This is a genomic window from Ruegeria sp. CRTD044, from assembly GCF_059613485.1.
The window spans coordinates 166,896-221,941 of sequence record NZ_JBXWSP010000016.1 but is presented as its reverse complement, the minus strand read 5'-3'; the positions used below and the strand labels follow the sequence as shown (position 1 = coordinate 221,941).

The window sequence follows — 55,046 nt, the reverse complement described above, 5'->3', positions numbered from 1 at the left end:
ACCGACAGCAGCTGCGGGCTGGTTCCTACAGCCCATGCAACCGCAAAGGTGATCAGCATGCCCACGGACATCGTGCCGTAGACCTTGTTCATGTGGGCGCGCAGGCCCTCGTCAATCTCGGCAGCGCGCGCGCCAGTCGCCGTCCGGATCGTATCGAATTGTGCCATAGAGGTCTCCCTTGAATTCAGCTTTCAGCCCCCGGTTGCGGGGCGATTTCCCAGCAAATATCGGAGAGTGTAGCGCATGTTTCAAGGGTTTTGGGGTCAAAACTCAGCAATATGGTCAACAATTTCAGCGCCGCTTTGGAAGGTGGCGCTGAAATCCGTTGCAGGCCGTGCATTCAGGGCCGCTTGCGCCAGGTTTCAGGCGCGTCCCAGAACGGGCGGGATGCTTCTGTCAGGGCCTCTGATCGGGTGATCCCGATGTCTTGCAGGGCGCGGTCATCCAGCCGGGCCAGCTCCCGCCGTTGATGAGCGGCCGCAAGCATGCGCTGAAGCCAATTGCCCGTTTTGATCGATGCCGAGGCACAGGGTCGGTGTGCAGCGATTTGGGTCATGACTTGTGTCCTTTCATCGGTCTGTGATGTAAATCTGTTTTCTTATCAGCTTCCTTGAACTATATGGCGGGTTGTGGCATATTTTAAAAATGAATGTTTTTGAATTCATCCATAAGGATTATTGATGATGCGGAACCTAGACATCACCACCCTGCGCTCATTCGTGGCGGTCGCGGACCACGGGGGCGTAACGCGTGCCGCCGGTTTCCTGCATCTGACACAGTCGGCTGTGTCCATGCAGCTGAAACGTCTGGAAGAGTTGTTGGGCCTGGAATTGCTGGACCGGTCTGGGCGCACCATCGCGTTGACGGCCTCTGGCGAACAGCTGTTGGCTTATGCCCGGCGAATGGTGGCGTTGAACGACGAGGTCATCTCGAAGCTGACCGATCAGGCCTTTGAGGGCGAGGTGGTGCTTGGGGTGCCGCACGATATCGTCTACCCGGCCATTCCACGGGTTCTGCAGCGGTTCAATGCCGATTTCCCCCGCGTGCGCGTGCAGTTGGTTTCGTCCTATTCAATCCAGTTGAAAGAGATGTTTCGGCGTGGTGAATGTGATGTGATCCTGACGACCGAGGCTGCAAATTCGGACGGCGGTGAAACCATTGCAGAGCTGCCTCTGCGCTGGATCGGCGCGTCAGGAGGCTCGGCTTGGCGACGGCGGCCGCTTCCGTTGGCGCTGGGTCGGCGCTGCCTCTTCCGGCCTCAGGTCATTGCCGCCTTGGATGCAGCAGGCATTCCATGGGAGCTGTCGGTTGAAACCGAGAACGACCGCACGATCGAGGCAACCGTCAGCGCGGACCTCGCCGTCCACGCCATGCTTGAGGGGACCGAGGCGGCACATCTGGAGAAGATCGATTCAGGTGGGGTTCTGCCCGAATTGCCGGCGCATATGATCAACCTTTACGGAGGCGATCAGGGGCGCGGCGAAGTGGTGGAGGCCCTCGCTGCGCTGGTGCGGCAGAACTTCCACATGCTTGGCGGGACACCGTTGCGCGCCGTGGTGGGCTGATCCGGTCAGATCGTGATGACGACTTTCCCGGTCGACTTTCGTGCCTTCAGCAGAGCCATGCCTTGCGCCACTTCGGACAACGGCAGGGTGTGGCTGATATGGGGCCGGATGCGTCCCTCGGCATGCCAGGCAAAGAGGGTCTCAAAGCTGTTGCGAACGACCTCGGGCCGGAACCTCAGATAGCCACCGATGTAGAACCCGATCACGGTCAGGTTCTTCACCAGCACATGATTGGCCGGTATCTGCGGGACTTCACCGCCGGCAAAACCTATCGGCAGCAGGCGGCCTTCGGGATTGGTCGCCCGGAAGGCAGCCTTGAACACGTCGCCACCGATGGCGTCATAGACAACGTCTGCGCCACCCAATGCCAGCACGCGCTCGCGCAGATCTTCGTTTGCGTCGATCAGGTGATCGGCCCCGGCCGCGCGGGCGACCGCCAGTTTATCGGCGCCACGGGCCTGTGCGATCACCGTCGCGCCCATAAGCTTGCCGATCTCGACCGCCGTCAGCCCGACCCCGCCGGCGGCACCGGTTACCAACAGAGTCTCGCCCGGCTGCAGTCGCGCCCGATGGTCCAGCGCCATATGGCTGGTGCCGTAGGCGATCTGGATGGCTGCCGCGTCTTCAAAGCTGCACGACTGGGGGATGAGTACGGCACGGTCGGCGTCAAAAACCCCGAATTGCGACAATCCGCCCTGGCCTGAGTATACCGCGACCCGGTCTCCGGGCTTCAGATGGCTGACCCCTGCGCCGACCGCGTCTACGACCCCCGCAACCTCAAGCCCCAATGTGAAAGGGGCCGCTGGCGTATCCTGATACGTGCCCTTCTGCATGAGAAGATCGGCAAAGTTCAGCCCGCAGGCGCGAATGGCCACGCGGATCTGGCCTTCGGCGGGTGCGGGCACGGGGATCTCGCGCAATTTCGCCTGCTCTCCGGCAGACTGGATCTGGTAGGCCAGCATCTCAAATCTCCATGTTGGCGCCATTGATCGGGGCCGCCCCTGACTTGTCAATCATTCCGGAAGGGAACGGCCGGGGCGTCTTTGTCGCACTGGCCAAATCGTGCACAACCGTAAACCTTCCTTCGGGCGCGCAGATTCAACCATCTTGAAAATTTTCCAAAAAGCGGCAATATTGCTTGTCAGTGCTGTTTCGGGGGGCACGTTCCGTATTAGAGAGTTTTTTACAAGCGTCTCGCTAGTGTGCGGTCATGGTTCAGTTAGCGTTTTCCCGGGCGGTTGTGTGTAACAGAGGAGAATACCAATGACCCATCACGTCGATGTCCATGTGGGCAAGCGCGTACGGCATCGCCGCTGGTTGATTGGCATGACGCAGCAGCAGCTGGCACAGCAGGTCGGTATCAAGTTCCAGCAGATCCAGAAATACGAAACCGGGGCCAACCGCATCAGCGCATCACGCCTGTGGGACATTGCCGAAGCTCTGGACGTTCCGGTCAGCTTTTTCTTTGAAGGTCTGGAGGACGCCCAGAAGGAAGATTCGGGCAAAAAATCGGTTCCTGCTGATCTGATGGGCGACAAGGAAGCGTTGGATCTGGTTCGGTCCTACTACGCGATCCCGGAAAACCAGCGCCGGCGCCTGTTTGAGCTTGCGCGCGTTCTCAGCGACGTGGCCTGAGACCGGGGCTTGACTTCGCACAGGGCTGAGCGCACCAGTGGCGCATGACCAAAGCCTCTGCAAGTGATCTTGAAGTTGCCGAGAAAATGGCCGACGCAGCGCGTGCGGCCATTTTGCCGTATTTTCGCCAGTCGAACCTTGAAACCTCAAACAAGCTAAAAGGCGGGTATGACCCGGTGACTGTGGCCGATCGCGCAGCCGAGCAGGCCATGCGATCCGTTCTGGCCGAGCTGCGCCCCGACGACGGCATTTTGGGTGAGGAGTACGGTGCGGTCGAAGGCAAATCGGGGCGAACTTGGGTGTTGGACCCGATCGACGGCACCCGCGGTTTCGTCAGCGGCACACCGACATGGGGCGTTCTGATCGCGCTTGGCGACGATAGCGGGCCGATCATGGGGGTGATTGACCAACCCTATATCGGCGAACGGTTTGTGGGTCATGCAGACGGTGCGTTCATGACCGGTCCTCTGGGCAGAACCAGCTTGTCGACCCGTCGGACGGATGCCCTGCGGGACGCAATCCTTTTCACGACATTCCCCGAAGTTGGCACGACCGCCGAAGGAGACGCCTTTCGCGCCGTGGCCGGACAGGTGCAACTGACGCGCTACGGCATGGACTGTTACGCATACGCGCTGCTGGCGGCCGGGCAGGTCGACCTGGTGATCGAGGCCGGACTGAACGCGTATGACATTCAGGCCCCGATCGCGGTGATCGAGGCGGCTGGCGGCGTTGTGACCGACTGGCAGGGCGGGCCGGCCCATCACGGGGGGCGCGCACTGGCGGCTGCGAACCCTGAAATCCACACCGCGGCCCTCAAGATTCTGCGCGACTTCTGACGACCGTTGCCGCTGCGGCCGCGATTGATTAGGGTCGTCGCGCCGGTTCTTGCGCCCGTTTTCCACCGGCACACGCATTTCTGGCATGAGGCGGGCAGATGCAGGAGTGCGAGATGCCCGAAATCCTTCTTAGAAACGCCGATGCGATCCTGACCATGGACGACAACCGGCAAGAACTGGCCGGCGCCGATTTGCTGATCCATGACGGGCAGATTGCCCGCATCGGCCAAGGTTTGACCACCGACGGAGAGGTGCATGACCTTAACGGCTGTGTCGTGACACCGGGATTGGTCAATACCCACCATCATCTCTACCAGACACTGACCCGAGCTGTTCCGGCGGGCCAGGATGCGCTGCTGTTCGGCTGGCTGCAGACGCTCTATCCGATCTGGGCGCGGTTCGGTCCCGACGAGATGTTCACTTCGGCTCAGATCGGTCTGGCCGAGTTGGCCTTGTCGGGCTGCACGCTCAGTTCCGACCATCTGTACCTGTATCCGAATGGGTCCCGCTTGGATGACACGATCGCGGCCGCTGCGGAGGTGGGGCTGCGGTTCCATCCGACCCGCGGCGCGATGAGCATCGGCGAAAGCGACGGGGGTCTGCCGCCCGATACGTTGGTCGAGGCCGAGGCCGACATCCTGAATGACATGATCCGTGTGGTCGATGCGTTCCATGACCCGTCCGAAGGCTCAATGTGCCGGGTCGGACTTGCGCCCTGTTCGCCCTTCTCGGTCAGTCGGGATCTGATGCGCGATTCCGCACTGCTGGCACGGGACAAGGGGGTCATGCTGCACACCCATCTGGCGGAAAACGACGAGGATATCCTGTATTCAGAATCCCAGTTCGGCTGTCGACCCGGCCAGTATGCCGAGGAACTTGGCTGGACCGGCCCCGATGTCTGGCACGCCCATTGCGTGAAACTGGACGGGGCAGAGATCGACCTGTTCTCTCGGTCACGGACTGGGGTTGCGCACTGTCCCTGTTCGAATTGCCGTCTGGGCTCCGGGATCGCGCAGGTGCGCGCGATGCGTGACAACGGGGTCAAGGTTGGCTTGGGTGTTGACGGTTCCGCAAGCAACGACAGCGGCAACCTGATGGCCGAGGCGCGGCAGGCGATGCTTTTGCAACGCGTGGCGAACGGTGCCGATGCCATGTCGGCGCGCGAGGCTCTGGAAATCGCGACGCGGGGTGGGGCGGACGTGCTGAACCGGCCGGACTGCGGTCGCCTGATGCCGGGCAAACGTGCCGATATCGCTGTTTGGGACACAAGGGGTGTGGAGTGCGCGGGCAGTTGGGACCCGGTCGCCTTGCTGCTGGCAGGTCCGGTGCACGTCAAACACCTGTTTGTCGAGGGGCGACAGGTCGTCCGGGACGGCAACATTGTCACATTCGACCTGCCGCGCGCGATCGAACGGCAGAACAGGTTGGCCCTCGCATTGCAGGGCTGATCTGCCTTCAGGTCGAAACGCGCCGTCCGCCGATCCACACATCGGCGATGGCGCGGTCATCTCCCATCATGATTGTCGGGAATACCGCCTCCCAAAGGGACTCGGCATTGGCCTCTCGCTGGGCAATCGCGGGGGTCGAAGCGAGGTCGAGCACGATCAGGTCCGCCTCCATTCCGGGGGCGATATTGCCGATGCGGTCGTCCATCCGCAGCGAACGGGCCGAGCTTGCGGTGCCCAGCCACAGTAGTTGCGCGGGGTGCAGCGGATGTCCGCGCAATTGGCCGATTTCATAGGCGGCCGCCATGGTCCGCAACATGGAAAAGCTGGACCCGCCGCCGGTGTCGGTTGCCAGGCCGATACGATGGCCATCCCGCATCAGACCGTGCAAATCGAACAGACCCGAACCGATGAACGTGTTCGATGTGGGGCAATGGATCAGCGACGCATCGACCTCACGCAGGCGGTCTCGCTCGCGCGGTTCCAGGTGGATCACGTGGCCATAGAGGCCGTTCGCGCCGAGCAATCCGAACTTTTCGTAGGTGTCCAGGTAGTCACGCGCCTCGGGGAACAGCGACCGAACCCATTCGATTTCGTCCGTCTGCTCGCTGAGATGCGTCTGCATGAGGCAGTCTGGGTGTTCTGCCCAAAGCGCGCCCATCGCCTCAAGCTGTTCGGGGGTCGAGGTCGGGGAAAACCGCGGCGTGATCGCATAGGCTATCCGGTCGACACCTTGCCATTTTTCGATCAGAGCCTTGGACTGGTCATAGGCTGTTTGGGCCGTGTCCCGAAGACCTTCGGGCGCGTTGCGGTCCATGCAGGTCTTGCCGGCCACGACACGCTGACCGCGCTGCTGGGCGGCCGTGAAAAAGGCATCGACGCTTTCGGGGTGAATGGTGCAGAAACTGCACATGGTCGTGGTGCCGTGTGCGGCGGTCAGGTCAAGATACCGGTTCGAAATCTCGGCAGCGTAGTCTGCATTACCGAACTTCATCTCTTCTGGAAAAGTGTAGGTGTTCAGCCAGTCAATCAGTCGTTTGCCCCAACTCGCGATCATCGCCGTCTGGGGGTAGTGGACATGGGGGTCGATAAAACCAGCCAGGATCAGGTTTTCGCCATGGTGATAAATGGCGGCCTCGGGGTGCGCGGTTTGCAAATCAGCGGTACTTCCCAACTCCTGGATTTTTCCGCCCTCGATCAGAACGGCTTCGTGCAGCCGGACCGCCTGATCCGGTTGCGTTTCGAAGGGGGAGTGTCCGAAACTCAGTACGCGCCCTGTCAAAAGCGTCTTTTGCGCCATCCGCCTTGATCTCCGCCTTGGTAAATCCGGCTTGCAGCATAGGGATGTGAAAGATGCGGGTAAATCGCACCATTGTCATTGTTTTCCGGTAGCTGCTTCTTCTATTTAGGGGCCAATTCCCAGAACAAGGGGCAGCGCATGACGACCGGCACCGAAGACAACAGAACCGACCCCTCTCGCGATGATGACGTCTATGCGCTGGACCGGCGAACGGTTGCCGCAATCCTTTACGCCGTCGATGTCGAGGATCGCGAGAAGCTGATCGAGCTGATGGAGCCGCTGCACGCGGCCGACATTGCCGACCTTCTGGAACAGATCAACCCCTACGACCGGGCGCAGCTGATCCGCCTGTATGACCGGGAATTCGACGGGGACATTCTGTCTGAACTGGACGAATCCGTCCGCGAAGAGGTCATTGGAGTTCTGCGACCCGACGTTCTGGCCGAAGCCGTCCGTGAGATGGAAAGCGACGATGTCGTGGACCTTCTGGAGGATCTGGAGGAGCCGCAGCAGGAAGCGGTGCTGGAGGCCCTTGAGGCCTCGGAGCGGATCGCGGCACTGCAGGCGCTGGCCTATCCCGAGAACTCGGCAGGCCGACTGATGCAGCGCGAAGTGGTCATGGCTCCCGATCATTGGACGGTGGGGCAGGCGATCGACTACATGCGCTCGCAGGACGATCTGCCTGAGCAGTTTTATCATGTTGTTCTGGTCGATCCACGGCTGAAGCCGGTGGCTCAGGTCATGTTGGGCAAGTTGATGGCCGCGCGGCGCGATACCAAGTTGCTGGACATCGCCGAGGACGAGTTTCACATCATCCCGGTCGATCAGGATGAAGAAGACGTTGCCTATGCTTTCAACCAGTACCACCTGATTTCCGCGCCGGTGGTGGACAGTGACAAACGGCTGGTCGGGGTCATCACGATAGACGACGCAATGGCCGTTCTGGATGAAGAGATCGAGGAAGACATGCTGCGGCTGGCGGGTGTCAGTGATGACAGCTCGATTTCAGACAGTGTTGCAGCAACCAGTCGTCGTCGTTTGCCATGGCTGGCGGTCAACCTGTGCACCGCCATTTGTGCCTCGCTGGTGATTTCACAGTTCGAGGCGGCAATCGAGCAGATCGTGGCGCTGGCAATTCTGATGCCCATCGTTGCATCGATGGGTGGTAACGCCGGAACACAGTCTCTGACCGTTGCCGTACGTGCGTTGGCGACCCGTGACCTGACGGGCTCGAACGTGGCGCGAGTCATCCGCCGAGAATTGCTGGTGGGCATGTTGAACGGGCTGTGTTTTGCCGTCGTTCTGGGGACGGTGGGGATGATGTGGTTTGAATCCCCGCTGCTGGGTGTCGTGATCGGTTCCGCCTTGGTCGTGAACATGATCATCGCCGGGTTCGCAGGTACGGTAGTACCGGTGGTGCTGGATCGCCTGGGTGTAGACCCGGCATTGGCCTCGGGAACCTTCGTTACGACGACGACGGATGTGATGGGGTTCTTCATCTTTCTAGGGCTTGCAAGCGTGGTGCTGCTGTGACCGATCTGACTGAAATCAAGGCCGCAGCGCGCAAGGCTGCCTTTGCCCGACGCAAAGCGGCCTTCGACGCGGGGCCGCCGGCTGCCGCGGGCCGCCTGTCCGAGGTGCTGGCCGGATTTCGTGGCGTTCCCCTGTCTGGCTACATGCCGATCCGCACCGAAATCGACCCGCTGCCCGCCATGGCCGAGGCCGCAGCCTATGGTCCCGTGGGTGTTCCGGTCATCCAGGGCGCCGGACGGCCTCTGCGGTTTTCGCGCTGGACACCCGAAGGGCCGCTGAAAGATGGACCATTTGGCGCCAAGGTGCCGGAAACGGACGACTATTTTGACCCTGAAATCCTGATCGTGCCCCTTGTGGCATTCGATCCGCAAGGCGGGCGATTGGGCTATGGGGGCGGGTTTTATGACCGCACGCTTGAAGGGCTGCGCGCCAAACGTCCCACATTGGCCATCGGTTTCGCCTTCGACGCCCAAGAGGCCGAAGCCTTGCCGCTGGAGCCCACGGACCAGCCGCTGGACATGATCGTTACCGAGACCAGGGTCCTGACGTTTTAGGCGTCAGTTCTCAAAGTGGCTCCGCAGATAGTCCCAGGCATCAACCTCGGTTCCATCCTCAAGGATGCACACGCCGTATTCCGATCCATCGGTGTTCTTACGGATCTGATATTCGCCGCCGTTTTCGATGCAGAAGGTCGCGGCCGGATTTGCCATTGTTGTCTTAGTCGTCGCGTGAGCAAAGCTGCCCGAGATGGCGAGAGAGATAGCTGCGGTCAGGACTATGCGTTTCATCGAAATCTCCGAGTGAAAAATCGGTTGCGCCAGAATTGCAGGTTTCCACCGGAATTCAACCCGCATGCGGCCCGCGAATTGCATCGTTCCGCCTTGTTATTGCCGTTTGCAGGGCCTAGGACCGCGATATGAGAATCTTGTTCCTGGGTGACGTCATGGGGCGCGCGGGCCGCGCCACCGTTCAGCAGCATCTGCCCCGTCTGCGCGACGAGTGGCGGCTGGATTTCGTGGTGGTCAATGGCGAGAATGCTTCGAACGGCATGGGGCTGACCGGCGATCATGCCAAGCTGCTGCTGGAGTCGGGCGCAGATTGTCTGACGTTGGGCGACCACGCTTTCGACCAGAAAGACATGCTGCAGTTCATCGAACGCGAACCCCGGATCGTGCGCCCTGTGAATTTCGCCAAGGGTGCTCCCGGTCGCGGGCATCGGCTGTTCACCGCGCCGGGCGGACGCAAGGTGTTGGTGGTTCAGGTTCTGGGACAGGTGTTCATGAAACGGCCGTTCGACGATCCGTTCTCGGCGCTGGAACCGATCCTGAAGTCCCACCCGCGGGGCGGTCAGGCGCAGGCCATCATCGTGGACATGCATTGCGAGGCGACTTCGGAGAAGATGGCCATGGGCCACTATTGCGACGGACGCGCCAGCCTCGTCGTGGGAACCCATACCCATGTCCCGACCGCCGATGCCCAGATCCTGCCCGGCGGCACCGCTTACCTGACCGATGCGGGCATGTGCGGCGACTATGACTCAGTAATCGGTATGGACAAGCAGGAGCCGATGCGCCGCTTCATCACGGGGATGCCCAAGGCTCGGTTCACCCCGGCCAATGGCGAAGCGACGCTTAGCGGCGTTTTCGTGGAAACTGATGACCGCGACGGGCAAGCCAAGACGATCAGCATGGTCCGGGTTGGCGGGCGCTTGCAGCAGGCAGCGCCGTGAACGCACGTCAGGCTTGCTCTGCGGCCTGCAATACGTGAAACTGACTCTCAGGCGCTTGGGCCGGGACAGGTTTCGGACAGAACACCACGAATGCAACTCCTTCAATTGTCAGATATGGGCAGCGCGATACTTGCGCTGGCGGTTGTTGCGGGCATGTTCATCCTGTTCATGCGCGAGGTCTATCCGACCGAGGTCGTTGCCATAGGCGGCGTCTCGGTGATGCTGGTCACCGGCGTGCTTCCATACCAAAGCGCACTGGCGGTTTTGTCGAACCCGGCGCCCTGGACCATCGCGGCGATGTTCATCATCATGGGCGCTCTGGTCCGGACCGGTGCCTTGCACGCCTTTACAGCGACGGCGCAGAAACAGGCGCAGGTCAACCCGCGCATTGCCATCGGTCTGCTGATGGCATTTGTCGTCCTGGCCTCGGCGGTCGTCTCGAACACGCCCGTCGTCGTCGTGATGATCCCGGTGTTCATCCAGATTGCCCGCACGCTGAATATTCCAGCGTCGAAGCTGCTGATCCCGCTCAGCTATGCTGCGATTCTCGGCGGGACGCTGACCCTGATCGGAACTTCGACGAACCTGTTGGTCGATGGTGTGGCCCGGGCACAGGGTCTGCCGGCCTTCACGATTTTCGAGGTCACGCCTTTGGGCATCATTCTAGTCATCTACGGCATGATTTACCTGCGCTTCATCGCGCCGCGCCTTCTGCCCGAGCGTGACAGCATGGCAACCATGCTCAGCGATCGGTCGAAGATGAAATTCTTCACCGAAGCAGTCATTCCGCCCGACAGCAACCTGATCGGCCGTGAAGTGACCGGCGTGCAGCTGTTCAAACGTCCGGGCGTGCGGCTCATCGACGTGATCCGCGGCGACGAGTCGTTGCGGCGGAACCTGAAAGGGGTCGAACTGAAGGTCGGTGACCGCGTGGTGTTGCGCACGGAAATGACCGAGTTGCTGAGCCTGCAAAGCAACAAGGAACTCAAGCGCGTTGATCAGGTTTCGGCGGTCGAAACACGCACGGTTGAGGTTCTGATCACCCCCGGTTGTCGCATGGTCGGGCGCACATTGGGTGCGTTGCGGCTGCGTCGTCGCTACGGGGTTTATGTGTTGGCCGTGCACCGGCGCAATCAGAACATCGGGGGGCAACTTGACGATCTGGTCGTCCGGGTCGGTGATACGCTGCTGCTCGAAGGCTCGCCGGCCGATATCAGCAAACTGGCTGCCGACATGGACATGGTCGACGTCACCCAGCCATCGGCCCGCGCCTTCCGGCGCGGTCATGCTCCGATCGCGATTGCCGCGCTGATTGGGATCGTGGTTTTGGCGGCGCTCGGCGTGGCTCCGATTTTCCTGCTGACGATTCTGGCGGTTGCAGTTGTGCTGCTGACGCGATGCATCGACGCGGACGAGGCGTTTTCCTTTGTCGAGGGCCGTCTGCTGGCGCTGATCTTTGCCATGCTGGCTATTGGGGCTGCGCTGGACAGCTCGGGTGCGGTCACCCTGATCGCCAACGCGATTGCTCCGTCCTTTGCCGACCTGCCGCCGTTCCTCATCGTTTGGGCCATCTATCTGCTGACCTCTGTCCTGACGGAACTGGTCTCGAACAACGCCGTGGCGGTCGTGGTCACGCCGATCGCCATCGGTCTGGGGCAGGCGGTGGGGGTGGATCCGCGGCCGCTCGTGGTGGCGGTGATGGTTGCGGCCTCGGCCTCGTTCGCGACGCCGATCGGGTATCAGACCAACATGATGGTCTACGGCCCCGGCGGGTACCGGTTCACGGACTTCATGAAAGTCGGGATTCCGCTGAATCTGACGGTTGGATTGCTGGCTTCGCTGATCATCCCGTTCCTCTGGCCGCTTTGATCTCCGGCACGAATTTGCCGCTTGGAACTGAAAAACCTTGTAAATCGCGCTGATGTCCCGATCTTTTGTGCTGGAAACTGGTGACAAAGGGATCGGACAATGCAAACCGCAAAAAGCCTGCTGGCAGGAACCGCGTTGTGGGCCGCCGTGTGGAGCGCCGCCCAAGCTGGTACCGTCGAGGGAACAGCGACATATCGCGAACGGATCGCGGTTCCGCCGGGGGCAACCCTGTTCATCGAGTTGCAGGACGTTTCACTGGCCGACGCGCCCGCCGTCACGCTGGCCGCGCAACGCTATGCTTTGACGGGCGTGCCTGCCCAGTTCGCGCTGACTTATGACGACGCGTTGATTCAGGATCGACACCGCTATGTGGTGCGGGCCTCGGTGCATCAGGACGGCAAGCTGCTGTTCACCACCGATACCGCTTACCCGGTTCTGACCAACGACGCCGGAAACTCGGTCGATCTGGTCATGGTCAAGGTTCAGGAACGGGGTGCGGCGATGCTTGAGAACACGCAGTGGGTCGCAACCGAGGTGAATGGCGTTGCGCTGGACACCGAGAAACGCCCGCAGATTACCTTTGCCGAAGGCGGAGCCTTTGGCGGAACAGGCGGTTGCAACCGGTTCAGCGGACAGGCCGAGATATCGGGCAAGTCGATGTCCTTCCCCGACAACATGGCCGCCACCCTGATGGCCTGCCCACCGCCGCTGGACGAGGTTGAGCGGGAATTCCTTGCCGCTCTGCCAAAGGTCGCAAGCTTTGTTCAGCGCGGGGACACTCTGGTTCTTCTTGATGCGGCAGGTGAACCGGTTCTGCAGTTCCGCCGCGACCAATAATGCCCAAGGGCCGTCAGGCGACGGCCCTCGACCGCCCGGCATTGCGGCCCGAGAAGATGCAGCCGCCCAGGAACGTGCCCTCAAGCGCGTTGTAGCCGTGATAGCCGCCGCCGCCGAACCCCGCGACTTCGCCGGCCGCGAACAGGCCGGGCACCACCTGACCATCGGCGCCGATCATCTGACTGTCCAGATTGGTCTGCAAACCGCCCAGCGTCTTGCGGGTCAGCACATGCAGCTTGACCGCGATCAGCGGGCCGTTTTTCGGATCAAGGAACTTGTGTGGCTTAGCGGTGCGGATCAGCTTGTCACCGCGATAGTTCCGCGCCGCCAGGATCGCCATCATCTGCGCATCTTTCGAGAACGGGTTGTCCACCTGCGAATCCCGCGCCTCGATCTGGGCGCGCAGATGTGCCTCGTCGATCAGGCCGCCGCCCAATTGGTTCATCCCGCTCACCAGCTCGGTCAGCGTGTTGGCGACGACGAAATCCTCGCCCTTTTCCTTGAACGCCTCGATCGGCCCCGTGGCCTTCGAACCGGACAGGATGCGTTGACGGATCACTTCCTTCCAGCTGCCCGAGGTGAAATCGGGGTTCTGTTCCGACCCGGACAGGGCGAATTCCTTCTTGATGACCTTCTGGGTCAGGACGAACCAGCTGTATTCATAGCCGGTCTTCAGGATCTCGCGTAGGGTGCCCAGCGTGTCGAACCCGGGCAGGCAGGGGGGCTGCAGCCGGTTGCCGCGCGCATCGAACCACATGGAACTGGGACCGGGCAGGATGCGGATACCATGCGCGGGCCAGATCGGGTCCCAGTTGCGCACACCTTCGGTGTAGTGCCACATGCGGTCGCCGTTGATGACGTAACCGCCGGCCTTTTCGCTGATGGCGATCATCCGACCGTCCACGTGGAAAGGCACACCCGCCACCATGTCCTTGGGCGGTTCGCCCAAACGGTCGCGGGGCCAGCTTTGCCGCACCATCTCGAAATTGCCGCCGATCCCGCCCGATGTGACGATGATAGATGGCGCATAGACCTCGAACTCGCCGACCTCGTCGCGGTTGGTCTTGCCGCCGCGCTGGGCCGCATCATCGGCCAGAACCTCGCCCGAGACGCCCTTGGCCTCGCCGTTCTGCATGATGATGTGGCTGACCTGATGGCGGAACTTCAACTGGATCAGGCCGGCGCTGACATGATCGCGGACCCGGCGGATGAAATGCTCCAGCACGCCCGGGCCGGTGCCCCAGGTGATGTGGAACCGCGGGACCGAGTTGCCGTGACCGTCGGCATAGGACCCGCCGCGTTCCGCCCAGCCGACCACGGGAAACCAGCGCAGGCCCATCTGGTGCAGCCAGGGGCGCATTTCTCCGGCGGCGAATTCGACATAGGCCTCGGCCCATTTGCGGGGCCAGGCGTCCTCGTCCCGGTCGAACTGGGCGCTACCCATCCAGTCGCGCAGGGCCAGGTCACGGCTGTCGCGGATGCCCATGCGGCGCTGCTCGGGCGTGTCGACCATGAACAGGCCGCCCAGGCTCCAAAAGGCCTGACCGCCCAGGAAATGCTCGGGCTCCTGGTCCAGCACGATCACCTTTTTGCCCCGGTCACCCAGCTCTGCCGCCGCGGCCAGCCCGGCCAGCCCGCCGCCCACGACGATCGCATCAGCAGTGTTTTCGGTCATGCTCTGTCCTTTCAGCGGTTGCGGTACCAGGCGATGAAGGGGATCGCGACGGCGTACATGGTGATCCCGTAGACGGCCGAGGGCAGGGCCAGCGGGCTGAAGCCGCTTTCGGTTCCGGTGATCAGGGCCGCCAGCGTGATGCCCAGGGTCGAGTTCTGGATGCCGGTTTCGATCGAGATTGTCTTGGCCTCATTCCACGACAGTTTCGCCGCCCGCGCCAGCCCCAATCCGATCAGCAGCAGCGCGAGGTTCAGCGAGATCAGCCCCGCGCCCATGATGCCCAGATTGTCGACGAACAGCTGCCAGTTTCCAGCCAGCGCAGCGATCACGATCAGCACGAACAGGATGGTGGCCAGTTTGGAAAGGGGGCCGTCGATCCGGTTGGCAAAACCGGTTGCAAAGTGGCGCAGCCCAACGCCGATAGCGACGGGCAGCGTGGTGATCAGGAACATCGCCAGCGCCAGACCGCTGATCGAGACCTCGGGTGCGTCCTCGCCCATGAAGTGGTCAATCGACCAGGCCGCCAGAACCGGCACCGTGACGATCGACAGCAGGCTGATCACCGCCGTCAGGCTGACCGACAGCGCCACATCGGCCTTCGCCAGTTTCGACAGAATGTTGCTGGTGACACCGCCCGGGCAAAAGCTGAGAAGCATGAACCCGACCGCAATCGCCGGCGGCAGCGCGAACATCTTGACTGTGATGAAGGCCGCGACCGGCAGCAGAACGACCTGGCAGACCGCGCCGATCGCAAACGGATAGCGCCGGTTGATCACGCGCCGGAAATCTGCCGCCTCAAGACCTATGCCCAGAGACAACATGATGATGGCCAGCGAAACCGGCAGGCCCACGTTTATCAGAAGATCCAAAACAACCCCTCCCAAAGTCGTTTCGGACCAGCCTAAGCGTGCGGTCCCCGGTCAGGCAACCGCGCCGTTGGGTCACCCGAAGCGCTGGGCGAAACGGCGCAGGATTTCGCCGGGCTGAGTGACCTCGGCGGCGTGGCAGCGGTCGATCAGAGGCTGGGCGTCCTCGGGGCGGAAATAGCCGTGGTTCTTGTAGATGTGGATGCGCTGCTCAAAGTCCTTGGCGTCGGCTTCGGGGTGGAACTGCGTGGCATAGACATTCTGGCCCCAGCGGATCATCTGGAACGGGCATGGGTCTGACGCAACCAGATGCACGCAGCCCTCGGGCAGGGCCTGCACCGCCTCTTTGTGGCCGACGAAGGCATCGAAGTGGCTCTCGAGACCGGCGGTCAGCGGGTCGCGGGCGCCATCCTCGGTCAGGTGGCAGCGCGACGGGCCGACTGGCTCGCCATATCGGTCCTTGCTGACCGGCGCGCCCAGATGCGCGGCCAGAATGCCCAGGCCATAGCAACAGCCCATGAAGGGATGATCGCGCGCCGTGATCTGCGGCATCAGCCCCATGATCGCGCCCTCGATCCGGGCATCCATTTGCGATTTGCTGGCTGGGTCATCGCTGACGCAGCCCGGCCCGCCGCCCACGATCACCCCGGCATAGTCGGTGACATCCAGTGCCTCGGGCAGGGCCTCGCAATCCAGGCGGATGCGGTGGGTGCGCTCGGGCGTCAGCCCGGACCGGTTCAGGATCGAGGCATATTCGGCGTCCGAGGCATCGGTCTCGGGGCGCAGCTGCAGGATAAGAAAGCGTTTCATGCGCTGCCCTTAGCGCGCGGTTCGGCGGTCCCGCAAGCCCTCACAGCGGCCAGAACACAAGGATCGCCGGCACCGAAACCGCCACGATCAGAATTTCCAGGGGCAGACCCATGCGCCAATAGTCGCCAAAACGATAGCCGCCAGGCCCCAGCACCAGCGTATTGTTCTTGTGCCCGATCGGGGTGAGGAACGCCGCCGAGGCAGCCACCGCCACCGTCATCAGGAACGGATCGGGCGAAACCTCGAGCGTGCGCGCCATCTGGATGCCGACCGGCGCGGCGACGATGGCGGTTGCGGTGTTGTTCAGCACGTCCGACAGCGTCATGGTCACAACCATCAGAACCGTCAGGATGGCCCAAGCTGGCAGGCCGTCGGTCAGTTGAACCAGCGCATTCGCGATCAGTTCCGTCCCGCCCGAGCTTTCCAGCGCGCTGCCCAGGGGGATCATCGATCCCAGCAGAACCACGACTGGCCATTCGATCTGATTGTAGATCTCGGTGATCGGGATGATCTTGGTCAGCACATAGGCGATCACCACAAGCCCCAGCGCGATCGGCAGGTAGATCAGGCCGATGCTGGCGGCCAGAACGGCGGCGGCGAACAAGCCGATGGCCAGCCACGCTTTGTCATTTGCGGTCACGTTCAGGCCGCGTTGGGCCAAAGGCAGGCAGCCCAGCCACTCGGTCACGTCCGCGCCCCGGTCGCGCGGGCACAGCAACAGCAGGATGTCGCCCGGCTGCACCTCGGTCTTGCGGACCTGTTGGGTGATGCGCCGGCCCTGGCGGGAAATGCCCATCAGGATCGTGTTCTGTCGCCAGGCCAGCCCCAGCCCTTGTGCCGTACGGCCATTGATGCGGGCGCTTTCGGGTACGACGACTTCGATCACCTCCAACCCGTCGCCGGCAGCTGTCAGTAGCTCTTGGCGGCGGGCATCCGAGAAATCCAGATTCAGCGCGGCGCGGAATTCATCCAGCGCCTCGGGGCTGGCTTCCAGCACCAGCGCGTCGCCCTCCTGAAGGATCGCGTTTGCCGCGCGGCCATAGCGGCGCTTGCCGTCCCGGATCAGGCCTATGATGGCGACGTCGGATTTCTCGGCCACCTCGTCCAGCTCGGCGACGCGTTTGCTGATATGGGGTGACTCAGCCGGGATTGTCAGTTCAGCGATATATTCCGCCAGCGTTTCCGAACTCTCGGTCTGTTCGCCGCGGTTGGGGATCAGCCGCCAGCCGATCAGGGCGACGAAGGCCAGGCCTGCGATGGCCGCCAGCCCGCCAACCGGGGCGAAATCGAACATGTGGAACGGCTCGCCCAGGGTTTCCTGCCGGATCGATGCAATGATGATGTTGGGCGGTGTGCCGATCAATGTTGCCATGCCGCCCAGAATGGTGGCAAAGCTCAGCGGCATCAGCGTCAGCCCAACTGAACGTCCGGCCTTGCGCGCGGTCTGAATGTCGACGGGCATCAACAGCGCAAGCGCCGCCACGTTGTTCATGAAGGCGGACAGTACGGCTCCGATCCCGCCCATCAGCGCGATATGCGCGCCGAGGCCCCGCGAGGCATCAACCAGCGTGCGCGTGATCAGGAACACCGCGCCCGACCGTACCAGCCCGGCCGAGACCACAAGAACCAGCGCCACGATGATCGTGGCCGGATGGCCGAACCCGGCAAAGGCTTTGTCAACCGGCACAACACCCAGTATCACGCCGACCATCAAGGCGGCAAACGCCACAAGGTCATAGCGGAACCGACCCCACAGCAGCAGACCGAATACGGTAATAAAGAGTGCAAAGAGAATGATCTGATCTGTCGTCATTGGGCCACCATAAACGCGCTGACTGCACGAGCAAGCGGGTGTCTTGATCCTTTGCCCCGCAAACGTCTATATGTGCGCCGAATACGCAATCACGATTACGAGGACGCAACATGGCAGGCCACTCAAAATGGGCCAACATCCAGCACCGCAAGGGCCGCCAGGACGCCGCGCGGTCCAAGCTGTTTTCCAAGCTGTCGAAAGAGATCACCGTGGCCGCCAAGATGGGCGACCCCGATCCCGACAAGAACCCGCGCTTGCGTCTGGCGGTCAAAGAGGCCAAGTCGAACTCGGTGCCGAAGGACGTGATCGAACGCGCGATCAAGAAATCCCAGGCGGGCGACGGTGAGGATTACGAAGAAATCCGGTACGAAGGCTATGGTCCCAACGGTGTGGCCGTGATCGTCGAGGCAATGACCGACAACCGCAACCGCACTGCGTCGAACGTGCGTTCGACCTTTTCCAAGAATGGCGGAAATCTGGGCGAGACCGGCTCGGTCGGGTTCATGTTCGACCGGAAGGGCGAAGTGATTTATCCCGCGTCGGCGGGCGATGCCGACACGATCTTCGAGGCGGCCATCGAGGCTGGGGCAGAGGATGTGGAAAGCTCGGAAGACGGTCATATCATCTGGTGTGCGGATACCGACCTGAACGAAGTGTCCAGTGCGCTCGAGGCGGCTCTGGGTGAATCTGAATCCACCAAGCTGGTGTGGAAACCCACGACCATTACCGAACTGGGCCTTGAGGACATGCAGCGCCTGATGAAGCTGGTCGAAGCGCTTGAGGACGATGACGACGTTCAGCGCGTGACCACCAATTTCGAGGCCACCGACGAGGTGATGGCGCAACTCTAAGCGCCGCACTCGGTTGCATTAGGAGCCCGGCCGAACACGGCCGGGTTTCTTTTTTTGCCTGCGGTTCACTTGGTTCTTGGCGCATGTGGGTCCTGCGCATACCCTTAGGGTTGAACCGCGCAGAAAGGAGCTGGCAGAGACCTTGCGACAGACAGGTCGGGGCTGGCACGACAAGACATGACAGGCAAACCCACGGGATTGGAGCGGCGAAATGTGCCGGTTCTGGCAAGCCAAAGCGTGCTGTCCCAGGTCGCGTGGACGATGGGCAGCCCTTCGATCGTATTGCCGTTTCTGGCGGTCTCGTTGGAAATGCCCATGTTTCTTGCTGGGGCGCTGGTTTCCGTGCGTCAGGCAGGCAACATGATTTCGGACATGTTCTTTGCGGTCCCTGTGTCCGCGAAGCAGCAGAAGAAACGTTCCATTGCCCTGACCGAGGTCGCGATTGGTGCGTGCCTGCTGGCAGCTATCGTGGTTGCGGCGATCGGGGGCTCGCCCATGGTGGCAGCGGCTTTCGTCCTAGCCTTCTTTGCAATCGGCATGATCGAAGAGGTCCAGGCGCTGATGTTCACTGACCTTTGGGGGGATCACCTGCGCTCGAAATCCCGGATCTGGATGAGCTATCTTCAACTGGGGGCAGGGGGGCTTGGGGCCATCGGGCTGACACTGACGCTGCATCACCTGACTTCGGACAACCCGCCATTCTCGCGTCACTCGACCGTGATCGCGGTATCTGCCGGGTTTTTTGTGCTGTCCGGACTATCCATTCTTGCCCTGGCCGAACTGTCGCGGTCGCAACCCCAGGCTCAGACCGGTCGTCGAGCGGCAGGGCAGTTCCTGTCGGACGCTGGGGCCATGTTCGAATTCGCCTGGTTCCGGCGGTATCTGACCATGCGGCTGCCGCTGGTCGGGGTTTCTCTGTCGGTGCCGTTCTTTGCATTGATCGCAGCCGAGGCGCATCATGGATCGGCCAAGGGGCTGACGGCGTTGATCATTTCGTCGGCGACCGGCTATCTGGTCGCCGCGCCCCTGTGGCAGCTCGTGAACATGAAATCACACCGGGCGGTCATGGTGGCCGGGTCGTTGATGGTGGGGGTGACGGGCGTCGTTCTGGTTGCGGTTCACTATTTGCATCTTGACCACGACGTTCACCTGCACGCGATCGCCCTGTTCGTGGCGACCGTCGCAACAACCGGCATCGGCAGTGCGCGCAAGCTGTATTTCATCGACACCGCGCCCAAGGAACAGCGGGTCAAGGCGTCGGCCGCGATCAAGAGCATTTGCAGGCTCGTGGCGATTGTCGGGTCGGCGGGATTGGCGGCGGTTGCGCATATGAACGAGGTCGCACTGGCCGTCGCTTTCCTCACGCTGTGCAGTTTCTGGTCCGCAATTGCATGCTATCGTCTGGTCGCGCCGCAGCCGAAGGATGCGGAACGCGCCACCTGAGCCATCGATCACAGCATGGTGTTAAGGGTTTGCCAGCACTTGCGCCGCAACTTTCCGGACCGCTCGCGTCAACGGTGAAAGCGCCGGTGCAAGGATGCGCCCGACCTGCCAGGTCAGAGGCACATCCAGCGGGGTGTCGGGCACAAGCTCGCGCAGACGGCCATCCGCAATCGCGCTTTGGACCAGATGGGCGGGGTTCATCCCCCAACCCAAACCTGCTGCGGCGGCCGCTACGAACCCGTGAGACGAGGGCAGGAAGTGGGTCGGAGGAGACAGCCGGCTACCCGTTTGCGCATGGATCCAGGCTTTTTGCAGGGCATCCTTTCTGTTGAAGGTCAGGCAGGGTGCCCGCGACAGACTCTGAGCATTCACTCCGCCAGGGAACCAACGAGCCATGAACTCGGGGCTTGCCGTCGGCAGGTATCTGAGCGTGCCGAGGGCAATGGAATCGCATCCCGGGACGGTTTGCCCGCCGACCGAGATGGCGGCGCTGACATCCCCGCGCCGCAGCCATTCAGCCGAGTGATCCTGATCGTCAATCACAAGGTCAAACAGCATATCATCAACGGCTGCCATCGCGTCTATGAACCAGGTGGACAGAACATCCGCCGGAACCGCGATCCTGACCCGGGTGGGGCCTGTGCCCTGTTCCAGCGAAAGCTCGCGATTGAGTTGCGCCTCAAGCAGGCCGATGTCTTCGGCATGGCGGGCAAGCCGCAAGCCAGCCGGGGTTCCGGTGCAGGGCGTGCCGCGGTGAATCAACGATACGCCGACCCGATCCTCCAGCGCTTTGATCCGTTGCGAAATCGCAGATGGCGTTACCGCCAGCTCCGCAGCGGCGGCGTCAAAGCTGCCATGCCGCAGAATAGCGGCCAACGCGGCCAGGTGATGTGGGTCCAAGTGCATTAGGGAATCTAATTATGGCTCATTATCTTTAATTTGATACATGCGCATCTGTCGCGTAGTCAACGGGCCTGAACAGGAGGGTCCATGTCTACATCCGTCATCGCCGGCTTTGCGCTTGGCTTCAGTTTGATCCTGGCAATCGGCGCTCAGAACGCGTTTGTCCTCAGGCAGGGGCTCAGACGCGAGCACGTTTTTGTGTTGTGCCTGACATGCGCCGTGTCGGACGCCATTCTGATTGCCGCAGGTGTCGCGGGCTTCGGCAGCCTAGCAACTGCGGCACCGTGGTTCGAGCCGATGATGCGATACGGCGGCGCGCTGTTCTTGACGTGGTACGGACTGCGCAGTCTGGCGTCAGCCTGGCGCGGCGGCGCCGCGCTTGAGGTCGGAGAGGCGAAGCGTACAAGTCTGCGCGCGGCCTTGCTGACCGTTCTGGCCTTCACCTGGCTCAATCCGCATGTCTATCTGGACACGGTGGTGCTGATCGGCTCGATTTCGGCGCAGTATGAAGACCGGATGGGTTTCGCCATCGGCGCCATGTCCGCCAGTTTCGTTTTCTTCTTCTCTCTGGGATACGGGTCCAGGGTGCTGTCTCCCATTTTTGCCCGACCCAGGGCATGGCAGGTACTGGATGTGCTGATTGGTATCGTCATGTTGGCGATCGCCTGGAAGCTGGTCGCAATGTAGAGGCTTGTTCGTCGCCGGGTTTCGGTGTTCAACCGAACCCATGACAACGATCGCCACCCAATCCCGCCCGCTTGCCGGAATGTTCTGGATGTTCAGCGCTGGGCTGTCCTTTGTGGCGATGACAGCCTTGGTCAAATCTCTGGGTACCTCGATGGATCCGATTGAGGCTGCGTTCCTGCGGTATGCTTTGGGGCTGGTCTTTCTGCTGCCAGCCATGCGGGCGATCCTGACCACGCATTTGACCCGCCGGCATATCGCCTTTTTTGGATTGCGTGGGGCCATACACGCCGTCGGGGTCATGTTGTGGTTCTTTGCGATGACCCGTATCCCGTTGGCGGAAGTGACTGCGATGAACTACCTGACGCCGGTCTATGTGACATTGGGCGCCGCGCTTTTTCTGGGCGAGACGATGGCCTTTCGCCGTATCGCGGCCGTGCTTGTCGCCATCGTGGGCGCTGTGATCATTCTGCGGCCCGGGTTCCGCGAGATTTCGGCCGGGCACCTGGCGATGCTGGGTACCTCGCTGATGCTGGGGGGGTCGTACCTGCTGGCCAAGGCGATGGTGCAGGACGTGCGGCCTTCGGTTGTTGTGGCGCATCTGTCGATCTGGACGACGTTGTTTCTTATCCCTTTTGCGATCGCCGTCTGGACTCCGCCCAGCCTGCGCGACATCGGCGTGCTGTTCATGATCGCCAGTTTTGCAACGGCGGGGCACTACTTCATGACGTTGGCTTTGCAGGCTGCACCTGTCGCGGTGACCCAGCCGGTCACCTTCTTGCAGCTGATCTGGGCCACGCTTGTGGGCGCGCTCGTGTTTCAAGAGGGCATCGATATCTGGGTCGTGGCTGGGGGTACGCTGATCCTCGCAGCGGTCAGTTTCATAACCTGGCGCGAGGCCGTCCTGAACCGCAGTGGCTTGACCCCTCCAAGCCTTGCCCCCAAGCTGTAAAAGCCCCGGAGCCCCCAAGGGCAACGTTATTGATTGACGAGTCAATAAAAAGCCCTTAGCGTTTGTTCTGTTGAGACTAGGTTTGGGGGCGGTTATGCCAAAACTCGGAATGGAGCCGATCCGGCGCGATGCGATCGTCAGGGCGACGATTGCCGAGTTGGGGTCCAAGAAGTCCCTGGATGTAACCGTCAGTCAGATCGCCAAACGGGCCGGCATGTCCAGCGCCCTCGCGCATCATTACTTCGGGGGGAAAGACCAGATCTTTCTGGCGGCGATGCGGCGCATCCTTGGCGATTTCGGCGCCGAAGCCCGAACCGAACTGAAAGCCGCGGCCCCGGACCAGCGCGCCCAGGCCATCATCCGCGCCTGTTTCGCGCCGTCCTGCTTTACGCCCGACGTGATCGCCGCGTGGATGACCTTTTACGTTCTGGCTCAAACCAATGACGACGCGCTGCGCCTGTGGCAGACCTATCAGGCGCGGATCCGGTCGAACCTGATCCACGCCTTGCGCCCGCTGATGAAGGACCCGGTCGAAGCGGCCGAGAACATGATCGCCCTGATCGACGGTCTGTATATCCGCGCCGCTCTGTCTGCGCCCGAGGAACCGCAACTGGCGGTTACCCACGCCATGCGCGTCCTGACGACCCTGCTCGAGGCCGAAAAATGACACAACCCAACATTCTGATCCTGATGGTGGATCAGCTCAACGGTACCCTCTTTCCCGACGGTCCCGCCGAGTGGCTGGACGCGCCCAACCTGCGGAAACTGGCGGAGCGGTCAACGCGGTTTGCCAATGCCTACACGGCCTCACCGCTATGTGCGCCGGGGCGGGCCAGCTTCATGTCGGGCCAGTTGCCCTCGCGCACCGGGGTTTATGACAACGCGGCCGAGTTCCGCAGCGACATCCCCACCTATGCCCACCACCTGCGCCGCGCGGGTTATTACACCTGCCTGTCGGGCAAGATGCATTTCGTCGGTCCCGACCAGTTGCACGGGTTCGAAGACCGCCTGACCACCGACATCTATCCGGCCGATTTCGGCTGGACCCCGGATTACCGCAAACCGGGCGAGCGCATCGACTGGTGGTATCACAACATGGGCTCGGTCACCGGGGCCGGCGTGGCCGAGATAACCAACCAGATGGAGTATGACGACGAGGTCGCCTATCACGCCAAGGCCAAGCTGTATGATCTGGCCCGTGGCAAGGACGACCGCCCGTGGTGCGTGACCGTCAGCTTTACCCACCCGCACGATCCCTATGTTGCACGGCGCAAATTCTGGGACCTGTACGAGGAATGCGAGCACCTGCTGCCCGAGGTCGGCGATCTGGGCTATGACAACCAGGATCCACATTCCCAGCGCATCTTCGACGCCAATGACTGGCGCAGTTTTGACATCACCGAAGAAGACATCCGTCGCTCGCGCCGGGCCTATTTCGCCAATATCTCGTACCTGGACGACAAGATCGGCGAGATCCTAGATGTGCTGGAAACCACCCGGCAAGAGGCGATCATCCTCTTCGTCTCCGACCACGGAGACATGCTGGGCGAGCGGGGCCTTTGGTTCAAAATGAACTTCTACGAAGGCTCGGCCCGAGTGCCGCTGATGATCTTGGCGCCGGACCTGCCGACGGGCCGCATCGACACACCAGTTTCGACCATCGACGTGACCCCGACGCTGGGCGCGCTGGCGGGTATCGACATGTCGGAGATTGCCCCATGGACGGACGGGCAGGACCTTGTGCCGCTGGCCAACGGCACCGAGCGCACCGCGCCGGTTCTGATGGAATACGCGGCCGAGGCGTCTTATGCGCCCTTGGTGTCGATGCGCTATGGCAAGTGGAAATACAACCGCTGCGCGCTGGACCCCGATCAGCTGTTCGACCTCGAGGCCGACCCGCACGAGTTGGAGAACCTGGCCGACAAGCCCGAGCACGCCGGCACGCTGCAAACCCTGCGCGCCAAGTCCGAGGCGCGCTGGGATCTGGACCGGTTCGACGCCGAGGTGCGCGCCAGCCAGGCGCGGCGCTGGGTCGTGTACGAGGCGCTGCGGCAGGGCGGCTATTACCCGTGGGATTATCAGCCGCTGCAGCAAGCGTCTGAGCGCTACATGCGCAACCACATGAATCTGGACAACCTCGAGGAAAACCAGCGCTTCCCGCGCGGCGAATGACCTCTTTCACATTTTGAAGATACGCCCACCGGTGGCAACGCACGGGACATCCCGCGCCACCGGTCGGGGCCAATGGAGACACGACCATGGAAGCAGATTTCGTCATCGTCGGCGCCGGATCCGCCGGATGTGCGATGGCCTATCGCCTCAGCGAGGCGGGCGCCTCGGTGCTGGTGATCGAATATGGCGGTACCGATGTAGGACCGTTCATCCAGATGCCGGCGGCGCTCAGCTATCCGATGAACATGTCGCGCTATGACTGGGGCTATCAGTCCGAGCCCGAGCCGCACCTGAACAACCGCCGCCTGGTCTGCCCGCGCGGCAAGGTGATCGGCGGATCGTCCTCGATCAACGGCATGGTCTATGTGCGCGGTCACGCGATGGACTTCGACACCTGGGCCGAGATGGGGGCGGATGGCTGGTCCTACGCCGACGTTCTTCCCTATTTCAAACGGATGGAGACGTGGCACGACGGCGGTCATGGGGGCGACCCGGCCTGGCGCGGCACCGACGGCCCGCTGCACGTCACCCGCGGGCCCCGCTCGAACCCGCTGTTCAAGGCCTTTGTCGAGGCCGGACGGCAGGCCGGCTACGAGGTATCCGATGACTATAACGGCGAAAAGCAGGAAGGCTTTGGCCCGATGGAACAGACCGTCTGGAAGGGACGGCGCTGGTCGGCGGCCAATGCCTATCTCAAGCCCGCGCTGAAACGCCCGAACTGCGACATCGTGCGGGGGCTGGCCGCCCGCGTGGTGATCGAGGATGGCCGCGCGACCGGGGTCGAGGTGATCCGTGGCGGCAAGAGGAAAGTGATCCGCGCCCGTCGCGAGGTCGTGGTCGCGGCCTCGTCGATCAACTCGCCCAAGCTGCTGATGCTCTCGGGCATCGGCCCGGCGGCGCATCTGGCCGAGCATGGGATCGAGGTGATCGCGGATCGTCCCGGTGTGGGCGCGAACCTGCAGGACCATCTGGAACTTTACATCCAGCAGGCGGCGATCCAGCCGATCACGCTCTACAAGCACTGGAACCTCGTCAGCAAGGGCCTGATCGGGGCGCAGTGGCTGTTCACCAAGACCGGCCTTGGCGCGTCGAACCAGTTTGAAAGCGCGGCGTTCATCCGATCGAAGCCGGGGGTCGAGTACCCGGATATCCAGTACCACTTCCTGCCCATCGCTGTGCGCTATGACGGCAAGGCCGCAGCCGAGGGGCACGGCTTCCAGGCGCATGTGGGGCCGATGCGCTCCCCCTCGCGCGGGGCTGTGACGCTGCGCTCTGCCAAGCCCGAGGACGCGCCGGTGATCCGCTTCAACTACATGAGTACCGAGCAGGACTGGGAGGATTTCCGCACCTGCATCCGCCTGACCCGCGAGATTTTCGGCCAGGACGCGTTCAAGCCCTATGCGGGCAAGGAGATCCAGCCCGGCGCTGACGTGCAGACCGACGAAGAACTGAACGCGTTCATCGCCGAACATGCCGAGAGCGCCTATCATCCCTGCGGCACCTGCCGGATGGGGCGGGCGGACGATCCGAACGCGGTCGTCGACCCGCAGGGCCGAGTCATCGGGGTGGATGGGCTGCGCGTGGCGGACAGCTCGGTGTTCCCGCAGATCACCAACGGCAACCTGAACGCGCCGTCGATCATGGTGGGCGAAAAGATGTCGGATCATTTGCTGGGCAAAGACCCGCTGCCCGGGGCCAATGGCCGACCATGGATTCACCCCAAATGGGCTGAGGCACAGCGTTGAAGGCATTGCCGGGGGGGGAACGCGACCGCGAAGGAAACATTCCCCTTTCAATTGATCCGAGTCAAAGTCAGCTTTGGTATTAGGGTCTAGCTGTAGTGCGAAACCAAACTGAAGGAGCGAGCAGGAATGTCCCATACCCCGCATGAACTGGCCGAGGAATTCCCGGACAAGGTTGAACTGATGAGCCAGCTCAAGCAGACCGATGCCCATTTCGCCCGGCTTGCGGACGAATATCACGAACTCAACCGTATGGTGCATCGGGCGGAAACCAATGTTGAGCCGATGGAAGACCTGGCCGAGGGCGAACTGCGCAAAAAGCGGGCCGCGCTCAAGGATCAGATCTGGTCGATCCTGAGCAAAGCGTGAACCAAAAAAGGGGGCAGGATCTGATCCTGCCCTTTCCGTTTTTCAGCTCAGGTGACTTCGTAGGGCAGCGTGCCGCGCGTATGGGCGTCGATCTTCAGTCGGCGCTCCAGCGGTGGCACGGACCGTTGGTGGCAGGTCTGGCGTTCGCAGATGCGGCAGGAAATCCCGATCGGTTCGTAGGCGCTGGTGTTGTTGATGTCCAGATTGTCGGCATAGACCAGTGCTTCGGCGTGCCGGACCTCGCAACCGAGGGCGATGGCATAGCGGCGCACTGGCGCACCGAAGGACCCGCCAGACTTTGAAACGTCGCGCGCGATCGAGATATACCGAACCCCGTCGGGTGTTTCCGCCAATTGCAGCAGGAAATGACCAGGCGTTTCAAAGGCCCGGTGCACGTTCCAAAGCGGGCAGGCCCCGCCGAACCGGGCGAATTGCAACCGGGTGGCCGAATGGCGTTTGGTGATCGTGCCCGCCTGATCGACCCGCACAAAGAAGAACGGGATGCCCTTGGCGCCCGGTCGCTGCAGCGTGGACAACCGGTGGGCGACTTGTTCGATCGAAGCGCCGAACCGGTTGCTCAGCAATTCAAGATCGTGCCGGTCTTCCTGCGCTGCTGACAGAAAGGCGGTGTAGGGCATCAGTGACGCGCCAGCGAAGTAGTTTGCGAGGCCGATCTTGGCGATCGAGCGGGCTTCGTCGCTTTGAAACTTGGCAAAGTCCAGCGTGGCCTCGAGCAGTTTGTCCTGGCTGATCAGCGCGACCTGCAGCAGCAGTTGAAACACCTGGGTCTGCGGCGCTGCGCGCGAAGACAGGCGCAATGTTTTTGTAGCGTTGTCATAGCTGCGCAGGGCCGGAATGTCTTCGAACATCACCTGAACCCCGCGTTCCTTCAGGCTGTCCAGTGCTGCCTGCCGAATGCCTCCCGGTCCTTCGGCGCGGGCGGCGAACCGTTCAGCGGCCCGATCGACCGCGTCAATGTAGTTGTCGCAATAGTGAAAGAAATCGCGCACCTCTTCCCACGGGCTGGCCTGGATGCGGGCATCCTCGCGTCCGAGGGCCTCGTCCAGCGAGGCGAGCCTCTCATGGGTCTGGCGGTAGGCTTTGTGCAGCTCGATGAAGGACCGCGCCAATGCGGGGGCATTGGACGCCGTTAGCCGCAGGTCCGCCAGAGGGGGGATGGCATCCGCGAAGACAGGATCGGCCAACGCCTCGCGCATGTCCGAGACCAGACGCTCGCTATCGCCGGTGCTCAGCTCGGTTACATCCATGCCGAATTCCTGCGCCAGCGCCAGAACAACCGTGGTCGAGATCGGCCGGTTGTTGTTCTCCATCTGGTTCAGATAGGGCAGGGAAACACCGAGCTTGGCGGCAAATTCCTTTTGCGTCAGCGTCAGGCGCGTCCGCATTTCGCGCAGCTTTGCACCTGCGTAGAGTTTCTGAGTGGCCATCGGTTTTCTTTGCAGTTATTCCGCCTGCGCAGGCTAACTTTGCAAAGTCCCGGGTGCAAGATGGCTAGATGCCGAGTTGACGTTCCCGCCAGATCACGCTGCTGATCGCGACTATGGCCAGGACCGATGTGGCCAACATCAACCACAACAGCGGCATGGCGCCGGTTTCATTGGTCAGCATCGCACCGGCCAGGGCGCTGAGAGCTGCGCCGCCGCCCAGCATGATCGCGCCGCTTAGCCCGGATGCGGTCGCAGCCAGATGTGGTCGCACGGACAGCGATCCGGCGGTTGCATTCGGGATCGACATGCCGTTGCCCAAGCCGACGAATGTCATAAACCCGAAAAAGCTGAGCGCCGAGCCCAAACCGGCCAGAAACAGGACCGCCGACAACGCGACGCCGATTGCGTTCAGCCAGCAGCCCCAGCGCACCATCCGGTTCACGCCATAGCGCACTGAGTACCGGCCGCTGATGAAGTTCCCGAAGAAGTAGCCGACAGCAGGGGCGCCGAAATAGATTCCGACTTCGGCGGCGGTCAGGCCAAAGATCTCGGTGCCGATGAAAGGCGCGCCACCCAGATAGGCGAAGAACGCGCCAGACGACAACGCGGATGACAGCGAATACCCCCAGAACCGCGGAGAGGTCAGCAGTTCGGGATACTCCCGAAACTGTTGGATCAGGGTTTTGCCGCTCTTGGCCGAGGTTTCTCCGAAATCATGATAGGTCAACGCCAGCGCGAAGGCGGCCAGTCCGAAAGGCAGCCAGAAATTGGCCTTCCAGCCAAAGCTTTCCTCAAGAATACCCCCGATGGCCGGTCCGATCATCGGCACGACGGCCATGCCCATGGTGACATAACCGATCATGGATGCGGCCTGATCCTGGTCATACATGTCGCGCACCGCTGCGCGGCTGAGGACGATCCCCACGACGATAACGGCCTGCCCCATGCGAAAGGCAAGAAATGTCTCGACGTTTGGGGCGTAGATGCACCCCAGCGTTGCCAGCAGAAACAGCACCAGCCCCCACAGCAGCACCGGCCGCCGCCCGGCCTTGTCGGCGATCGGACCGATCAGGATCTGCAGAACGGCGTTGATCAGCAGATACAACGCAATCGACAGCTGCATGACCTTGTAGTCGGCCTCAAAATAGGCTGCCATGAAAGGCAGGCTGGGAAGGAACAGGTTCATGCTGAGCGCCGACAGTCCCGACAGCAGGACAAGCGTTAGCAGCTTGGGTGGAGAGCGGTGCGTAGACGTGGAACTGAACTGCATGGTTCACTCATAATTCCGGTATTCGGGAAAGGCCATGCCGATGCACAAACATTAACTGATTTGCAATTCTCAGAAATGTAATTGCCAAAAATTTGCAAATTTGCCGAAAAGGCCTTTGGGTGACGCGGAGCAATCTATATTGTCGCCACAAATTTGACAGGGGAAAATCGTGATGAAGGACATCCTTGCCGAGCTTGAGAACCGCCGTGAGGACGCGCGCCTGGGTGGCGGGCAAAAACGGATCGATGCGCAGCATGCGCGGGGCAAGCTGACGGCGCGCGAGCGGATCGAGCTGCTGGTCGATGAGGGCAGCTTTGAAGAGTTCGACATGTTCGTGAGCCATCGCTGCACCGATTTTGGCATGGAAAAACAGAAACCTGCGGGCGACGGTGTCGTGACCGGATGGGGCACGATCAACGGCCGCATGGTCTATGTGTTCAGCCAGGACTTTACCGTGTTTGGCGGATCTCTGTCGGAAACCCATGCGCAGAAGATCTGCAAGATCATGGATATGGCCATGCAGAACGGCGCGCCTGTAATCGGCATCAACGACTCGGGTGGTGCGCGAATCCAGGAAGGTGTCGCCTCGCTGGCGGGCTATGCCGAGGTGTTCCAGCGCAACATCATGGCCTCGGGCGTGGTGCCGCAGATCTCGGTAATCATGGGCCCCTGTGCCGGTGGCGCAGTCTACAGCCCGGCGATGACCGACTTCATCTTCATGGTCAAAGACACCTCGTACATGTTCGTGACTGGCCCGGATGTTGTGAAGACCGTCACCAACGAGGTCGTCACCGCCGAGGAGCTGGGCGGTGCGTCGACCCACACCAAGAAGTCCAGCGTGGCCGACGGTGCCTTCGAGAACGATGTCGAGGCGCTGGCCGAGGTGCGCCGGCTGGTCGACTTCCTGCCGCTCAACAACCGGGAAAAGCCGCCTGTGCGCCCGTTTTTTGACGAGCCGGGGCGGATCGAGACTTCTCTGGACACGCTGGTCCCGGAAAACCCCAACACCCCCTACGACATGAAAGAACTGATCACCAAGGTAGCCGATGAGGGTGATTTCTATGAAATCCAGGAGGATTTCGCGAAGAACATCATCACTGGCTTCATTCGGCTTGAGGGGCAGACCGTCGGCGTGGTGGCAAACCAGCCGATGGTTCTGGCGGGATGTCTGGACATTGACAGCAGCCGCAAGGCCGCACGGTTTGTACGGTTCTGCGACTGTTTTGAGATTCCGATCCTGACCCTGGTGGACGTTCCCGGCTTTTTGCCCGGCACCAGCCAGGAATATGGCGGTGTCATCAAACATGGCGCCAAACTGTTGTTTGCTTATGGCGAAGCGACTGTGCCCAAGGTGACCGTGATCACCCGCAAGGCTTACGGCGGCGCCTATGACGTCATGGCGTCAAAGCACCTGCGCGGTGATTTCAACTATGCCTGGCCGACCGCCGAAATCGCGGTGATGGGCGCGAAAGGCGCAACCGAAATCATCCACCGCGCCGATCTGGGAGACCCGGGCAAGATCGCGAAGCACACTCAGGACTATGAGGATCGGTTCGCCAACCCGTTTGTCGCTGCCGAACGCGGCTTCATCGACGAGGTGATCATGCCGCACTCGACGCGCCGCCGTGTGTCGCGGGCCTTTGCCAGCCTGCGCAACAAGCAGCTGAAGAACCCTTGGAAGAAACACGACAACATTCCGCTGTAATCCGCCGGGGCGCTTTGCTCCGGTTCGATCCACGAATGTTCCCGATTGACCGCTGACACAAAACCGTTTCATGATCCCAGCCACCAGATACGGAACAGCGCAGGAGATGATCCTGGCGCCTGCGACCCCGGAAGGAGGAGCCTGCCTATGGCGGGTCCGGGGTCGCGCTCTTGTTCTGGCTTTCATGTGTTTTGGATCGCCCGGTATCGCACAGGACGGGAACCTGTTGCCGGTTCCATCCGGCCAGCCGGTGACACTTGAGGATGTTCTGGTCGATACCAACCCGGGCGAACTCTGGCTGCGGTTTCGGTTTGTCGCGCCCAAGATCGGCGATGAGGTGGGCGGTATCGGCTATGACGTGGCCGCGACCGACATGGAGCACCTGTGTCAGACTCTGGCCATTCCTTATGTCGAGCACCATCAACTCAGCCCGGCGCGGGTCGTGATCTCGCTGTCCGACCGCCCGGTGGAATTCGGCAACTCGTCTCCGGACGCGACGCAGTATTTTGAAGCCTACCGGTTGGACCAATCCGCATGTATCTGGGAGGGACTCTGAACATGATTTCCCGATCTCATGTCGTCGGAGCATTCCGAGAAACTGATGCGGCTTTGGAGATACGCATGACACATTCATCCCTGCGCGGGTGCCCGTCGCGGACCGGTTTTTTGAACGAGGTGCCGGCATGTTGAAGCACCGTGGATTTCCCGGACGGCTGCCGGGAACCGACTTCCAGTTCACGATCCGCCGAGCCAACCCCAAGGGCGTGACGCCATTGACCCGCCGTGAACGCTATCGGGACCGAAAAGCCGCGGACAAGCGTGCCGATACGGCATTCCTCGAAGCTTTGTGGGAGCATTTCGGGGATCAGCCTTTTGAACGCGGGAATCTGGACGCTGGCCGCCTCAGCTGGCTGTTTGGGCGCGAGGTCGTGCCGGCCGAGGATCCGTTCGATCCGGCCAGCTATGATGCGTGGCTGATGATCGACGTTGAGACCGCGCGGCAATCCTTCCCCGATATCTTCGGTGAGGAGGCATAGTTCGGCATGAGCCTTCAGCCAAATATCATGGGTTCACCTGCTTGGAGCGCGATCCGGCGGCGACCGGATATGCGGTCCAGTCGGCGCCCAGTGATGGCTGAAGTCTGTGCCGGAACCCGTTGCAAACCGGGCTATTTCGGCACGAACCTGCGCGCCGTTTCCGGGAATGGGCAATTTCCAGCCGGAATTTCCGGCCGTGCAATTGATCCGTTGGCGGCCGCATTTTTGCTGTGCAAGGTGAACGGGCCGTGCGGCTCGACTTTGCCTGCGCCGCACATGCACCTACTATTCCGTACCCCTTCCTTCCGCGGGCAGGACCGTGTTTCCAACACAGACCTGCCCGCGCTTTTCTTTGCCCGAACTGCGGACCCAAGGCGGCAAAAACCTGCGCAAAGCCGTGTTTCACCCCGTTTGATATTGAATAACAAAGCCCGATTCAGGCATTTGCTGTTCAACTCAACAAGAAACCAAAAGGGGCAGTATACATGCGAATCTCACGAGTTTTCCTTGCGCTCGCAACCTGTGGCGGGTTGGCAGCCTGCGGTGATTCAACCGGCGAACAGGCGCTGCTTGGCGGCGGTGTCGGGGCTGTCGGGGCTGCGGTTCTCAGCGCGGACCCGATCCTTGGGGCTGCGGTCGGTGCGGCCGGCAACGTGCTGTATTGCAAGACGCAAAACAACTGTAACTGATACCGGTTTTCCGGGGCGCGCGCCGTCCCGGTCATCATTTGACGGAACGCCGTTGCGGGGCATCAGCCCGGCAGCGGCGTTTTCGTTTGTCCAGAACACAAAGACAGAGGACGTTCCATGTTCAACAAGATCCTGATCGCCAACCGAGGCGAGATTGCCTGCCGGGTCATCAAGACCGCTCGGAAAATGGGAATCGGTACTGTCGCCATCTACTCGGATGCCGACAAGCACGCGTTGCATGTGGAAATGGCCGACGAGGCGGTTCACATCGGCCCCCCGCCGGCGAACCAGTCCTATATCGTGATCGACAAGGTGATGGACGCCATCCGCCAGACGGGCGCGCAGGCGGTGCATCCGGGCTATGGTTTCCTGTCCGAAAACGCGAAATTCGCCGAAGCGCTTGAGGCCGAAGGCGTCGTGTTCGTGGGCCCCCCGAAAGGGGCGATCGAGGCCATGGGTGACAAGATCACCTCGAAGAAGATCGCGCAGGAGGCCGATGTCAGCACCGTTCCCGGATACATGGGCCTGATCGAGGATGCGGACGAGGCGGTGAAGATTAGCCAGCAGATCGGCTATCCGGTGATGATCAAGGCCAGCGCCGGCGGGGGCGGCAAAGGCATGCGCATCGCCTGGAACGACGAGGAGGCGCGCGAGGGTTTTCAAAGCTCGAAGAACGAGGCAGCGAATTCGTTCGGGGATGACCGGATCTTCATTGAGAAATTCGTGACGCAACCGCGCCACATCGAAATTCAGGTTCTGTGCGACACGCATGGCAACGGCATCTATCTGGGCGAGCGTGAATGCTCGATTCAGCGCCGCAACCAGAAAGTGGTGGAAGAGGCCCCGTCGCCCTTCCTGGATGAGGCAACCCGTCGCGCGATGGGCGAGCAGGCCGTGGCGCTGGCCAAGGCCGTGGGCTATGCCAGCGCGGGCACCGTGGAATTTATCGTTGATGGCGACAAGAATTTCTACTTCCTGGAAATGAACACCCGCCTGCAGGTGGAACACCCGGTGACCGAGCTGATCACCGGTGTCGATCTGGTCGAACAGATGATCCGCGTCGCCGCAGGCGAGCCTCTGTCGATCACCCAGGACGACGTAAAGCTGACCGGCTGGGCGATCGAGAACCGGCTGTATGCCGAGGATCCTTATCGCAACTTCCTGCCCTCAATCGGGCGGCTGACCCGCTATCGTCCGCCGCAGGAGGTGGCCGCGGGGCCGCTGCTGGAAAACGGCAAATGGCAGGGCGATGCGCCTAGTGGCGAGACAGCCGTGCGCAACGATACCGGCGTCTATGAAGGCGGCGAGATCAGCATGTACTACGACCCGATGATCGCCAAGCTGTGCACCTGGGCGCCGACCCGCGAACAGGCGATCGAAGCGATGCGCGTGGCGCTGGACAGTTTCGAGGTCGAAGGCATCGGCCACAACCTGCCGTTCCTGTCGGCGGTGATGGATCATCCGAAATTCGTCAGTGGTGATATGACCACCGCCTTCATCGCCGAGGAATATCCCGATGGGTTCAACGGTGTCGAACTGCCCGAAGGCGACCTGCGCCGAATCGCGGCCTCGTGCGCGGCGATGCACCGGGTGGCCGAGATCCGCCGCACCCGAGTGTCGGGCCGGATGGACAATCACGAGCGCAAGGTCGGCAAGCGTTGGGTGGTCACGCTGCAGGGGCAGGAATATGCGGTGCAGGTGAATGCAGACCGCGACGGTGCCACGGTCAAGTTCGAGGACGGAGCCGCCCTGCGCGTCAGCTCGGACTGGACGCCAGGTGACCAGTTGGCGGTTCTGGACGTGGACGGAAGCCCGCTTGTGCTGAAGGTCGGCAAGATCTCGGGCGGGTTCCGCATCCGTAACCGGGGGGCGGATATGAAGGTGCATGTGCGCCGGCCGCGCGCTGCCGAACTGGCCAAGCTGATGCCCGAGAAACTGCCGCCAGACACATCGAAGATGCTGCTGTGCCCGATGCCGGGCCTGATCGTGAAGATCGATGTCGAGGTCGGCCAAGAGGTGCAGGAAGGTCAGGCGCTGTGCACGGTCGAGGCGATGAAGATGGAGAACATCCTGCGTGCCGAGCGCCGAGGCGTTGTCTCCAAGATCAACGCCGGTCCGGGCGACAGCCTGGCCGTCGATGACGTGATCATGGAGTTCGAATAACGCCCATGTGTGCCTGCCCGGAAAATGTGGGTTTTGCCCGTTCGGCCGCCATCTGCACCGTCGGTGCGGATGAGGCGGGCGTGGCAGACCCCCTCCGCCGGGCGGATTGCGGTCGTCAGCGCCGCTCGCGGACTTCGCGCTCGCGCAGGGGGGTCTTGTCGATGGAGCGGCTGATCTCGCGCACGCTCCACGGCGTGGGTTTGCGCAGTTTCACCACCCCGTCCTTGTCGACGAAGACCATCGCGAACCCGCGCGGGCGCAGTTGCGTCCGGATCGGGGAGCGCGCCGAAGGGTCGGTGTCGGTCAGAACGATGACGTCCCGGTCACGCATCATGTCTTCGCCCTCCAGCAACATGTCGATCTGTTGCTGGAATCTGGGGTCGGCTGGCGTATCGGCGAACACCACTATGGGGCGGTGTGTCCACAGAAACTCGTTCAGATCGCTGTCTCCGGCTGGCCGGATATACGCGGTTTCATCCGGGGCCGCACCGTCGGCGGCGACGGCGGCCACAGGCAAAAAAGCTGACAAAACAAGGGCAAGCGTGCGGGTCATGTGGTCTCCTGTTCCTTTGAATATAGACCCAGTTGCCGCGAATGCGACCGGCGAAATGCGTGCGACTATCAAAAAAATGAATGATCGGATCTGCCGTGCGTCTGGTCGGCCCCTTCATACACATACCCAGCCCCTCGGCGTGCCATGCGGGCCCGCGACGGGAACAGACAAGAGGATTACGCTATGACCAACACGAAGGATTGGCGCGCCCTGGCCGAAAAGGAGCTGCGTGGGCGCCCTGTCGAAGACCTCTCCAAGACGACGCTGGAGGGGATCGAGGTCAAGCCGCTTTACACGCAGGACGACATCGAGAACCTGCCGCATATCGGGTCGTTGCCCGGCTTCGGGCCTTTCACACGCGGTGTGAAGGCAACCATGTATGCAGGGCGTCCGTGGACCATCCGCCAGTATGCGGGGTTTTCCACGGCTGAAGAATCGAATGCCTTCTACCGCCGCAACCTCGCGGCCGGTCAGCAGGGCGTTTCGGTCGCGTTCGATCTGGCCACGCACCGCGGCTATGACAGCGACCACCCGCGCGTGGTGGGTGATGTGGGCAAGGCCGGTGTGGCCATCGACAGCGTCGAGGACATGAAGATCCTGTTCGACGGCATCCCGCTGGATCAGGTCTCGGTCTCGATGACGATGAACGGCGCGGTTATCCCGATTCTGGCCAATTTCATCGTAACCGGCGAAGAACAGGGCCATGAAAAATCAGTTCTGGCGGGCACCATTCAGAACGACATTCTGAAGGAATTCATGGTCCGCAACACCTATATCTACCCGCCTGAGCCTTCCATGCGGATCATCTCGGACATCATCGAATATACCTCGAACGAGATGCCCAAGTTCAACTCGATCTCGATCTCGGGCTACCACATGCAAGAGGCCGGGGCGAACCTGGTGCAGGAGCTGGCCTATACCCTGGCCGACGGGCGCGAATATGTGCGCGCAGCCATCGACGCGGGAATGGACGTGGACAAGTTCGCTGGCCGTCTGTCGTTCTTCTTTGCCATAGGTATGAACTTTTTCATGGAGATCGCCAAGCTGCGCGCCGCGCGTACGCTGTGGCACCGGGTGATGACCGAATTCGGGGCCAAGTCGGACCGCTCGAAGATGCTGCGCACCCACTGCCAGACTTCGGGCGTGTCGTTGCAGGAACAGGACCCCTACAACAACGTGATCCGGACCGCATACGAGGCGATGAGCGCGGTGCTGGGCGGTACACAGTCGCTGCATACCAACGCGCTGGACGAGGCGATTGCTCTGCCCACCGATTTCTCGGCCCGAATTGCGCGGAATACACAGTTGGTGTTGCAGGAAGAAACCGGCGTTACCGATGTGGTCGATCCGTTGGCCGGCTCCTACTATGTGGAAAGCCTGACCAATGAACTGGTCGAAAAAGCCTGGGCCCTGATGGAAGAGGTCGAGGAGATGGGCGGCATGACCAAGGCGGTTGCCAGCGGCATGCCCAAGCTGCGGATCGAGGAAAGCGCCGCGCGTCGTCAGGCCATGATCGACCGCGGCGAAGAAGTAATCGTTGGTGTCAACAAGTACCGCAAGGAAAAGGAAGACCCGATCGAAATCCTCGAGGTCGACAACCAGGCTGTCCGCGAGGCGCAGATCGCCCGGCTGGAACGCATCCGCGCGACCAGGGACGAGGCCGCCTGTCAGGCTGCGCTGGACGAACTGACCCGGCGCGCGAAAGAGGGGGGCAACCTGCTGGAAGCCGCCGTCGAGGCCGCGCGTGCCCGCGCAACCGTAGGAGAGATCAGCATGGCAATGGAAAAGGAATTCGGCCGTCATCGGGCCGAAGTGAAAACGCTGGCTGGTGTCTATGGCGCAGCTTACGAAGGTGACGAGGGCTTTGCCGCCATCCAGAAATCGATCGAGGAATTTGCCGAGGAAGAGGGCCGCCGCCCGCGTCTTCTGGTGGTGAAGATGGGTCAGGACGGCCACGACCGCGGGGCCAAGGTGATCGCCACCGCCTTCGCCGACATCGGTTTCGACGTGGACGTCGGCCCGCTGTTCCAGACCCCGGCCGAGGCCGCGCAGGACGCGATCGACAATGACGTGCATGTGGTTGGCATTTCCAGCCAGGCGGCGGGCCACAAGACGCTGGCACCGCAATTGGTGGAAGAACTGAAGAAAGCCGGAGCCGAGGATATCATCGTGATTTGCGGTGGCGTCATCCCTCAGCAGGATTATCAGTTCCTGTACGATCATGGGGTCAAGGCCATCTTCGGGCCGGGGACCAACATCCCCGAGGCGGCGCAGGATATTCTGCGCCTGATCCGCGAGGCGCGCGCCTGAACTGTGACTTTGGGGGGCTTTCTGTCCCCTTGTGCGCGATGCCTGCAGCCTCGGGCATCGCTCGCGGGGATGTTTGGTGTCAGATGAAGTGCCCAAGTCAGGCTTTTCATGGTATCCGATGGCATGAGGTCGGTTTTGGACGCTGGAGGCGCAATTATGGAGCTTGATCACCTGGCGGTGGCCGCGTCGACCTTGGACGAGGCGGTCGCGCATGTAGAACAGGCCTTGGGTATTCCGATGGTGCCCGGTGGCAAACATGGAAAATTCGGCACCTACAACAAGCTTTTGGGTCTGGACGAGGGCCTGTATCTGGAAGCGATCGCAATTGACCCGGACGGCGCCGATCCTGGGCGGCCACGTTGGTTTGATCTTGATTGTTTCTCGGGATCGCCGAGGCTCAGCAACTGGGTCTGTCAGGTTTCGGATCTGCAGGCCTGTGTCGATGGTTTCTCAATCGACATAGGCGATATCCATGACCTTGATCGTGGTGCCTTGCGGTGGAGGATGGCGGTGCCGGGATCGGGGCGCTTACCGTTCGACAACCTGTTTCCCGCCTTGATTCAGTGGCAAGGTGACTTGCATCCGGCTGGCATGCTGCGGGCCAGTGGCTGCCACCTGCGGCGGTTGGCGGTCTATCACCCGGACGCGCTGGATTTGGCGCAATTGCTCGGCCCGCTCGACAAGGTTGTTTTCGATTCCGGGCCCGCAGCTCTACGGGCTGAATTTGAAACGCCGCACGGACCGCGGGTGCTGGAATGATCATTCGCCCGGCTCGGCCCCTGGATGCGGCTCAAATTGCAGAGATCACCAATACGATCATCCGCGAGACGCTGATCACGTTTACCACGACCGAGCGAAGCCCCGAAGAAATCGCGCGGGATATCGACGAGCGAGGGCTGGCGTTCCAAGTTGCCGAGCTTGAAGGCCGGGTTTTGGGATATGCGACTTACGGCAGTTTTCGCTCGGGTCCCGGATATGCGCACAGCCGGGAACACACCATCCTGCTGGCTCCTGAAGGCCGGGGGCGGGGCGCGGGTCGCGCGCTGATCCGAACCTTGGAGGAGGTGGCGCGATCCCAAGGCGTGCATGTTCTGGTCGCTGGAATCTCGGCCGAGAACCCGGGCGCGATTTCCTTTCATGCGGCGGTCGGTTTCGAAACGGTCGGCCGAATGCCGGAAGTTGGTCATAAATGGGGGCGTTGGCTGGATCTTGTGCTGATGCAGAAAATTCTGGCTCCGGAATGAATGGTCGCACCTGACAGTCCGTACGCGGCGCGCTAGTGTGCGCCCATGTCGATCTGGTCCCGCATATCCGAAGCGCTGAGCGCGCTTGCCAAAGGTGAAAGCCTGACGGCTGTTTTCGAAAAGCTGCGCACGCCGCCCGAACGCTCGGTGGCCTTCGCGATTGCTGTCATCGCATTGGGCGCAAAGATGGCCAAGGCGGACGGGCAGGTGACCCGGGACGAGGTGACCGCGTTTCGCGAGGTGTTTCGCATTCCGCCGGAGGAAGAGGCCGGCGCGGCGCGCGTGTTCAACATGGCCCGGACGGATGTGGCCGGGTATCAGGAATACGCACGCAAGATCGCGCGCATGTTTGCCGAAGACAGCACCACTCTTTGCGACCTCATGGAGGGGCTGTTTCATATCGCCATGGCGGATGGGTTCTATCACCCCAACGAAAACGAGTTTCTGGAGGATGTGGCGCAGATTTTCGGCCAGACCGATGCACAGTTCAAAGCCCTGCGTGCGCGCTTCGTTCCGGATGCGCCCAAGGATCCTTACACCGTTCTGGGCGTGACCCCTGACACTCCGCTCCCCGAGATCCGAAAAATCTGGCGCAGGCTTGTACGTGACACACATCCCGATGCGATGATGGCCCGTGGTGTTCCCGAAGAAGCAATTCGGCTCGCCGAGAAAAAGATGATCGACATCAACCGCGCCTGGGATGAAATCAACGGCGCGCGGGTCTGAGACGATGCGCCTGGCGACCTACAACATCGAATGGTTCGCAAATTTGTTCGACCGCAATGATGAACTGGTTGTCGATGACAGCTGGTCGGGGCGGCACAATGTCACCAAGGCACAGCAGATCGAGGCCATTGCGACGGTGCTGACGGCCGTCGACGCCGACGCCATGCTGATCGTCGAGGCGCCGAATACGGGCAAATCGCAAAACACGGTGCGCGCCTTGCAGCATTTCGCCGAGACGTTCGATCTGCGTACATCCAATGCGATCATGGGTTTCGCCAATGATACACATCAGGAACTGGCGCTCTTGTATGATCCCGATGCCTTGACCGCCCGGCACGACCCGAAAGGAGAGCAAGATGGCGGCCACGACCCCGACGATCTTCCACGCTTTGACCGCGAGTTTCGGATCGATCTGGACATTGACGCGACCGAGGATCTGGTGCGGTTTTCAAAACCACCCATGGAACTGGCGGTCCGCACCCGGGCCGGGTTCGAGTTCCGGTTGATCGGTGCACATCTGAAGTCCAAGGCGCCGCACGGAGCCCAATCACGCGACGAAGCCTTGCGCATCTCTATCGCCAACCGCCGCAAGCAGTTGGCTCAGGCCGTCTGGCTGTCGCGCCGTGTGCGCGCGCACATAGCCACTGCTGAACCGGTGATCTTGCTGGGAGACTTGAATGACGGGCCGGGATTAGATGAATTCGAACATCTTTTCGGGCGGTCATCGGTGGAAATCCTTCTGGAAACCGGCCTGTACGATCCGCATCCCGCACAGGCACTTCGACCTCGGCCGGGTTGGATCCCATCGACCGCGCGCTTTGCCCGCCCGAAGGAAGGCCAATATCTTGAGGCGCTGCTGGACTACATCATGATCAGCGAGGATCTGAGGGTCCGCAATCCGGTCTGGCGCATTTGGCACCCGTTCCGGGACGAGCACTGCTGGACGGTGCCGGAATTGCGCGATGCCCTGGTTACGGCATCAGATCATTTTCCGGTGACGCTGGACATCGACATCTGACCCTTTCAACAACTGATCCCGCCCCTTATATTTCAGGTCATGAGACGATTGATGCTGATAGGTGCCACGGCCCTTATTGCCGCGCCGGCCGCGGCCCAGGACGAAGGCGGTAAGTCCCTGATGGAGCAGGGGGCCGAACTGTTCTTCGAGGGCTTGCGAAAGGAAATGGAGCCCGCCCTTGAGGACCTTCTGGGGCTTGCCGAGCAATTCGGCCCGGCCATGCAGTCCTTTATCGAGGAGATGGGCCCGGCCCTTGCCGAGATCGGCGGCAAGGTCAAGGATTGGAGCGCCTATGAGGCGCCCGAGATGCTGCCCAATGGCGACATTATCATCCGCAGGAAACCGGACGTTCCCGACCAGCCCGACGAGGTTGCCCCCAAAGAGGACGACGAAGGCGCAACGGATATCTAATCGTCCAGATCAGCCCTAGATTTTAACGATCGGGCGTGATTTCAGCGCGTTCGCCAGTGACTCGAACCTTGCCTCGGCCACTTCGTTGAACAAGGGGCTGAGCGATTTGGGCAGATAAAACTCGAGTTCGCGTTTCTTGGGGTAGAACCGCAACTTTCCGGTGGCCGCGTCGTTCTGCATCCAGAGCATTGCGCCAAAACGCATGGCCTTTCCCAGAATCTCGGCCTGCTTCTGGTCGCGCTCGTCCAGCAGTTCGTACAGAGGGGCGAACCGGTTGCCCTCTCGCTTGTTCCGGTACCGATGCTGCAGGGCAAGTCCAATGAACACACGTTCCGAGTGTTTCAAGCCGCCCAGGTTGGCGCGAGTCACATTGTCGAAGCAGACCTCGGCCCGATAATCGGGGTGGGCGCGCCAGCTGACATCGTGCAGCAGGCAGGCCGCCTTGATCAGCCGAACTCGGGCCGGAGGGGCGGACCGGAACAGTGGCATCACGAAATCATAAAGATGCGGTCCGAAACCGGGCAGGCGAGCGTCCTTTTGTTCCGAGAACCGGCAGGCCTCGATCAAAGGGTCGCAATCCCGCAGAATCTGGGGCATCTGCTCGTACAGCAGGCCCTCGCGGATACCATAGCTGGATATTGCGATGTCTTTGGGTTTGAAGGTGCGGATCAGCCGCGACAGCACGTCCATGGCGTAGGGAATCAGGGCCATCCGCGAGCTTGAGACCCCGGCCTGAGAGCGCAGGTGTTCGTGGTCGCTCTTTTCGATGAACTTGATCGTTTCGCGCACCTGCTTGGTGGTCATGCGGTATTCGTGCAGCACGTTCAGCGGATATCCGCGGCGCAGCATGTCCAACCTTGCAAAGGCTCGCCAGCTTCCGCCGACCAGGAACAGTCGGTCGCGCTGCGGCCCCATCTGGTCACGCAGCGCCTCGAGTGTTTCCTTGATGTGGGCCTTGCGGGCGCGGCGTCCGCCCTTGATATCCCGGAGTTTGAGCGGCCCCAGAGACGAGGACACGCACCGTCCGACCGATCCGCCGCCGATCTCTGCCAGCTCCATGGACGAACCGCCGATGTCGCAGATCAGGCCGTAGGCGCCGGGCCAGCCCAGCAGGACACCCTGTGCCGACAATCGGGCCTCTTCCTCGCCGTCGATGACCGAGATATGCAGCCCTGTCTCGGCCAGAACCTCCTGACAGAACTCCGGACCGTCTTCCGCCTCGCGCACGGCGGCGGTGGCCACAACGTGCAGTCCGGGAAGGCCGAGATCGCGGGACAGGTGTTCAAAGCGCCGCAGCGCCGCCAGCGCACGTACGCGACCGCGCGGGTTCAGCCTGCCGGTTTCCGACAGCCCGGCGCCAAGCTCGCACATGACTTTTTCGTTGTAGAAATATGCGGGAGACCGGGCCGCGCCGTCAAAGATAACCATCCGGACCGAGTTCGACCCGACATCCACCACGCCAACGCGCGAGAGATCGCGGATTCCCGGATGGTCGAACAGCGGTTTTCCGAATGGTCCCCAGTCCGGGATCCTTGCAGCGCTCTGTTCCATGATCTCCCCAACGTTGCCTCGCGCAGGATGCGAAATCGGACCCCACGGGTCAATCACCGGAAACCGCCGTGTCGATTTCGTTGTTCAGAACGCGCACGGCCAAGGTCCGTGTGATCTCGCGTTTTTCGGCCAGAGCGACCTGATCCAGTTGGGCCACCACGTCGGCTGCGGTTTCAAACCGGCGATCCATGTGCTTGACGAGGTAGGCGATGACGTCCGGCCCCGGGTTCAACTGTCGGTCGACGAACAGCTTGGCCAGAACCGCGCACAGCAAGGCATCATCGGGCGGATCAAGCGCCACATGATGGGCACCCTCGACCCGGCTTTGCAGATCGGCTAGCGGAAGTTCCCAGTATTTGGGAGCAAGGCGCCCGGTCATCAGCAAGGCATGCCCCTCGGCCAGAACCAGATTGTGCAGGTGAAACAGGGTTTTCTGCTGTTCGATATCCCCGGCGATCATGGGGATGTCCTCGACCGCCACGGGACCTTGCGCAAGTGCGGGAACATCTTCGTGTTTCAGATCAGCGGCCTGCACGATACGCCCGCCTGTCTCGGCTGCCCAGACATGCGCAAGATGGGTTTTACCTGATCCGGCCGGGCCGCTCAGGACCAGCTTATTGCCCGGCCATGAATTGGGCGAAATCATCGCGACGGCCAACGCATTCGCGGGGGATACGAAGAAATCCTCGCGCCCCAGCGCCGTCATCGCCGGAAGATCAAAGCTCAGCTGTTTGGCCATTCACTCGCTTTCCGGATCCAGCTCGTCACGCCCCGTGTACAGGCGGCTTGTCAGATATTGCGAAGTTCCGAAACGTGCAAGCACGCCCAAGGCCGCAGCGACCGGAACGGCGATCAGCATGCCGACAAACCCGAACAGCGCGCCAAAGACGGACAAGGCCAGAAGCAACCAGACCGGGTGAAGCCCGACCGAGTCACCAACCAGCTTGGGGGTCAGGAAATTGCCTTCGACGACCTGGCCGATGGCGAATATCCCGGCCACCAGCCCGATCGAAGCCCAGTCACCCCAGAATTGGAACAGCGCCAGGCCGATAGCCAGCGTGCCGCCGATCAATGCGCCCAGATAAGGAATGAAGGTGACCAACCCGGCGATGAAACCGACCACCAGGCCGAATTGTAGGCCGACGATCATCAAGGCAACTGCATAGTAGGTGCCCAGGATAAGGCAAACCGTACCCATGCCGCGCACGAACGAGGCAAGCACAGCGTCAATATCGGCCGCCAGTTTGCGGATCGTCGGTGCATGGTCCCGGGGCAGCAGATCGTTGATCCGGGCGATCATCCGGTCCCAGTCCAGCAAAAGGTAGACGGTTACGACGGGAACTATCACCAGAAGGACCACGATGTTCACCGCTGACCCGACCGAGGCCATGACCGTTTCGAGGATGTCGCCTGTTTTGCCCTTCAGGGTGTCGCCCATTGAAAGAAGGAACTGGTGGGTGTTCGATTCCCGGTCCAGCAGCGACGGGAATTGCCGCTCGACGAAGGCTCGCATTTCCTGGAACAGGCTGGGCAGTACGTCCACCAGATCGATCAGCTGAGTGATCAGGGCCGGAACCACCATCAGGATCATCAAGGCAAAGGCAAGAATGCTGAAGACGGTAATGATCGCCGTCGCAGCCGCGCGGGAAAGCCCCATGTTCTCCAGTCGGTCGGCTACGGGATCCAGGAAATAGGCCACTGCGCCGCCGATCACGAATGGCAGCAGAACGTCGCCCAGCAGCCACAACAGCAATATGAATATCGCAGCGGCGATGCCCCAATATCTGAATTGATCCCGAACCGGCAACGCCATCGCGGCCTCCTGACTGCGTCGTTGCCCTTGTTCTTGGCTGATGAAGGCCCGCGATGCAAGCGGTTCATGGATCAGTGTTTTTGTGTCTCAGTCGTGCAGAGTGCCCAGTTCCGGCGTGTCTTCGGCGGCGGTCTCGTCGGACCAGTTGGTGCGCCAGATCTCGGCGGACCAGTGACCGCAATGCACGGACGGGCGGTCAAATCCCGGCAGCGGCGGCAGCAGCGGAGAAACCACAACGTCGTGCCGTGGGACCGCGAAATAGGGAAAGGAGTAGCGCTCCTTTCCGGATCGGTTGACCACGCGGTGCGGGGTCGATTTCAGGCGCCCGCCGGACCAGAGCTCGAGCATGTCCCCGATGTTGACGACAAAACCACCATTCGGGCAGTCGGGAGTGATCCAGCCGCCACCCCGCGTCTGGACCTCCAGCCCACCCACCGGGTCGGGGGCGATGATGGTCAACGCGTCAGTGTCTTTGTGGGGGTGGATGCCATAGCCGCCGTCTTCGGGGGCCTGCGGCGGGTAGTGCAGCAAAGTCATGTTGGTCAACGGGTCGCGGAACGCATTTCGCAGGCTGTCCGAAGGCAGTTCCAGCCCGGTCTCCAACGCGCCCAGCAAGCTGTCGGCCACCTGATCCAATCGCGCCCAGTATTCAAGGATGATGCCCTGCGCATCCGGTACCTCTGCGGGCCAGAGGTTGGGTCCGTACAGCGCGCAATCCCGGCGGATGGGCGCATCCTCGGCCACTTCGTGGTGCAGCTTGTAGCCCTCGTACTTGTCCGCATGTCCCGACCCGTCATTGGGCGTGAAGAACCCCATCGGGATATATCCGCGATAGTTCTCGCGGGTGATCGCCTGCTGCCATTTGCTGGCTTCGTCCACGTCGAAGATTGCGCGAACGCAAGCCCGGACCCGCTCGACCAGCTCTGACGGGATGCCGGTGCCGGTGATCGAAAGGAAACCTATCCCGGTGCACGCATCCATGACCTGCTGAACGGTTTTTCCGTGATCAGGGTGGTTCTCCTGCATCAAAGGCGCAATGTCGATCGTCGGGATGCGCTCCATCAGTGGATCCTCACGCCCTGTCTGTCCAATTCGGAATGAACCGGGGTCAGGTTCAATTCGGACAGCTCCTGATCGCTTTTCAGTGCAATGGCGGCCGCGATGCCGGCCCCTTGGCCCATCACCGCGCAGCAGGCCATGTTGCGTGTCGCCGCGTGGGCGATGCGGTCGGCCCCGTGAGACCGGCCAGCCACAAGCAGCCCACGCACCCCCTCGGGCAGCATCGAACGGTAGGGCACCTGCATGTAGCGCCCGGTGGTGGGCAGGATCAGGATGCCGTAACCGTCGATGAACTCGGGGTAGATCCCGATCGTGTCCTCGAACCGGCCCTGATGGCGCACGTCGTCTTCGGTCATGTTGTAGACCGCGTCGATCTTGCGGGTGTCACGGATGCCGATGGTCATGCCGAAGTTGCGCAGCCGTGCGTTTTCGCATCCGGGCATGAACCGGCGCAGAGCGTCAATCGCCAGCATGGTCTGGAGGCGGCCTTCGATCTCGCCCCTGGTCAGGCTGTCCGGGTCCGTTCCGTCGATCCCGGCCAAGTGGATCAGGTTCATGTAGGTCAGCTCGCCCGTGTCATGCATTGCGCCCCAGGTGCCCGCGATGGTGTTGAGATGCGCCGGGATCAGGCCTTGGTCGATGGCCTGCTGGAACGGCTTGTAGACGAAGGGCGAAAACATGTCGTCCTCTTTGCCGCTGGTCTCGATGTTCCATTCACCGCCGCCGCCCCAGTCCTTGTAAGTCTGCGGGTCGGCCTTTACGCCATCCATGAAGGCGCGCTTGTCGACCCCGGCCAAGTGGAACATGACCGAGGCCGCCATCATCTGTTCCGACTCGGTCTTGCGGGTCGGTGCGCCGGCACGGTGGGCCACGTCGGCATCACCCGTGGCGTCGATCACGATGCGGGCAAGGATTGCCTCGCGCCCCGCCTTCGACTCGGTGATCACACCAGTGATCCGGTCGCCGTCCATGATCGGGGCCACGAACTGGCGATGCAGCATCGGGCGGACACCGGCCTCTTCCACCAACCGGTCGGCCACCAGCTTGAAACCCTCGCTGTCCAACTCGTAGCTCAGCGATTGGCTTTCCGGGACCGCCGCGCCCATCTCCTTGGCGCGTTGCTCGAACTCCCATCCGATGCCGCCGGCCTCGATGGTCTTGTCGTGCCGGTACCAGGCAAAGCCCTCGACCCCGACAGCGGTGATATTGCCGCCCATGCAGCCGAAACGGTCCAGCAGAGCGACCTCGGCCCCGGCGCGCGCGGCAGCAAGCGCCGCGGCCAGCCCTGCCGGGCCAGAGCCCACCACCAATACGTCAGTCTTGTGCACCACGGGGATGTCTCGGGCGGGTTCGCGGATGGTCTGCATCGGGGCCTCGTCTTCAGAAGTTTTCCCACTGTTTCGAGACCTGATTGGCGGGTCAATCAAAATTCCGACTGACCTGAGGTCGCAAATCCGCCATTGCCCGATTGCCCCCGGCGGGGCTTTCGCATAATCACGTGGCCGTGGAATTCTCACCTGCAAGGTAAAAACATGCGCCTCAGCCGTTACTTTCTGCCCGTACTCAAGGAAAACCCGTCCGAGGCCCAGATCGTCAGCCACCGGCTGATGCTGCGCGCCGGGATGATCAAGCAGGCTGCCGCCGGGATCTATTCGTGGCTGCCGCTGGGTTTCAAGGTGCTGCGCAAGCTGGAAAACATTGTGCACGAAGAACAGATCCGCGCCGGGCACATTCCGATCCAGATGCCGATCCTGCAATCCGCCGATCTGTGGCGGGAATCCGGGCGTTATGATGATTACGGTCAGGAAATGCTGCGTATGCAGGACCGCCACGGCCGCGATATGCTCTATACCCCCACCGCCGAGGAACTGGTCACCGACATCTTCCGCGGTCACGTCAGCAGCTACAAGGACCTGCCGCTGACCCTGTACCAGATCCAGTGGAAGTTCCGCGACGAGATCCGCCCCCGTTTCGGCGTGATGCGCGGCCGCGAATTTTACATGAAGGACGGCTACAATTTCGACCTGACGAAAGAAGACGCGCTGCACGCTTATAACCGCCACCTGGTCAGCTATCTGCGCACCTATGAACGCATGGGCCTGCAGGCGATCCCGATGCGCGCCGACAGCGGTCCGATCGGCGGGGACGACACGCATGAATTCCTGGTGCTGGCCGATACCGGCGAATCCGAGGTGTTCTATGACAGCGCGGTCACCGACATCCGTCTGGGGCAGCGCGACATAGACTATGACGACAAGGCCCAGTGCCAGGCGATCATGGAGGAGTTCACGTCGCTCTACGCCCGAACGGATGAGACCCATGACGAGGCCCTGTTCCAACAGGTGCCCGAGGAACGCCGCCGCAGCGCGCGTGGCATCGAGGTGGGCCAGATCTTCTATTTCGGCACCAAGTATTCCGAGCCGTTGGGCGCCACCGTTCAAGGCCCCGACGGCAAGCAGGTTCCGGTGCACATGGGCAGCCACGGAATCGGCGTCAGCCGCCTGATCGGCGCGATCATCGAGGCCAGCCACGACGACAAGGGTATCATCTGGCCCGAGGGCGTGACCCCGTTCCACTGCGGCATCGTCAACCTGAAGCAGGGCGATGACGAGGCCGACGCGGCCTGTGACAAGATCTACAAGGCGCTGACCGCGCTGGGGCTTGAGCCGCTCTATGACGACCGCAACGAGCGGGCAGGGGGCAAGTTCGCCACGATGGATCTGATCGGCCTGCCCTGGCGCATCACCGTCGGCCCGCGCGGGTTGAAGAACGGAGTGGTCGAGTTGACCAGCCGCCGCACCGGCGAAAGCGAAGAACTGAGCCCCGAGGCCGCCGTAACCCGCATTGCCGAGATCTATGAGCGCACCGTCTGAAACCGGTGACGCGCCGCTGATCTCGGTGATCACGGCGACTTGGAACCTGATGTCCCAAGGGCGCCAGGACACGTTTCGCCGCGTCATCGAATGCATGGCGCGGCAGAATTGCGACCGTTCCGAGCACATCATTCAGGACGGAGCATCAACGGACGGGACGGTCGAATTCATTCAGGACTTGATCGCCGACGCGCCGCATACACGCCTGATCAGTGAACCGGACCAAGGCCTGTACGACGCGATGAACCGCGGCGTCGAAGCGGCACGCGGCGAATACGTGCTGTTCCTCAATTCCGACGACTCGTTGGCCGCGGATGATGTTCTGAACCGGGCGGCCGAGCGATTGACCGCGACCCGCCCCGACTATCTTTTTGGGTCCACCTTACACCGGTCCGCGGACGGCGGCGAAAAGATGGAAAAACGGATGTCGGTCAAAGCCATCCTTCAGCGGATGCCGTTTTGCCATAACTCTGTTTTTCTACGGCGCGATGTTTTTATGCAGTTGGGTGGCCATGACACCCAGTTTCGCATTGCTGGCGATTATGACCTGATGCTGCGGCTGGTTGCCGGTGGCTATCGCGGCGAAAGGATGGATGAACCTATTTCGCTGTTCTGGGACCGTGGCGAGACTAGCGACCAGCAAGCGACGGGACTGGACTATGCCAGAGTCTGGCAACGGTTCTTTGCCGACTATCGTGCGGCACAAGGCTTGGATCTGGGTGATTTCGCCGAGTTCTATCGCCGCGGGCATATGCCGGCAAACCTGCTCATCGAGGTGCTGAGGCGCCCGGAAACGCCACTGCCGATCCGGCGGGCCGCTAAACACGGCCTTGCCAAGTCTCTACGCCGGTCCGTCCAGTTCTGGCGGCGGTACTAGGACCCGCCCGTCGCCGGACGCGCGCGAAGCAGTTCACCATCCGCCCTGTCCCCTCGGGCGACTACGACGGGGCGGCCCATACGTCGGACCAGATCCTTCAATTCGATGTCCAAGAACCGCAACCCGCAAAGCCGTGTGCCCGTCGCCCGGTCCATCAGGCACATGCGCCCGCTTTGGAATGCCAGGCGATAGCCTTTTTCGCGAAGCGTGTCGGCAAGACCGGCCCAACTGGCCGCACCGGCAAACAGCGGTCGGATGACGGCCCGCAGCAACGCTGCGGTTTCGCAATCCATATCCTGAGATGTGATCGTCGTGGCTGGCGCACCAACCTTTTCAATTTCCTTTTCAATATTCATGAGCGACCCCCGCTCTTTAAAATGTATTCCCCCACAATCAGGGTGCCAAAATTTCTTAGAAGAAGCAAAATGCGAAACAAAGTTGCTGCGAAAATGTTGCTTTTCAAGTTCAGTTTGACGCCTGAACCTCACATTGACTTCATACCTGAAACAATAAAGGCCTGTCTGTGATGGGCTTCACAACCAGCGGTATAATCGTCTTTCGGCAATCATCCATTGCTGGAATTTGCGCCCGACGGCTGATTCTGCGCCAACACGGAAAAGCGGATTTGGCGGCCGGTCGAGAAGCTGATACAGCGGCGCCAAGTGATTATGAAAGGCAACCCGACCGTGCTGAGTTTTGCCACGATAGTGTATTCCAAGGATTACCCGCTGCTGGAGTTGCAGGCGCGTTCCTTTGCGCGATTTGCTGATCCGGCCAAGGTTGCCTCCATCCATGTGGTTCTGAATGACGTCGACGAAACCGCATTGCGGGCGCGTATCGAGCCCATATTGGCGGCCTACGGTCCTTTGCAATCCAAGGTTCGGGTCGTCGGGGGCGATGACATTCTGCTTGGGGCAGGTCAATGCGCCCGGCGTTCACTGGGCGACCGGCTTCTGATTGAAGGACGGCACCGTATCCCTTTCGTGCGAAAGGGGGGCTGGCGCGGCAACAACGGATACCGCACGCAGCAGGTGCTCAAGCTGGGTGCCGCACGGATCGCCGAGGCGGAGCAGATAGTTATTCTGGACACCAAAAACCTGTTTCTGCGGTCTTTCACTGAGGCAGAGTTCTTTGCGGATGGCGGAGCCGCCCGGCTTCCGTTCATTTCGGTCAACAGCGACTTTCACCGCAACTGGCTGCAGCAGAGCCTGGACGCATTGCAGGTCACTGTCTCGGACATTAAGGCGTTGAAGACCACGACGTTTTCGACGCCGTTCCCGGTGCGCAGGTCGTTGGTGCTGGAGGTGTTGGACGAGATCAACGAACGCTACGGTTCGGTGCAGTCGCTCTTCGGGTCGCGCCGGAGACCCTCGGAGTTCATGCTGCTGAATGCGTATTGCCTCCGGTCGGATCTGACTTTGCGCCCGTGGTTCGAGGACGCACCCAGCACCGCGCTGGGGCTGTGGCCGACCTATTCGCAACAGAAGCTGGAAGACCTGATCGCCAGGATCGACGAACCGGAACTGTTGAGTCTTGGTCTGCACAACCGGGCGGTTTCCATGCTGACGCCTGAAACCCAAGATCGCTTGTTCGATGCCTTGGCACGGCGAGGGATCAGTGATCGTGAGACGACCCAGTCTGTGCTGAATGCAACTGCGTCGCTGGCCGGTTGAACGGGCGCGCGCATCCAGAACCGGCTTGACCATTCAGCCAAATCCCGAAAATGTCCCCACCACAGATTTGCCGGAGCAGGAATGGCCAGAACACCCCCTCCCTTTGCCGCCTTCGAATGGAAGATCGCCTGGCGCTATCTGCGCGCCCGGCGTGCCGAAGGCGGTGTAAGCGTGATGACCTGGATCTCGTTGATCGGGATCACGCTGGCCGTGTTCGCGCTGATCGCCACGCTGGCGGTCCGGTCCGGGTTCCGGTCCGAATTCGTGGGCACCATTCTTGGGGCCAACGCTCATGTAACAGTCTACTCGGCCGGCGAACTGGACGCGCAAGGGCAGGTTGATCGCACCATCGTTGAATACGACGCCATGGCCGAACGTATCGCGCAGGTGCCGGGTGTTCAGCGCGCCGCTCCGCTGGTCAAGGGGCAAGTTCTGATCACCGACCGCGATCGCAGCAGCGGGGTCGAGGTGTTCGGTATCCGCCCTGATGACCTCTACAGCCTGCCCGGTATTGCCGAAAGCGATCAGGCCTACGGCGACCTGTCCCGGTTCGAGGAGGGGATCGCCATCGGCTCGGGCGTGGCCCGCGCCATCGGTGCAACGGTGGGAGATCGGGTCAAGCTGACCTCGCCCAACGGGGTCAAGACCGCCTTTGGCACCTCGCCCCGCGTGAATGCTTATGAAGTCGTCTATGTGTTTTCGGCCGGGCGCTATGACATCGACCGCACCCGCGTCTACATGCCGTTTCCCGAGGCGCAGAGCTTTTTCAACCGCGAAGGTGTCGCCGATGAGATCGAGGTGATGGTCGATCGCCCGGAGGACCTGAACCCCATCCTGATCCCCATCCTTGAGGCGGCGGGTGAACGGTCGCAGATCTGGACATGGCAGGATGCGTCAGGCGGCTTTCTGCGCGCGCTCGAGGTCGAGGACAACGTAATGTTCATCATCCTGTCGATCCTCGTGCTGATCGCCGCGATGAACATCGTCTCGGGCCTGATCATGCTGGTCAAGAACAAGGGGCGCGACATCGGTATTCTGCGCACCATCGGCCTCAGCGAGGGGTCGATCCTGCGGGTGTTTTTCATCTGCGGGGCGTTCACCGGGATCATCGGCACCGCAATGGGCGTCATCCTGGGGTGTCTGTTCGCACTCTATATCGACCCGATCTTCTCTTTCGTGAACTACGTGATGGGCGGCGGTGTCTGGGATCCGGCGATCCGAGGCATCTATGCCTTGCCGGCCGAGCTGCACCTGTCGGACGTGCTAAAGGCGGTTGGGTTGTCGCTGGGCCTGTCCTTCTTCGTCACCTATTTCCCGGCCCGCCGCGCGGCGCGGCTGAACCCGGTCGAGGCGCTGCGCTATGAATGATGTCACCTTGCGTCTGTCCGGCTTGAAGAAAACGTATCTGAAAGGCACACCCGCCGAGGTGCAGGTTCTGCGCGGCGCCGATCTGGAACTGCGCGCGGGCGAGGCAGTGGCGCTTGTGGCGCCTTCGGGGGCGGGCAAGTCGACCCTTCTGCACATCGCCGGTCTGTTGGATACGCCGGATTCCGGGACGGTCGAAATCGGCGGCCAGGATGCGACCGGAAAGGGCGACCGCACCCGCACCGCGATGCGTCGGCGGGATGTGGGTTTTGTCTATCAGTTCCATCACCTGCTGCCGGAATTCACCGCGCTGGAAAATGTCGTGCTTCCGCAATTGGCCAACGGCGTGTCCGACAGGGCGGCCAAAGCCCGCGCGATGGATCTGCTGGGACGTGTCGGCGTCGCCGACCGTGCCGACCACCGCCCGGCGGCCCTGTCTGGGGGCGAGCAGCAGCGGGTGGCCTTCTGCCGGGCCTTGGCCAATGAACCGCGTGTCCTGCTGGCAGACGAGCCAACAGGGAATCTGGACCCGGGTACTTCGGATCAGGTCTTTGCCGCGCTGATGGATCTGGTGCGCGAGTCCGGCCTGTCGGCGTTGATCGCCACGCACAACCTTGACTTGGCGGCGCGGATGGACCGGATGCTGCGGCTGGACGGGGGTGTCCTCAGGCCAGCTGAGTGATCGCCACGCCCACGGCCATCACCGCGATCCCGCCGGCGCGCATCAGGGTCAGCGGCGTGACCTGCGCACCGAAAAGGCCGAAATGGTCGATGGCCGCGGTGCTGATCAACTGCCCCAACAGCACGAAGAACACCGCGTTGCCGACGCCGAAATGCGGTGCGACATGTGTGATGGATAGCACGTAGAAGGCAATAAGAACCCCACCCAACAGCAGATGTTTCGGGGTCTGCGCAACCTTTGCCAAAGCTTGTGTTCCGGGGAACAGCAGCATCACCAGCGCCGAAGACCCAAGCGCCACGGCAAACAGTATGACCGCAGCGGTGGTGGGCGAGCCGATCAGTTTTCCGAGCGCCGCATTCAGCGCGGCGAGAATCGGAACTCCGATCCCGGCGGCGAGCATGATCGCTGCATAATGTGTCATGGCCCGAACCCCTTAGCCGATTTCGTTGATCTGGATCATTGCGGGTCGGGACGGTTCGGGCAACCCTGCTTTTGGCGTTAGAACGGAGGAACGCAATGAAACTGTTGACGTTTACGGCATTGGCTATGGCCAGTACGATAGCCGCCACAGGCGCTGCAGCCCAGGATGCCGAAGCCGGGGAGCAGCTTTACCTGCACCATTGCGCCACCTGTCATGGACTGGATGCGACTGGATATGGACCAATGGCCGGCGTGCTGTTGATCCAACCGACCAATCTGAAGACGCTTGGGGACGCGGGCGGAAAATTTCCGACCGCGCGTGTGGTGCAGCGGATAGACGGCCGTGATCCTCTGGTCAGCCATGGCAGCCCGATGCCGGTCTACGGGCCCTATTTCGAAGGGCAGGACACCGCCATCAAGACAGATGCCGGACAGCCGATCCTGACCAGCAAGCCGATTGCCGATCTGGTCGCGTATCTAAAGACCTTGCAGGGCAAGTGAACCTCAGCGGCAGATGCCTTCCACCTTGGCGCCGCTCCAAGGGATGACCACGTCGCTTTCTCGCCGGGCACCCGGCAGTTTTGCCGGGTCAAAATGCTTGGCCAGCATGTCATGCAAACGCTGGGTCCGCGGGGCGTCCGGATCCAATGCGCGGCAGCAGACATATTCCTCGACGATGGCGCCCTGCTGCTCAAACCCGTAGTCCAGAAAATCGGCCGAGTTATCCAGATCGAACAGGTAAGGATCCTTGCGGCCACCATGTTCGGCGGCCGCCCGCAACGGGTGATAGCCGGTGGTTTTCCGGTTCTGCCATTGCCAGACATGGGTCAGTTCATGGGCAAAGATCATGGCGGCCACCAGGTTCATCTGGTCGGGGTACCGCGCCATGTAGTCGTCAAGATACCAGTCCTTGGTGAAGTATACCCGGTTGAACAGCGCGATCGCCGCCGGTTTTCCGGTTACGATCTCGTCCTTGACCGGCGGCAGGATACGCTCGCGGCAAGCCAGCCGCGGTCTGGCCTTTCGTTCGTAGGTTATGGAGGCGACCGGCGCGCCCTCGACCAGCCGAACCCGGTCAAGATCCAGCGTTTCGCCCTGCACCTTGCTTGCAAAGGCGCGCTCGTTCTCGG

At 61.7% G+C, this 55,046-nt stretch carries 55 protein-coding genes (2 of these 55 cut by a window edge); 34 read left to right on the top strand and 21 right to left on the bottom strand.

The genetic code is table 11. From position 1 onward, the window contains the following. Together AC2FNL_RS13430 and AC2FNL_RS13425 are read right to left on the bottom strand one after the other, a co-directional pair. On the bottom strand, positions 1 to 167 hold the 5' portion of the coding sequence (locus AC2FNL_RS13430; protein WP_496833946.1) for a Bax inhibitor-1/YccA family protein. Its footprint begins 571 nt before the window's first position; 167 of the gene's 738 nt are visible here — the first part of the coding sequence; the start codon lies at positions 165 to 167; its stop codon lies beyond the left edge, outside the window. 173 nt (positions 168 to 340) lie between these two features. Then, positions 341 to 556 carry a DUF1127 domain-containing protein gene (locus AC2FNL_RS13425; RefSeq protein ID WP_093964754.1) on the bottom strand — a complete coding sequence of 72 codons (216 nt, stop codon included), beginning with the start codon at positions 554 to 556 and terminating at the stop codon, positions 341 to 343. A 127-nt stretch (positions 557 to 683) separates the two neighbouring features. Between AC2FNL_RS13425 and AC2FNL_RS13420 the strand changes: the two genes are divergently transcribed. Beyond that, the gene (locus AC2FNL_RS13420; protein ID WP_093965049.1) at positions 684 to 1,565 is read left to right on the top strand and encodes a LysR family transcriptional regulator; all 882 of its coding nucleotides are present in this window, start codon (positions 684 to 686) and stop codon (positions 1,563 to 1,565) included. 5 nt (positions 1,566 to 1,570) lie between these two features. Here AC2FNL_RS13420 and AC2FNL_RS13415 read toward each other — a convergent pair whose 3' ends face one another. Further along, positions 1,571 to 2,527: an NADPH:quinone oxidoreductase family protein gene (locus AC2FNL_RS13415; RefSeq protein WP_496833945.1), complete on the bottom strand. Its 957-nt coding sequence runs from the start codon at positions 2,525 to 2,527 to the stop codon at positions 1,571 to 1,573. Between the two features lie 301 nt (positions 2,528 to 2,828). Between AC2FNL_RS13415 and AC2FNL_RS13410 the strand changes: the two genes are divergently transcribed. The 3 genes from AC2FNL_RS13410 (at position 2,829) to AC2FNL_RS13400 (ending at position 5,484) form a co-directional block, all read left to right on the top strand. Next, positions 2,829 to 3,200 (top strand): helix-turn-helix domain-containing protein, encoded by a 372-nt coding sequence (locus AC2FNL_RS13410; protein ID WP_093964756.1) that lies wholly within the window; start codon positions 2,829 to 2,831, stop codon positions 3,198 to 3,200. Positions 3,201 to 3,244: 44 nt separating this feature from the next. Next, positions 3,245 to 4,036, top strand: a complete 792-nt coding sequence (hisN, locus tag AC2FNL_RS13405) for a histidinol-phosphatase (RefSeq protein ID WP_496833944.1) — start codon at positions 3,245 to 3,247, stop codon at positions 4,034 to 4,036. A 113-nt stretch (positions 4,037 to 4,149) separates the two neighbouring features. Then, positions 4,150 to 5,484 carry an 8-oxoguanine deaminase gene (locus AC2FNL_RS13400; protein WP_496833943.1) on the top strand — a complete coding sequence of 445 codons (1,335 nt, stop codon included), beginning with the start codon at positions 4,150 to 4,152 and terminating at the stop codon, positions 5,482 to 5,484. A 7-nt stretch (positions 5,485 to 5,491) separates the two neighbouring features. On the opposite strand, the gene guaD is transcribed toward AC2FNL_RS13400, so the two are convergent. Next, positions 5,492 to 6,781: a guanine deaminase gene (gene guaD / locus AC2FNL_RS13395; RefSeq protein ID WP_496833942.1), complete on the bottom strand. Its 1,290-nt coding sequence runs from the start codon at positions 6,779 to 6,781 to the stop codon at positions 5,492 to 5,494. A 138-nt stretch (positions 6,782 to 6,919) separates the two neighbouring features. On the opposite strand from guaD, the gene mgtE reads away from it, so the two are divergent. Together mgtE and AC2FNL_RS13385 are read left to right on the top strand one after the other, a co-directional pair. Continuing rightward, on the top strand, positions 6,920 to 8,314 hold the full coding sequence (gene mgtE, locus AC2FNL_RS13390) for a magnesium transporter (RefSeq protein WP_496833941.1): 1,395 nt from the start codon (positions 6,920 to 6,922) through the stop codon (positions 8,312 to 8,314). Beyond that, complete coding sequence (locus AC2FNL_RS13385) at positions 8,311 to 8,868, top strand: 5-formyltetrahydrofolate cyclo-ligase (protein WP_093964760.1); 558 nt, start codon at positions 8,311 to 8,313, stop codon at positions 8,866 to 8,868. The genes mgtE and AC2FNL_RS13385 overlap by 4 nt, the downstream gene beginning before the upstream one ends. Before the next feature lie 3 nt (positions 8,869 to 8,871). On the opposite strand, the gene AC2FNL_RS13380 is transcribed toward AC2FNL_RS13385, so the two are convergent. Then, positions 8,872 to 9,102: a putative hemolysin gene (locus AC2FNL_RS13380; protein ID WP_496833940.1), complete on the bottom strand. Its 231-nt coding sequence runs from the start codon at positions 9,100 to 9,102 to the stop codon at positions 8,872 to 8,874. A gap of 128 nt (positions 9,103 to 9,230) precedes the next feature. On the opposite strand from AC2FNL_RS13380, the gene AC2FNL_RS13375 reads away from it, so the two are divergent. From AC2FNL_RS13375 to AC2FNL_RS13365, 3 genes are all read left to right on the top strand, one after another. After that, on the top strand, positions 9,231 to 10,043 hold the full coding sequence (locus AC2FNL_RS13375; protein WP_093964761.1) for a TIGR00282 family metallophosphoesterase: 813 nt from the start codon (positions 9,231 to 9,233) through the stop codon (positions 10,041 to 10,043). Between the two features lie 90 nt (positions 10,044 to 10,133). Then, the gene (locus tag AC2FNL_RS13370; protein ID WP_496833939.1) at positions 10,134 to 11,912 is read left to right on the top strand and encodes an SLC13 family permease; all 1,779 of its coding nucleotides are present in this window, start codon (positions 10,134 to 10,136) and stop codon (positions 11,910 to 11,912) included. Between the two features lie 99 nt (positions 11,913 to 12,011). Next, the gene (locus tag AC2FNL_RS13365) at positions 12,012 to 12,749 is read left to right on the top strand and encodes a YbaY family lipoprotein (protein WP_496833938.1); all 738 of its coding nucleotides are present in this window, start codon (positions 12,012 to 12,014) and stop codon (positions 12,747 to 12,749) included. 13 nt (positions 12,750 to 12,762) lie between these two features. On the opposite strand, the gene AC2FNL_RS13360 is transcribed toward AC2FNL_RS13365, so the two are convergent. From AC2FNL_RS13360 to AC2FNL_RS13345, 4 genes are all read right to left on the bottom strand, one after another. Continuing rightward, positions 12,763 to 14,424: an FAD-binding dehydrogenase gene (locus AC2FNL_RS13360; protein ID WP_496833937.1), complete on the bottom strand. Its 1,662-nt coding sequence runs from the start codon at positions 14,422 to 14,424 to the stop codon at positions 12,763 to 12,765. 11 nt (positions 14,425 to 14,435) lie between these two features. After that, a complete protein-coding gene (locus tag AC2FNL_RS13355; protein WP_496833936.1) occupies positions 14,436 to 15,293 on the bottom strand; it encodes a bile acid:sodium symporter family protein in 858 nt (285 codons plus the stop codon). A gap of 72 nt (positions 15,294 to 15,365) precedes the next feature. Beyond that, the gene (locus tag AC2FNL_RS13350; protein WP_496833935.1) at positions 15,366 to 16,100 is read right to left on the bottom strand and encodes a glutamine amidotransferase; all 735 of its coding nucleotides are present in this window, start codon (positions 16,098 to 16,100) and stop codon (positions 15,366 to 15,368) included. 40 nt (positions 16,101 to 16,140) lie between these two features. Then, positions 16,141 to 17,913 carry an SLC13 family permease gene (locus AC2FNL_RS13345; RefSeq protein WP_170581585.1) on the bottom strand — a complete coding sequence of 591 codons (1,773 nt, stop codon included), beginning with the start codon at positions 17,911 to 17,913 and terminating at the stop codon, positions 16,141 to 16,143. Positions 17,914 to 18,023: 110 nt separating this feature from the next. On the opposite strand from AC2FNL_RS13345, the gene AC2FNL_RS13340 reads away from it, so the two are divergent. Then, the gene (locus tag AC2FNL_RS13340) at positions 18,024 to 18,764 is read left to right on the top strand and encodes a YebC/PmpR family DNA-binding transcriptional regulator (RefSeq protein ID WP_496833934.1); all 741 of its coding nucleotides are present in this window, start codon (positions 18,024 to 18,026) and stop codon (positions 18,762 to 18,764) included. Positions 18,765 to 18,941: 177 nt separating this feature from the next. Further along, on the top strand, positions 18,942 to 20,207 hold the full coding sequence (locus AC2FNL_RS13335; protein WP_496833933.1) for a permease: 1,266 nt from the start codon (positions 18,942 to 18,944) through the stop codon (positions 20,205 to 20,207). Between the two features lie 21 nt (positions 20,208 to 20,228). Here AC2FNL_RS13335 and AC2FNL_RS13330 read toward each other — a convergent pair whose 3' ends face one another. After that, a complete protein-coding gene (locus tag AC2FNL_RS13330) occupies positions 20,229 to 21,113 on the bottom strand; it encodes a LysR family transcriptional regulator ArgP (RefSeq protein ID WP_170368093.1) in 885 nt (294 codons plus the stop codon). 84 nt (positions 21,114 to 21,197) lie between these two features. Here AC2FNL_RS13330 and AC2FNL_RS13325 point away from each other — a divergent pair, with 84 nt between their 5' ends. The 6 genes from AC2FNL_RS13325 to AC2FNL_RS13300 all read left to right on the top strand — a co-directional run bounded on the left by AC2FNL_RS13325 (position 21,198) and on the right by AC2FNL_RS13300 (position 27,029). Beyond that, positions 21,198 to 21,797, top strand: coding sequence for a LysE/ArgO family amino acid transporter (locus tag AC2FNL_RS13325; RefSeq protein WP_093964771.1), 600 nt, complete (start codon positions 21,198 to 21,200; stop codon positions 21,795 to 21,797). 40 nt (positions 21,798 to 21,837) lie between these two features. Continuing rightward, positions 21,838 to 22,746, top strand: coding sequence for a DMT family transporter (locus tag AC2FNL_RS13320; protein WP_496833932.1), 909 nt, complete (start codon positions 21,838 to 21,840; stop codon positions 22,744 to 22,746). Between the two features lie 94 nt (positions 22,747 to 22,840). Next, positions 22,841 to 23,413: a choline-binding transcriptional repressor BetI gene (gene betI, locus AC2FNL_RS13315; protein ID WP_496833931.1), complete on the top strand. Its 573-nt coding sequence runs from the start codon at positions 22,841 to 22,843 to the stop codon at positions 23,411 to 23,413. Then, positions 23,410 to 24,918: a choline-sulfatase gene (gene betC, locus AC2FNL_RS13310; RefSeq protein ID WP_496833930.1), complete on the top strand. Its 1,509-nt coding sequence runs from the start codon at positions 23,410 to 23,412 to the stop codon at positions 24,916 to 24,918. The genes betI and betC overlap by 4 nt, the downstream gene beginning before the upstream one ends. Before the next feature lie 86 nt (positions 24,919 to 25,004). Then, positions 25,005 to 26,663 (top strand): choline dehydrogenase, encoded by a 1,659-nt coding sequence (gene betA, locus AC2FNL_RS13305; RefSeq protein WP_496833929.1) that lies wholly within the window; start codon positions 25,005 to 25,007, stop codon positions 26,661 to 26,663. A gap of 126 nt (positions 26,664 to 26,789) precedes the next feature. Continuing rightward, positions 26,790 to 27,029 (top strand): HP1242/YdcH family protein, encoded by a 240-nt coding sequence (locus AC2FNL_RS13300; protein ID WP_093964776.1) that lies wholly within the window; start codon positions 26,790 to 26,792, stop codon positions 27,027 to 27,029. A 47-nt stretch (positions 27,030 to 27,076) separates the two neighbouring features. Here the strand turns inward: AC2FNL_RS13300 and AC2FNL_RS13295 are convergent, their stop codons facing one another. Together AC2FNL_RS13295 and AC2FNL_RS13290 are read right to left on the bottom strand one after the other, a co-directional pair. Next, positions 27,077 to 28,477, bottom strand: a complete 1,401-nt coding sequence (locus AC2FNL_RS13295) for a helix-turn-helix domain-containing protein (protein ID WP_093964777.1) — start codon at positions 28,475 to 28,477, stop codon at positions 27,077 to 27,079. 64 nt (positions 28,478 to 28,541) lie between these two features. Then, entirely contained in the window at positions 28,542 to 29,747 is a 1,206-nt protein-coding gene (locus tag AC2FNL_RS13290; protein WP_093964778.1) for a multidrug effflux MFS transporter, read from the bottom strand. 172 nt (positions 29,748 to 29,919) lie between these two features. Here AC2FNL_RS13290 and AC2FNL_RS13285 point away from each other — a divergent pair, with 172 nt between their 5' ends. From AC2FNL_RS13285 to AC2FNL_RS13265, 5 genes are all read left to right on the top strand, one after another. Next, positions 29,920 to 31,452, top strand: coding sequence for an acyl-CoA carboxylase subunit beta (locus AC2FNL_RS13285; protein ID WP_496833928.1), 1,533 nt, complete (start codon positions 29,920 to 29,922; stop codon positions 31,450 to 31,452). Positions 31,453 to 31,522: 70 nt separating this feature from the next. Then, complete coding sequence (locus AC2FNL_RS13280; RefSeq protein ID WP_170420355.1) at positions 31,523 to 32,008, top strand: DUF6497 family protein; 486 nt, start codon at positions 31,523 to 31,525, stop codon at positions 32,006 to 32,008. Positions 32,009 to 32,135: 127 nt separating this feature from the next. Further along, a complete protein-coding gene (locus AC2FNL_RS13275; RefSeq protein WP_496833927.1) occupies positions 32,136 to 32,489 on the top strand; it encodes a hypothetical protein in 354 nt (117 codons plus the stop codon). Between the two features lie 485 nt (positions 32,490 to 32,974). Beyond that, the gene (locus AC2FNL_RS13270) at positions 32,975 to 33,178 is read left to right on the top strand and encodes a hypothetical protein (protein ID WP_093964781.1); all 204 of its coding nucleotides are present in this window, start codon (positions 32,975 to 32,977) and stop codon (positions 33,176 to 33,178) included. 117 nt (positions 33,179 to 33,295) lie between these two features. After that, positions 33,296 to 35,341: an acetyl-CoA carboxylase biotin carboxylase subunit gene (locus tag AC2FNL_RS13265; protein WP_170585639.1), complete on the top strand. Its 2,046-nt coding sequence runs from the start codon at positions 33,296 to 33,298 to the stop codon at positions 35,339 to 35,341. Between the two features lie 115 nt (positions 35,342 to 35,456). Here AC2FNL_RS13265 and AC2FNL_RS13260 read toward each other — a convergent pair whose 3' ends face one another. Continuing rightward, positions 35,457 to 35,894 carry a DUF4174 domain-containing protein gene (locus AC2FNL_RS13260; RefSeq protein WP_170368102.1) on the bottom strand — a complete coding sequence of 146 codons (438 nt, stop codon included), beginning with the start codon at positions 35,892 to 35,894 and terminating at the stop codon, positions 35,457 to 35,459. Between the two features lie 144 nt (positions 35,895 to 36,038). Here AC2FNL_RS13260 and scpA point away from each other — a divergent pair, with 144 nt between their 5' ends. From scpA to AC2FNL_RS13230, 6 genes are all read left to right on the top strand, one after another. Then, positions 36,039 to 38,204: a methylmalonyl-CoA mutase gene (gene scpA / locus AC2FNL_RS13255; protein WP_496833926.1), complete on the top strand. Its 2,166-nt coding sequence runs from the start codon at positions 36,039 to 36,041 to the stop codon at positions 38,202 to 38,204. Positions 38,205 to 38,360: 156 nt separating this feature from the next. Next, positions 38,361 to 38,963, top strand: coding sequence for a VOC family protein (locus tag AC2FNL_RS13250; RefSeq protein ID WP_496833925.1), 603 nt, complete (start codon positions 38,361 to 38,363; stop codon positions 38,961 to 38,963). Then, on the top strand, positions 38,960 to 39,448 hold the full coding sequence (locus AC2FNL_RS13245) for a GNAT family N-acetyltransferase (protein ID WP_496833924.1): 489 nt from the start codon (positions 38,960 to 38,962) through the stop codon (positions 39,446 to 39,448). Before AC2FNL_RS13250 ends, AC2FNL_RS13245 begins: the two co-directional genes overlap by 4 nt. Before the next feature lie 45 nt (positions 39,449 to 39,493). After that, entirely contained in the window at positions 39,494 to 40,174 is a 681-nt protein-coding gene (locus AC2FNL_RS13240; RefSeq protein ID WP_093964787.1) for a molecular chaperone DjiA, read from the top strand. 4 nt (positions 40,175 to 40,178) lie between these two features. Then, positions 40,179 to 41,192 (top strand): endonuclease/exonuclease/phosphatase family protein, encoded by a 1,014-nt coding sequence (locus AC2FNL_RS13235; protein ID WP_496833923.1) that lies wholly within the window; start codon positions 40,179 to 40,181, stop codon positions 41,190 to 41,192. A gap of 39 nt (positions 41,193 to 41,231) precedes the next feature. Then, positions 41,232 to 41,603: a hypothetical protein gene (locus AC2FNL_RS13230; protein ID WP_093964789.1), complete on the top strand. Its 372-nt coding sequence runs from the start codon at positions 41,232 to 41,234 to the stop codon at positions 41,601 to 41,603. 15 nt (positions 41,604 to 41,618) lie between these two features. On the opposite strand, the gene AC2FNL_RS13225 is transcribed toward AC2FNL_RS13230, so the two are convergent. From AC2FNL_RS13225 to AC2FNL_RS13205, 5 genes are all read right to left on the bottom strand, one after another. After that, entirely contained in the window at positions 41,619 to 43,154 is a 1,536-nt protein-coding gene (locus AC2FNL_RS13225) for a Ppx/GppA family phosphatase (protein WP_093964790.1), read from the bottom strand. Between the two features lie 49 nt (positions 43,155 to 43,203). After that, on the bottom strand, positions 43,204 to 43,893 hold the full coding sequence (locus AC2FNL_RS13220) for an HdaA/DnaA family protein (RefSeq protein ID WP_496833922.1): 690 nt from the start codon (positions 43,891 to 43,893) through the stop codon (positions 43,204 to 43,206). Then, positions 43,894 to 44,967 carry an AI-2E family transporter gene (locus AC2FNL_RS13215; protein ID WP_093964792.1) on the bottom strand — a complete coding sequence of 358 codons (1,074 nt, stop codon included), beginning with the start codon at positions 44,965 to 44,967 and terminating at the stop codon, positions 43,894 to 43,896. It abuts the gene before it with no gap. Between the two features lie 87 nt (positions 44,968 to 45,054). Next, positions 45,055 to 46,029 (bottom strand): isopenicillin N synthase family dioxygenase, encoded by a 975-nt coding sequence (locus tag AC2FNL_RS13210; RefSeq protein ID WP_093964793.1) that lies wholly within the window; start codon positions 46,027 to 46,029, stop codon positions 45,055 to 45,057. Continuing rightward, positions 46,029 to 47,393: an FAD-dependent oxidoreductase gene (locus AC2FNL_RS13205; protein WP_496833921.1), complete on the bottom strand. Its 1,365-nt coding sequence runs from the start codon at positions 47,391 to 47,393 to the stop codon at positions 46,029 to 46,031. Before AC2FNL_RS13205 ends, AC2FNL_RS13210 begins: the two co-directional genes overlap by 1 nt. Positions 47,394 to 47,558: 165 nt before the next feature. Here AC2FNL_RS13205 and proS point away from each other — a divergent pair, with 165 nt between their 5' ends. Next, entirely contained in the window at positions 47,559 to 48,899 is a 1,341-nt protein-coding gene (gene proS / locus AC2FNL_RS13200) for a proline--tRNA ligase (protein ID WP_170340222.1), read from the top strand. Beyond that, positions 48,883 to 49,776, top strand: coding sequence for a glycosyltransferase family 2 protein (locus AC2FNL_RS13195; protein WP_496833920.1), 894 nt, complete (start codon positions 48,883 to 48,885; stop codon positions 49,774 to 49,776). Before proS ends, AC2FNL_RS13195 begins: the two co-directional genes overlap by 17 nt. On the opposite strand, the gene AC2FNL_RS13190 is transcribed toward AC2FNL_RS13195, so the two are convergent. Next, positions 49,773 to 50,132 (bottom strand): hypothetical protein, encoded by a 360-nt coding sequence (locus tag AC2FNL_RS13190; protein ID WP_093964797.1) that lies wholly within the window; start codon positions 50,130 to 50,132, stop codon positions 49,773 to 49,775. The two genes, AC2FNL_RS13195 and AC2FNL_RS13190, sit on opposite strands and share 4 nt — an antisense overlap. 312 nt (positions 50,133 to 50,444) lie before the next feature. On the opposite strand from AC2FNL_RS13190, the gene AC2FNL_RS13185 reads away from it, so the two are divergent. The 3 genes from AC2FNL_RS13185 (at position 50,445) to AC2FNL_RS13175 (ending at position 53,496) form a co-directional block, all read left to right on the top strand. Beyond that, on the top strand, positions 50,445 to 51,449 hold the full coding sequence (locus AC2FNL_RS13185; protein WP_496833919.1) for a DUF6492 family protein: 1,005 nt from the start codon (positions 50,445 to 50,447) through the stop codon (positions 51,447 to 51,449). Between the two features lie 81 nt (positions 51,450 to 51,530). Beyond that, complete coding sequence (locus AC2FNL_RS13180; protein ID WP_093964799.1) at positions 51,531 to 52,817, top strand: lipoprotein-releasing ABC transporter permease subunit; 1,287 nt, start codon at positions 51,531 to 51,533, stop codon at positions 52,815 to 52,817. Continuing rightward, a complete protein-coding gene (locus AC2FNL_RS13175) occupies positions 52,810 to 53,496 on the top strand; it encodes an ABC transporter ATP-binding protein (protein WP_093964800.1) in 687 nt (228 codons plus the stop codon). The genes AC2FNL_RS13180 and AC2FNL_RS13175 overlap by 8 nt, the downstream gene beginning before the upstream one ends. Here AC2FNL_RS13175 and AC2FNL_RS13170 read toward each other — a convergent pair. After that, complete coding sequence (locus AC2FNL_RS13170) at positions 53,480 to 53,917, bottom strand: DMT family transporter (protein ID WP_093964801.1); 438 nt, start codon at positions 53,915 to 53,917, stop codon at positions 53,480 to 53,482. The two genes, AC2FNL_RS13175 and AC2FNL_RS13170, sit on opposite strands and share 17 nt — an antisense overlap. Positions 53,918 to 54,012: 95 nt before the next feature. Between AC2FNL_RS13170 and AC2FNL_RS13165 the strand changes: the two genes are divergently transcribed. Next, positions 54,013 to 54,417 (top strand): c-type cytochrome, encoded by a 405-nt coding sequence (locus AC2FNL_RS13165; RefSeq protein WP_496833918.1) that lies wholly within the window; start codon positions 54,013 to 54,015, stop codon positions 54,415 to 54,417. Between the two features lie 3 nt (positions 54,418 to 54,420). Here the strand turns inward: AC2FNL_RS13165 and AC2FNL_RS13160 are convergent, their stop codons facing one another. Continuing rightward, positions 54,421 to 55,046: the 3' portion of a hypothetical protein gene (locus AC2FNL_RS13160; protein ID WP_170420370.1), read on the bottom strand. Its footprint extends 61 nt past the window's final position; the window shows 626 of its 687 coding nt (coding positions 62-687); its start codon lies beyond the right edge, outside the window; it ends in the stop codon at positions 54,421 to 54,423.

What these genes read in the sequence shown, in the direction of transcription:
- AC2FNL_RS13425 (WP_093964754.1), bottom strand. Translation starts at nt 556, where the DNA reads ATGACCCAAATCGCTGCACACCGACCCTGTGCCTCGGCATCGATCAAA.
- AC2FNL_RS13420 (WP_093965049.1), top strand. Translation starts at nt 684, where the DNA reads ATGCGGAACCTAGACATCACCACCCTGCGCTCATTCGTGGCGGTCGCG.
- AC2FNL_RS13415 (WP_496833945.1), bottom strand. Translation starts at nt 2,527, where the DNA reads ATGCTGGCCTACCAGATCCAGTCTGCCGGAGAGCAGGCGAAATTGCGC.
- AC2FNL_RS13410 (WP_093964756.1), top strand. Translation starts at nt 2,829, where the DNA reads ATGACCCATCACGTCGATGTCCATGTGGGCAAGCGCGTACGGCATCGC.
- hisN (WP_496833944.1), top strand. Translation starts at nt 3,245, where the DNA reads ATGACCAAAGCCTCTGCAAGTGATCTTGAAGTTGCCGAGAAAATGGCC.
- AC2FNL_RS13400 (WP_496833943.1), top strand. Translation starts at nt 4,150, where the DNA reads ATGCCCGAAATCCTTCTTAGAAACGCCGATGCGATCCTGACCATGGAC.
- guaD (WP_496833942.1), bottom strand. Translation starts at nt 6,781, where the DNA reads ATGGCGCAAAAGACGCTTTTGACAGGGCGCGTACTGAGTTTCGGACAC.
- mgtE (WP_496833941.1), top strand. Translation starts at nt 6,920, where the DNA reads ATGACGACCGGCACCGAAGACAACAGAACCGACCCCTCTCGCGATGAT.
- AC2FNL_RS13380 (WP_496833940.1), bottom strand. Translation starts at nt 9,102, where the DNA reads ATGAAACGCATAGTCCTGACCGCAGCTATCTCTCTCGCCATCTCGGGC.
- AC2FNL_RS13375 (WP_093964761.1), top strand. Translation starts at nt 9,231, where the DNA reads ATGAGAATCTTGTTCCTGGGTGACGTCATGGGGCGCGCGGGCCGCGCC.
- AC2FNL_RS13370 (WP_496833939.1), top strand. Translation starts at nt 10,134, where the DNA reads ATGCAACTCCTTCAATTGTCAGATATGGGCAGCGCGATACTTGCGCTG.
- AC2FNL_RS13365 (WP_496833938.1), top strand. Translation starts at nt 12,012, where the DNA reads ATGCAAACCGCAAAAAGCCTGCTGGCAGGAACCGCGTTGTGGGCCGCC.
- AC2FNL_RS13360 (WP_496833937.1), bottom strand. Translation starts at nt 14,424, where the DNA reads ATGACCGAAAACACTGCTGATGCGATCGTCGTGGGCGGCGGGCTGGCC.
- AC2FNL_RS13350 (WP_496833935.1), bottom strand. Translation starts at nt 16,100, where the DNA reads ATGAAACGCTTTCTTATCCTGCAGCTGCGCCCCGAGACCGATGCCTCG.
- AC2FNL_RS13345 (WP_170581585.1), bottom strand. Translation starts at nt 17,913, where the DNA reads ATGACGACAGATCAGATCATTCTCTTTGCACTCTTTATTACCGTATTC.
- AC2FNL_RS13340 (WP_496833934.1), top strand. Translation starts at nt 18,024, where the DNA reads ATGGCAGGCCACTCAAAATGGGCCAACATCCAGCACCGCAAGGGCCGC.
- AC2FNL_RS13335 (WP_496833933.1), top strand. Translation starts at nt 18,942, where the DNA reads ATGACAGGCAAACCCACGGGATTGGAGCGGCGAAATGTGCCGGTTCTG.
- AC2FNL_RS13330 (WP_170368093.1), bottom strand. Translation starts at nt 21,113, where the DNA reads ATGCACTTGGACCCACATCACCTGGCCGCGTTGGCCGCTATTCTGCGG.
- AC2FNL_RS13325 (WP_093964771.1), top strand. Translation starts at nt 21,198, where the DNA reads ATGTCTACATCCGTCATCGCCGGCTTTGCGCTTGGCTTCAGTTTGATC.
- AC2FNL_RS13320 (WP_496833932.1), top strand. Translation starts at nt 21,838, where the DNA reads ATGACAACGATCGCCACCCAATCCCGCCCGCTTGCCGGAATGTTCTGG.
- betI (WP_496833931.1), top strand. Translation starts at nt 22,841, where the DNA reads ATGCCAAAACTCGGAATGGAGCCGATCCGGCGCGATGCGATCGTCAGG.
- betC (WP_496833930.1), top strand. Translation starts at nt 23,410, where the DNA reads ATGACACAACCCAACATTCTGATCCTGATGGTGGATCAGCTCAACGGT.
- betA (WP_496833929.1), top strand. Translation starts at nt 25,005, where the DNA reads ATGGAAGCAGATTTCGTCATCGTCGGCGCCGGATCCGCCGGATGTGCG.
- AC2FNL_RS13300 (WP_093964776.1), top strand. Translation starts at nt 26,790, where the DNA reads ATGTCCCATACCCCGCATGAACTGGCCGAGGAATTCCCGGACAAGGTT.
- AC2FNL_RS13295 (WP_093964777.1), bottom strand. Translation starts at nt 28,477, where the DNA reads ATGGCCACTCAGAAACTCTACGCAGGTGCAAAGCTGCGCGAAATGCGG.
- AC2FNL_RS13290 (WP_093964778.1), bottom strand. Translation starts at nt 29,747, where the DNA reads ATGCAGTTCAGTTCCACGTCTACGCACCGCTCTCCACCCAAGCTGCTA.
- AC2FNL_RS13285 (WP_496833928.1), top strand. Translation starts at nt 29,920, where the DNA reads ATGAAGGACATCCTTGCCGAGCTTGAGAACCGCCGTGAGGACGCGCGC.
- AC2FNL_RS13280 (WP_170420355.1), top strand. Translation starts at nt 31,523, where the DNA reads ATGATCCCAGCCACCAGATACGGAACAGCGCAGGAGATGATCCTGGCG.
- AC2FNL_RS13275 (WP_496833927.1), top strand. Translation starts at nt 32,136, where the DNA reads ATGTTGAAGCACCGTGGATTTCCCGGACGGCTGCCGGGAACCGACTTC.
- AC2FNL_RS13270 (WP_093964781.1), top strand. Translation starts at nt 32,975, where the DNA reads ATGCGAATCTCACGAGTTTTCCTTGCGCTCGCAACCTGTGGCGGGTTG.
- AC2FNL_RS13265 (WP_170585639.1), top strand. Translation starts at nt 33,296, where the DNA reads ATGTTCAACAAGATCCTGATCGCCAACCGAGGCGAGATTGCCTGCCGG.
- AC2FNL_RS13260 (WP_170368102.1), bottom strand. Translation starts at nt 35,894, where the DNA reads ATGACCCGCACGCTTGCCCTTGTTTTGTCAGCTTTTTTGCCTGTGGCC.
- scpA (WP_496833926.1), top strand. Translation starts at nt 36,039, where the DNA reads ATGCGGGCCCGCGACGGGAACAGACAAGAGGATTACGCTATGACCAAC.
- AC2FNL_RS13250 (WP_496833925.1), top strand. Translation starts at nt 38,361, where the DNA reads ATGGAGCTTGATCACCTGGCGGTGGCCGCGTCGACCTTGGACGAGGCG.
- AC2FNL_RS13245 (WP_496833924.1), top strand. Translation starts at nt 38,960, where the DNA reads ATGATCATTCGCCCGGCTCGGCCCCTGGATGCGGCTCAAATTGCAGAG.
- AC2FNL_RS13240 (WP_093964787.1), top strand. Translation starts at nt 39,494, where the DNA reads ATGTCGATCTGGTCCCGCATATCCGAAGCGCTGAGCGCGCTTGCCAAA.
- AC2FNL_RS13235 (WP_496833923.1), top strand. Translation starts at nt 40,179, where the DNA reads ATGCGCCTGGCGACCTACAACATCGAATGGTTCGCAAATTTGTTCGAC.
- AC2FNL_RS13230 (WP_093964789.1), top strand. Translation starts at nt 41,232, where the DNA reads ATGAGACGATTGATGCTGATAGGTGCCACGGCCCTTATTGCCGCGCCG.
- AC2FNL_RS13225 (WP_093964790.1), bottom strand. Translation starts at nt 43,154, where the DNA reads ATGGAACAGAGCGCTGCAAGGATCCCGGACTGGGGACCATTCGGAAAA.
- AC2FNL_RS13220 (WP_496833922.1), bottom strand. Translation starts at nt 43,893, where the DNA reads ATGGCCAAACAGCTGAGCTTTGATCTTCCGGCGATGACGGCGCTGGGG.
- AC2FNL_RS13215 (WP_093964792.1), bottom strand. Translation starts at nt 44,967, where the DNA reads ATGGCGTTGCCGGTTCGGGATCAATTCAGATATTGGGGCATCGCCGCT.
- AC2FNL_RS13210 (WP_093964793.1), bottom strand. Translation starts at nt 46,029, where the DNA reads ATGGAGCGCATCCCGACGATCGACATTGCGCCTTTGATGCAGGAGAAC.
- AC2FNL_RS13205 (WP_496833921.1), bottom strand. Translation starts at nt 47,393, where the DNA reads ATGCAGACCATCCGCGAACCCGCCCGAGACATCCCCGTGGTGCACAAG.
- proS (WP_170340222.1), top strand. Translation starts at nt 47,559, where the DNA reads ATGCGCCTCAGCCGTTACTTTCTGCCCGTACTCAAGGAAAACCCGTCC.
- AC2FNL_RS13195 (WP_496833920.1), top strand. Translation starts at nt 48,883, where the DNA reads ATGAGCGCACCGTCTGAAACCGGTGACGCGCCGCTGATCTCGGTGATC.
- AC2FNL_RS13190 (WP_093964797.1), bottom strand. Translation starts at nt 50,132, where the DNA reads ATGAATATTGAAAAGGAAATTGAAAAGGTTGGTGCGCCAGCCACGACG.
- AC2FNL_RS13185 (WP_496833919.1), top strand. Translation starts at nt 50,445, where the DNA reads ATGAAAGGCAACCCGACCGTGCTGAGTTTTGCCACGATAGTGTATTCC.
- AC2FNL_RS13180 (WP_093964799.1), top strand. Translation starts at nt 51,531, where the DNA reads ATGGCCAGAACACCCCCTCCCTTTGCCGCCTTCGAATGGAAGATCGCC.
- AC2FNL_RS13175 (WP_093964800.1), top strand. Translation starts at nt 52,810, where the DNA reads ATGAATGATGTCACCTTGCGTCTGTCCGGCTTGAAGAAAACGTATCTG.
- AC2FNL_RS13170 (WP_093964801.1), bottom strand. Translation starts at nt 53,917, where the DNA reads ATGACACATTATGCAGCGATCATGCTCGCCGCCGGGATCGGAGTTCCG.
- AC2FNL_RS13165 (WP_496833918.1), top strand. Translation starts at nt 54,013, where the DNA reads ATGAAACTGTTGACGTTTACGGCATTGGCTATGGCCAGTACGATAGCC.